The organism is Sinorhizobium sp. 8-89 (assembly GCF_030124325.1).
Taxonomy (GTDB): Bacteria; Pseudomonadota; Alphaproteobacteria; order Rhizobiales; family Rhizobiaceae; genus Sinorhizobium.
On sequence record NZ_JASKLR010000014.1, the window covers coordinates 56,215 to 113,885 of the forward strand.

Annotated in this window: 46 protein-coding genes and 7 pseudogenes (1 of these 53 running past the window's edge); 37 read left to right on the forward strand and 16 right to left on the reverse strand. The window is 58.6% G+C overall.

Translation table 11 applies throughout. The features are described 5' to 3' along the window. The 8 genes from QN219_RS22915 to katG form a co-directional block, all read left to right on the forward strand. A protein-coding gene (locus QN219_RS22915; protein WP_283979481.1) for an aromatic/alkene/methane monooxygenase hydroxylase/oxygenase subunit alpha crosses the window boundary here: on the forward strand, nucleotides 1-92 show its 3' end. It extends 1,576 nt beyond the left edge of the window; 92 of the gene's 1,668 nt are visible here — the last part of the coding sequence; its start codon lies off the left edge, out of view; the stop codon is at nucleotides 90-92. A 242-nt stretch (nucleotides 93-334) separates the two neighbouring features. Continuing rightward, a complete protein-coding gene (locus QN219_RS22920; RefSeq protein WP_283979482.1) occupies nucleotides 335-1,396 on the forward strand; it encodes a 2Fe-2S iron-sulfur cluster binding domain-containing protein in 1,062 nt (353 codons plus the stop codon). 50 nt (nucleotides 1,397-1,446) lie between these two features. After that, complete coding sequence (locus QN219_RS22925; protein WP_284002364.1) at nucleotides 1,447-2,505, forward strand: aromatic/alkene monooxygenase hydroxylase subunit beta; 1,059 nt, start codon at nucleotides 1,447-1,449, stop codon at nucleotides 2,503-2,505. A 16-nt stretch (nucleotides 2,506-2,521) separates the two neighbouring features. After that, nucleotides 2,522-2,890 (forward strand): MmoB/DmpM family protein, encoded by a 369-nt coding sequence (locus tag QN219_RS22930; RefSeq protein WP_283979484.1) that lies wholly within the window; start codon nucleotides 2,522-2,524, stop codon nucleotides 2,888-2,890. A gap of 70 nt (nucleotides 2,891-2,960) precedes the next feature. Then, nucleotides 2,961-3,983 carry an amidohydrolase family protein gene (locus tag QN219_RS22935; RefSeq protein WP_284002365.1) on the forward strand — a complete coding sequence of 341 codons (1,023 nt, stop codon included), beginning with the start codon at nucleotides 2,961-2,963 and terminating at the stop codon, nucleotides 3,981-3,983. A 5-nt stretch (nucleotides 3,984-3,988) separates the two neighbouring features. Further along, nucleotides 3,989-4,807 (forward strand): iron-sulfur cluster assembly protein, encoded by an 819-nt coding sequence (locus QN219_RS22940; protein WP_284002366.1) that lies wholly within the window; start codon nucleotides 3,989-3,991, stop codon nucleotides 4,805-4,807. A gap of 52 nt (nucleotides 4,808-4,859) precedes the next feature. Beyond that, nucleotides 4,860-6,488 carry a molecular chaperone GroEL gene (locus QN219_RS22945; protein WP_283979487.1) on the forward strand — a complete coding sequence of 543 codons (1,629 nt, stop codon included), beginning with the start codon at nucleotides 4,860-4,862 and terminating at the stop codon, nucleotides 6,486-6,488. 562 nt (nucleotides 6,489-7,050) lie between these two features. Beyond that, nucleotides 7,051-9,258, forward strand: a complete 2,208-nt coding sequence (gene katG, locus QN219_RS22950) for a catalase/peroxidase HPI (protein ID WP_284002367.1) — start codon at nucleotides 7,051-7,053, stop codon at nucleotides 9,256-9,258. 235 nt (nucleotides 9,259-9,493) lie between these two features. Here the strand turns inward: katG and QN219_RS22955 are convergent, their stop codons facing one another. Both QN219_RS22955 and QN219_RS22960 read right to left on the reverse strand, forming a co-directional pair. Next, nucleotides 9,494-11,452 (reverse strand): sigma-54-dependent Fis family transcriptional regulator, encoded by a 1,959-nt coding sequence (locus QN219_RS22955; RefSeq protein WP_284002369.1) that lies wholly within the window; start codon nucleotides 11,450-11,452, stop codon nucleotides 9,494-9,496. A 180-nt stretch (nucleotides 11,453-11,632) separates the two neighbouring features. After that, complete coding sequence (locus QN219_RS22960; protein WP_283979490.1) at nucleotides 11,633-12,115, reverse strand: hypothetical protein; 483 nt, start codon at nucleotides 12,113-12,115, stop codon at nucleotides 11,633-11,635. 690 nt (nucleotides 12,116-12,805) lie between these two features. Between QN219_RS22960 and glmS the strand changes: the two genes are divergently transcribed. Next, the gene (glmS, locus tag QN219_RS22965; RefSeq protein WP_284002371.1) at nucleotides 12,806-14,632 is read left to right on the forward strand and encodes a glutamine--fructose-6-phosphate transaminase (isomerizing); all 1,827 of its coding nucleotides are present in this window, start codon (nucleotides 12,806-12,808) and stop codon (nucleotides 14,630-14,632) included. Between the two features lie 336 nt (nucleotides 14,633-14,968). Then, nucleotides 14,969-15,564: pseudogene (locus tag QN219_RS34215) on the forward strand (hypothetical protein). A gap of 231 nt (nucleotides 15,565-15,795) precedes the next feature. Here the strand turns inward: QN219_RS34215 and QN219_RS22975 are convergent. Continuing rightward, on the reverse strand, nucleotides 15,796-16,041 hold the full coding sequence (locus QN219_RS22975) for a hypothetical protein (RefSeq protein ID WP_284002373.1): 246 nt from the start codon (nucleotides 16,039-16,041) through the stop codon (nucleotides 15,796-15,798). Nucleotides 16,042-16,316: 275 nt separating this feature from the next. Beyond that, complete coding sequence (locus QN219_RS22980) at nucleotides 16,317-16,529, reverse strand: helix-turn-helix transcriptional regulator (RefSeq protein WP_283979491.1); 213 nt, start codon at nucleotides 16,527-16,529, stop codon at nucleotides 16,317-16,319. Between the two features lie 23 nt (nucleotides 16,530-16,552). Here QN219_RS22980 and QN219_RS22985 point away from each other — a divergent pair, with 23 nt between their 5' ends. From QN219_RS22985 to QN219_RS23000, 4 genes are all read left to right on the forward strand, one after another. Further along, entirely contained in the window at nucleotides 16,553-16,828 is a 276-nt protein-coding gene (locus QN219_RS22985; RefSeq protein ID WP_284002375.1) for a hypothetical protein, read from the forward strand. A gap of 3 nt (nucleotides 16,829-16,831) precedes the next feature. Then, nucleotides 16,832-17,095, forward strand: coding sequence for a DNA -binding domain-containing protein (locus QN219_RS22990; protein ID WP_283979492.1), 264 nt, complete (start codon nucleotides 16,832-16,834; stop codon nucleotides 17,093-17,095). 158 nt (nucleotides 17,096-17,253) lie between these two features. Continuing rightward, on the forward strand, nucleotides 17,254-17,466 hold the full coding sequence (locus QN219_RS22995) for a transcriptional regulator domain-containing protein (protein ID WP_283979493.1): 213 nt from the start codon (nucleotides 17,254-17,256) through the stop codon (nucleotides 17,464-17,466). After that, nucleotides 17,447-18,043, forward strand: a complete 597-nt coding sequence (locus QN219_RS23000) for a DUF2285 domain-containing protein (protein ID WP_284002376.1) — start codon at nucleotides 17,447-17,449, stop codon at nucleotides 18,041-18,043. The genes QN219_RS22995 and QN219_RS23000 overlap by 20 nt, the downstream gene beginning before the upstream one ends. A gap of 310 nt (nucleotides 18,044-18,353) precedes the next feature. Here the strand turns inward: QN219_RS23000 and QN219_RS23005 are convergent, their stop codons facing one another. After that, the gene (locus QN219_RS23005; RefSeq protein WP_284002378.1) at nucleotides 18,354-18,584 is read right to left on the reverse strand and encodes a hypothetical protein; all 231 of its coding nucleotides are present in this window, start codon (nucleotides 18,582-18,584) and stop codon (nucleotides 18,354-18,356) included. Between the two features lie 166 nt (nucleotides 18,585-18,750). Here QN219_RS23005 and QN219_RS23010 point away from each other — a divergent pair, with 166 nt between their 5' ends. The 12 genes from QN219_RS23010 (at nucleotide 18,751) to QN219_RS23065 (ending at nucleotide 29,812) form a co-directional block, all read left to right on the forward strand. After that, a complete protein-coding gene (locus QN219_RS23010; RefSeq protein ID WP_284002380.1) occupies nucleotides 18,751-19,023 on the forward strand; it encodes a helix-turn-helix domain-containing protein in 273 nt (90 codons plus the stop codon). Nucleotides 19,024-19,039: 16 nt separating this feature from the next. After that, nucleotides 19,040-19,900, forward strand: coding sequence for a replication initiator protein A (locus QN219_RS23015; RefSeq protein ID WP_284002382.1), 861 nt, complete (start codon nucleotides 19,040-19,042; stop codon nucleotides 19,898-19,900). 250 nt (nucleotides 19,901-20,150) lie between these two features. Beyond that, the gene (locus QN219_RS23020) at nucleotides 20,151-20,669 is read left to right on the forward strand and encodes a DUF2840 domain-containing protein (RefSeq protein WP_284002384.1); all 519 of its coding nucleotides are present in this window, start codon (nucleotides 20,151-20,153) and stop codon (nucleotides 20,667-20,669) included. After that, complete coding sequence (locus QN219_RS23025; protein WP_284002386.1) at nucleotides 20,666-21,217, forward strand: S26 family signal peptidase; 552 nt, start codon at nucleotides 20,666-20,668, stop codon at nucleotides 21,215-21,217. Before QN219_RS23020 ends, QN219_RS23025 begins: the two co-directional genes overlap by 4 nt. Then, nucleotides 21,214-21,540, forward strand: coding sequence for a DUF736 domain-containing protein (locus QN219_RS23030; protein ID WP_284002388.1), 327 nt, complete (start codon nucleotides 21,214-21,216; stop codon nucleotides 21,538-21,540). The genes QN219_RS23025 and QN219_RS23030 overlap by 4 nt, the downstream gene beginning before the upstream one ends. Before the next feature lie 149 nt (nucleotides 21,541-21,689). After that, entirely contained in the window at nucleotides 21,690-22,547 is an 858-nt protein-coding gene (locus tag QN219_RS23035; protein ID WP_284002390.1) for a lytic transglycosylase domain-containing protein, read from the forward strand. A 241-nt stretch (nucleotides 22,548-22,788) separates the two neighbouring features. Further along, nucleotides 22,789-24,531 (forward strand): VirD2 family relaxase/mobilization nuclease, encoded by a 1,743-nt coding sequence (locus QN219_RS23040; RefSeq protein WP_284002392.1) that lies wholly within the window; start codon nucleotides 22,789-22,791, stop codon nucleotides 24,529-24,531. Nucleotides 24,532-24,661: 130 nt separating this feature from the next. Further along, the gene (locus tag QN219_RS23045; RefSeq protein WP_284002393.1) at nucleotides 24,662-26,683 is read left to right on the forward strand and encodes a conjugal transfer protein TraG; all 2,022 of its coding nucleotides are present in this window, start codon (nucleotides 24,662-24,664) and stop codon (nucleotides 26,681-26,683) included. Nucleotides 26,684-26,686: 3 nt separating this feature from the next. After that, the gene (locus tag QN219_RS23050; protein WP_284002394.1) at nucleotides 26,687-27,118 is read left to right on the forward strand and encodes a CopG family transcriptional regulator; all 432 of its coding nucleotides are present in this window, start codon (nucleotides 26,687-26,689) and stop codon (nucleotides 27,116-27,118) included. A gap of 862 nt (nucleotides 27,119-27,980) precedes the next feature. After that, nucleotides 27,981-28,442, forward strand: coding sequence for a hypothetical protein (locus tag QN219_RS23055; protein ID WP_284002395.1), 462 nt, complete (start codon nucleotides 27,981-27,983; stop codon nucleotides 28,440-28,442). A 31-nt stretch (nucleotides 28,443-28,473) separates the two neighbouring features. Further along, nucleotides 28,474-28,851 carry a hypothetical protein gene (locus QN219_RS23060; RefSeq protein ID WP_284002396.1) on the forward strand — a complete coding sequence of 126 codons (378 nt, stop codon included), beginning with the start codon at nucleotides 28,474-28,476 and terminating at the stop codon, nucleotides 28,849-28,851. A 46-nt stretch (nucleotides 28,852-28,897) separates the two neighbouring features. Then, nucleotides 28,898-29,812, forward strand: a complete 915-nt coding sequence (locus tag QN219_RS23065) for a pyridoxal-phosphate dependent enzyme (RefSeq protein ID WP_284002397.1) — start codon at nucleotides 28,898-28,900, stop codon at nucleotides 29,810-29,812. Between the two features lie 828 nt (nucleotides 29,813-30,640). On the opposite strand, the gene QN219_RS34220 is transcribed toward QN219_RS23065, so the two are convergent. Both QN219_RS34220 and QN219_RS23070 read right to left on the reverse strand, forming a co-directional pair. After that, nucleotides 30,641-30,973, reverse strand: a complete 333-nt coding sequence (locus QN219_RS34220; protein ID WP_405052189.1) for a CDP-alcohol phosphatidyltransferase family protein — start codon at nucleotides 30,971-30,973, stop codon at nucleotides 30,641-30,643. After that, the gene (locus QN219_RS23070) at nucleotides 30,970-31,407 is read right to left on the reverse strand and encodes a hypothetical protein (RefSeq protein ID WP_284002399.1); all 438 of its coding nucleotides are present in this window, start codon (nucleotides 31,405-31,407) and stop codon (nucleotides 30,970-30,972) included. The genes QN219_RS34220 and QN219_RS23070 overlap by 4 nt, the downstream gene beginning before the upstream one ends. A gap of 140 nt (nucleotides 31,408-31,547) precedes the next feature. Here QN219_RS23070 and QN219_RS23075 point away from each other — a divergent pair, with 140 nt between their 5' ends. Genes QN219_RS23075 through QN219_RS23085 form a run of 3 tightly spaced genes read left to right on the forward strand, consistent with a single transcriptional unit; the run spans nucleotide 31,548 to nucleotide 33,904 of the window. After that, the gene (locus tag QN219_RS23075; RefSeq protein WP_284002401.1) at nucleotides 31,548-32,609 is read left to right on the forward strand and encodes a hypothetical protein; all 1,062 of its coding nucleotides are present in this window, start codon (nucleotides 31,548-31,550) and stop codon (nucleotides 32,607-32,609) included. Further along, entirely contained in the window at nucleotides 32,591-33,454 is an 864-nt protein-coding gene (locus QN219_RS23080; RefSeq protein ID WP_284002460.1) for an aminotransferase class I/II-fold pyridoxal phosphate-dependent enzyme, read from the forward strand. Before QN219_RS23075 ends, QN219_RS23080 begins: the two co-directional genes overlap by 19 nt. A gap of 60 nt (nucleotides 33,455-33,514) precedes the next feature. Continuing rightward, nucleotides 33,515-33,904, forward strand: a complete 390-nt coding sequence (locus QN219_RS23085; protein ID WP_284002403.1) for a DeoR family transcriptional regulator — start codon at nucleotides 33,515-33,517, stop codon at nucleotides 33,902-33,904. Nucleotides 33,905-34,480: 576 nt separating this feature from the next. Here QN219_RS23085 and QN219_RS23090 read toward each other — a convergent pair. The 3 genes and pseudogenes from QN219_RS23090 to QN219_RS23100 form a co-directional block, all read right to left on the reverse strand. Then, entirely contained in the window at nucleotides 34,481-35,320 is an 840-nt protein-coding gene (locus QN219_RS23090; RefSeq protein ID WP_284002405.1) for a LuxR family transcriptional regulator, read from the reverse strand. Nucleotides 35,321-35,962: 642 nt separating this feature from the next. Then, nucleotides 35,963-36,888 (reverse strand): annotated as a pseudogene (locus tag QN219_RS23095) (IS110 family transposase); the annotation flags it as partial. A gap of 208 nt (nucleotides 36,889-37,096) precedes the next feature. Beyond that, nucleotides 37,097-42,703, reverse strand: a complete 5,607-nt coding sequence (locus QN219_RS23100) for a type I polyketide synthase (RefSeq protein WP_284002407.1) — start codon at nucleotides 42,701-42,703, stop codon at nucleotides 37,097-37,099. 498 nt (nucleotides 42,704-43,201) lie between these two features. Between QN219_RS23100 and QN219_RS23105 the strand changes: the two genes are divergently transcribed. Continuing rightward, complete coding sequence (locus QN219_RS23105; protein ID WP_284002409.1) at nucleotides 43,202-43,792, forward strand: hypothetical protein; 591 nt, start codon at nucleotides 43,202-43,204, stop codon at nucleotides 43,790-43,792. Nucleotides 43,793-44,019: 227 nt separating this feature from the next. On the opposite strand, the pseudogene QN219_RS23110 reads toward QN219_RS23105, so the two are convergent. The 3 genes and pseudogenes from QN219_RS23110 to QN219_RS23120 all read right to left on the reverse strand — a co-directional run bounded on the left by QN219_RS23110 (nucleotide 44,020) and on the right by QN219_RS23120 (nucleotide 48,845). Then, nucleotides 44,020-45,185: pseudogene (locus tag QN219_RS23110) on the reverse strand (IS3 family transposase). 544 nt (nucleotides 45,186-45,729) lie between these two features. Beyond that, entirely contained in the window at nucleotides 45,730-46,116 is a 387-nt protein-coding gene (locus QN219_RS23115; protein WP_284002412.1) for an ectoine synthase, read from the reverse strand. Nucleotides 46,117-47,891: 1,775 nt separating this feature from the next. After that, nucleotides 47,892-48,845, reverse strand: coding sequence for a 3-hydroxyacyl-CoA dehydrogenase NAD-binding domain-containing protein (locus tag QN219_RS23120; RefSeq protein WP_284002414.1), 954 nt, complete (start codon nucleotides 48,843-48,845; stop codon nucleotides 47,892-47,894). Nucleotides 48,846-49,176: 331 nt separating this feature from the next. Here QN219_RS23120 and QN219_RS23125 point away from each other — a divergent pair. The 5 genes and pseudogenes from QN219_RS23125 to traD all read left to right on the forward strand — a co-directional run bounded on the left by QN219_RS23125 (nucleotide 49,177) and on the right by traD (nucleotide 52,459). Beyond that, a pseudogene (locus tag QN219_RS23125) lies at nucleotides 49,177-49,716 on the forward strand (NifX-associated nitrogen fixation protein). A gap of 125 nt (nucleotides 49,717-49,841) precedes the next feature. Continuing rightward, a complete protein-coding gene (locus QN219_RS23130) occupies nucleotides 49,842-50,426 on the forward strand; it encodes a response regulator transcription factor (protein ID WP_284002415.1) in 585 nt (194 codons plus the stop codon). A gap of 153 nt (nucleotides 50,427-50,579) precedes the next feature. After that, nucleotides 50,580-50,783 (forward strand): annotated as a pseudogene (locus QN219_RS34225) (phage integrase N-terminal SAM-like domain-containing protein); the annotation flags it as partial. Further along, nucleotides 50,784-51,755: pseudogene (locus QN219_RS34230) on the forward strand (tyrosine-type recombinase/integrase); the annotation flags it as partial. It abuts the pseudogene before it with no gap. Nucleotides 51,756-52,248: 493 nt separating this feature from the next. Next, a pseudogene (traD, locus tag QN219_RS23145) lies at nucleotides 52,249-52,459 on the forward strand (conjugal transfer protein TraD). 460 nt (nucleotides 52,460-52,919) lie between these two features. Here traD and QN219_RS23150 read toward each other — a convergent pair. Both QN219_RS23150 and QN219_RS23155 read right to left on the reverse strand, forming a co-directional pair. Next, nucleotides 52,920-53,351 (reverse strand): thioesterase family protein, encoded by a 432-nt coding sequence (locus QN219_RS23150; RefSeq protein ID WP_284002417.1) that lies wholly within the window; start codon nucleotides 53,349-53,351, stop codon nucleotides 52,920-52,922. An 8-nt stretch (nucleotides 53,352-53,359) separates the two neighbouring features. Continuing rightward, nucleotides 53,360-54,313: a 3-hydroxyacyl-CoA dehydrogenase NAD-binding domain-containing protein gene (locus QN219_RS23155; RefSeq protein WP_284002418.1), complete on the reverse strand. Its 954-nt coding sequence runs from the start codon at nucleotides 54,311-54,313 to the stop codon at nucleotides 53,360-53,362. 191 nt (nucleotides 54,314-54,504) lie between these two features. On the opposite strand from QN219_RS23155, the gene QN219_RS23160 reads away from it, so the two are divergent. Together QN219_RS23160 and QN219_RS23165 are read left to right on the forward strand one after the other, a co-directional pair. Next, nucleotides 54,505-55,419 (forward strand): LysR substrate-binding domain-containing protein, encoded by a 915-nt coding sequence (locus QN219_RS23160; protein WP_284002461.1) that lies wholly within the window; start codon nucleotides 54,505-54,507, stop codon nucleotides 55,417-55,419. Nucleotides 55,420-55,817: 398 nt separating this feature from the next. Further along, the gene (locus QN219_RS23165; protein ID WP_284002419.1) at nucleotides 55,818-56,702 is read left to right on the forward strand and encodes a 3-keto-5-aminohexanoate cleavage protein; all 885 of its coding nucleotides are present in this window, start codon (nucleotides 55,818-55,820) and stop codon (nucleotides 56,700-56,702) included. 127 nt (nucleotides 56,703-56,829) lie between these two features. Here QN219_RS23165 and QN219_RS23170 read toward each other — a convergent pair whose 3' ends face one another. Continuing rightward, nucleotides 56,830-57,627 carry a 3-hydroxybutyrate dehydrogenase gene (locus QN219_RS23170; protein WP_284002421.1) on the reverse strand — a complete coding sequence of 266 codons (798 nt, stop codon included), beginning with the start codon at nucleotides 57,625-57,627 and terminating at the stop codon, nucleotides 56,830-56,832. Between the last annotated feature and the right edge of the window lie 44 nt (nucleotides 57,628-57,671).

A 57,671-nucleotide genomic window follows, 5' to 3' on the forward strand; every position in this document is an offset into this window, starting at 1 on the left:
CGCTAACGCTGCTGCGTGAGATGACTCCTGACGCCCGCGAGAAGCATCTCGCCGAGTACAGGGCGGGCTTCCAGGTCCGGCCATTCAACTAAGGACCAGGCGGGCCGACTTCGGTCGGCCCTCCCGACACTAGGTGGCTTCAAATGTCACGCGCTCGATACATCCTGCCCATCGCAATTGCGGTTTGGGCGGCCGTTGCCACGCCTGTATTCGCCGTCACCGGAGCACAACCGCCGACTGACGACTGGAGGAAGGTTACAGCCGGCTACAAGGGCGCGCTCGTCCAGAAGCCTCCGATACGCGCGAAGGTATTTACTACCGGGAGGCTAATAACATGAGTGATGCTCACACAGTGCGCCTTGAGCCGGTCGGCGTGGAATTCGAGGTCGACAAGGGCGAGACGGTTCTGAACGCGGCATTTCGCCAAGGCATCGCCTTGCCGCATGGTTGCAAGGAAGGCCAGTGTTCAGCCTGCAAATGCGTGCTGCTCGAGGGCGAGGTCGACATGCTGAGGTATTCAACCTTCGCGCTCAATGACATGGAGAAAGACACCGGTCACATTCTTTTATGTCGGACGCTCGCCTACTCTGACATGGAAGTCGAACTGCTCAACTACGACGAGGAAGTCCTCTCCAAATCGATCGCCGTCAAGGCGTACAGCGGCCGGATCTCTCACATCGAGCGGCTGACACATGACATCCGCGGGATTGAGATCGAACTCCAAGCGCCGATCAAGTTCTGGGCCGGTCAATATGTCGACATCACAGTCACCACGGAAAAAGGGGAGACGATTACGCGCTCGTTCTCCATGGCAAATACGCCGGACCAAACCGAAAAACTCTCCTTCATCATCAAGAAATACCCCGAAGGCAAGTTCTCGGGAGAGCTCGACTCCGGAGGAATCCGCGTTGGAGCCGAGGTCAGCATCGTCGGGCCCTATGGGACCTGTTTCCGGCGGGAGGGGAGGGATGGACCCCTGGTGCTCGTCGGGGCTGGGTCCGGCATGTCGCCGATCTGGTCAATTCTCAACGATCATCTGAAAAGCGGCGAAGAACGGCCCGTATATTTCTTTTACGGAGCCCGGACACGCGAGGACCTCTTTCACCTCGACCGGATCGCCGATCTTACTACGCGTCATCCGAGCGTGAACTTCATTCCCGTGCTGTCGCATGCCAACGGTGACGCCGCTTGGGAAGGCGCACGGGGCTTTGTGCATGAAGCCGTCGACGCCACGCTCAAGGAGTTGAGAGTGGACGGTCAGGGCGACGTGTATGCGTGCGGTCCTCCGCCGATGATCGACGCGCTGCAGCCCGTTCTGTTCATGAACGGCTTCGAGTCGGAGCGCATTTTCTTTGACAAGTTCACTACGTCGTCCGGCGCCACAACGGGACATTGAGGAGTACCCGTGGCTGACATTCAGAGCAACTACAACAAGGGAGTGAGAACATGCCAGCAATTTCGAGTTCCGTCGGTTCGGGAGCTGCGGGTGCCGCGATTTTCGTGGATTCCGACAGCCGGAAGTACCGGTACTACGATCCGCGCGGTCAGCGTGCCACGCACTACGAGGACGTGACCGTTGACGTTCAGCCAGATCCCGAGCGCTATTTGCTCCAGGATTGGATCATCAATTTCCCGAACGGCAAGGGCGCCTACGTCAAGGACAACACCGCCGCGCTGAGCTCCAACTGGCACGCCTTCCGCGCGCCGGACCAGGAGTGGGAACGCACCCATTATCAGCGGCAGTCGAAGATCGAGACGATGGTGCAGAGCGTCATCGCCAACGGCCGGAAGTCCGGGGCGCCAAAGGCCTTCGACAAGGTGTGGGTGAAGATTCTGCAGGTGCATCTCGGTGCCTGGAAACACGCCGAATTCGGCCTCGGCACATCGCTGATGCAGGCGCAGCGCTATGGCTATACGCAGATGATCAACAATGCCACGCTGACCAACTCTTCCTACAAACTGCGGCTTGCCCAGGACATCACGCTCTATCTTGCCGAAATCGGCATGGACATACCCGGATGGGACGACACCCTGGGCAAGCAGGCCTGGCTGGAGGATGGTGCCTGGCAGGGCACGCGCGAAGCGATCGAGACCATTATGGGCTCGGCGGACTATCTCGAGCAGTATTTCGCCATCAACATCGTGTTCGAACCGCTGGTTGGGGAGCTCTTCCGCTCCGGCTTTCTGATGCAGGCGGCCGCCGCCAACCACGACTTCATCACTCCGCCGGTCATTTCAGCGGCCGAGGCGGACTACGAACGCAATCTCGCGAACACGATCGACCTCATCTACCTGCTCGCCCACGACGAGAAGCACGGCGCCCAAAACCGGCAGCTCTTCCGAGGCTGGCTCGCCAAACACAGAGCGCTCGCCGAGAAAGCCGCTCTCGGGCTGCAGCCGATCTGGTCGATGCCGCATTCCAAGCCGATCTCGTTCCAGGACGTGCGTGCGCAGTCCCAGGAGCGGATCGGGCAGATCGTCGGTGAACTCGGCCTTGATGCCTGAAACAGGAGAAATGGATATGTCGACAGCAGCACGCGATGCCTCGAACTCCAACATCTTTAAATCGATGAAGGACATCACATTCGAGCAGACGATCTCGCACCAGTGTGGTGTCACCATGAATGATTCCGTCGAGGCGCGAGCCATTGCCGAGTTCATGGGCCAGAAGCCGGGCGTAACCGTCACCTACCAGCCTGCGATGATCCGCATCGACGGCGACGGCAAACTGATCTTCAAGATGGATGAGATCAGCGAGTTTCTCGGTCGGGAGATGACGGCCGAGATCTTCGAGGTGAACACTTCCACCCATTACGGCCGGATGGTTCGCATCGACGACAATACGGTGATCCTGTTCGGCGATATGGACGAGGTCTTCGAATACATCTGACCCAGGAGGAGTCCGACAGTGCGTTGATTGCGACGCACTGTCACCCACCACCTGTTTTGAGGAGGAAATCATGTACAAGACACCGGACGGCAAGGAAATTTTCGTAGTCGACGGCCATACCCATTTCTGGGACGGCAGCCCCGAAAACCAGCGTAACATCCATGGCAAGCAGTTCGTCGACTGTTTTTACGCCTATCACACGGCGCTGAGTCCCAAGGACCAGCTCTGGCCGAAAGAGAAATTCGAGAAATACACCGCCGACGACCTCTATCGCGACCTGTTCATCGAGGGTCCGGACGACGTGGCCATCGTGCAGTCCACGTATCTCAAGGACTTCTACAAGGACGGCTTCAACACCATTGAGCGCAACGCAGAGATGGCCAAGCGCTACCCGGACCGTTTCATCGTGAACGGTTCCTTCGATCCGCGCGACGGTGAGAAGGCTCTGGAATACATCCATTTCATGAAGGAGACTTACGACATCAAGGGCGTGAAGATGTACACGGCCGAATGGAATGGCGCCTCCAGGGGATGGAAGCTCACGGACCCGCAGGCCTACAAGTGCTTCGAGCTTTGCGAGAAGCTCGGCATCCGGAATATCCATGTCCACAAGGGTCCGACGATCATCCCGCTCAGCAAGGACGCCTTCGACGTTCACGATGTCGACCACGCGGCGACGGATTTCCAGAACCTCAACTGGATTATCGAGCATTGCGGCCTGCCGCGGCTGGACGATTTCTGCTGGATCGCGGTCCAGGAGACGAATGTCTATGGCGGGCTGGCAGTAGCACTGCCGTTCATTCATTCGCGACCGCGTTATTTCGCCGAAGTGATTGCCGAACTGCTCTTCTGGCTTGGCCCGGACAAGCTCCTCTTCGGCTCGGACTATGCGATCTGGACGCCGCGCTGGCTGGTCGAGAAGTTCTGGGCGTTTGAATTGCCGGAAGATATCGCGCGTGAGCGCGGCGTCGAGCTGACCTCGGAAGTCAAGGAAAAGATCCTCGGCCTGAATGCGGCGCGGCTCTATGACATCGACATCGCTGCCAGGAAGGCAGCGTTTGCGGGCTCGCCCTCCAGCGTCGCCGCGGAGTAGGGGTCATGGACACGGTCAGCCTTACCGTGGACCGGCGGGGCGAGCTATGGGCTCGCCTCGCGCAGGTCAACGATCCGGAGCTGGACGAGCCCGTGACAGAAATGGGATTCGTGGAGCGCGCCGAGGTGTTGCAATCGGGTAGCGTAGAGGTGGACTTCCGCCTGCCAACCTACTGGTGCTCGCCGAACTTCGCCTTCCTGATGCTCGATGGCATCCGCGAGGCGCTCGATGCACTCACCTGGGCGCCCGCCTATACGATCCGGCTTCACGACCACATGTTCGCCGAAGAAATCAATCGTGGCATTGCTGCGGGTAAGTCGTTCAGCTTGATCTTCGACGAACTCTCCGGCGACCACGATGTGGAGACGTTGCGCATAACCTTTCGCATGAAGGCTTTCAAACGGCGCCAGGAGGCGGTCCTGCTGGGGCTTCGGCGACAGGGACTAACGGACTGCGAAATTCTGAGCATGGACCTGTCTTCCCTGGATACCGCTCGCGTCGGCGGCGAGGAGACAGAGGTGCAAAAGGTGCGGTACCGGGAGGCCGTGATGCAGCGTTGGCCGGGGAGAAGAGGTGGCGATCCGGCCTTCGTGACTTGGGAAGGCGAGACGATCCCATCGGAGGCGCTGGGAGCCTACCTCGCGGGACTGCGAACGCTGCGCATCAACATGGAATTCAACGGTGCGCTGTGTCGCGGCCTCAAAACCACGCGATACAAGGAAATGGACGTCGTCGACGGAGAGCCGACCTTGGTCGATTTTATTCTCGACCGGGTACCGCCGCGCGAATGCGCAAGCCGTCCTGCTCGCAACTTAAGGCGATAGCCTTGCCAAGCTAGACCATTGGAGGAGCCGCCCACGGGCGGAAGGAGGAGATATGCCCAAACTTTTGATCCACAACTCAGACGCTCGGCGCGCGCTTGCCCGGGGGGTCTACCAACTCGCAGCCGCGGTCGAGCCGACGCTCGGCCCGAAAGGCATGAATGCGATGATCGACCGTCCCATCGGCACGCCGATGGTCACGCGTGACGGCGTCAGCATTGCCTCGGAAATCGAGCTTCATGACCGCTTCGAAAACATGGGCGCGCAAGTGGTTCGCGAAGTATCGATGCAGACGAATGAGATTGCCGGCGATGGCACGACGACGGCGATCGTTCTTGCCAACGCTCTCGTGCAGAAGGGGATCGAGGCCAATGAGCGTGGTGCGAAATCCGTCGATCTTTGCAAGGGTATCGACCTCGCCGTAACGAAAGTTGTCGAGGCGCTAAAGGAGTCCGCCAAACCTGCCCGCAATGGCAGCCTCGCTGCGGTCGCCAACATTGCTGCCACCGATCCGAGACTGGGAGCGCTCGTCGCCCAAGCGTATGAACGGGTAGGTATCGAAGGGGTGATTACCACCGACTTCAGCGTGACGACCGAAACGACACTTGATGTCGTCGAGGGCATGTCCTTTGATCGTGGCTATCTCTCGCATCACATGGTCACGGACCAGGAGAAGATGGAAGCCGTCCTCGAGCGGCCGCTCATCCTGATGACGGATCTCAAGATCCGTGAGCCCGACGCGCTCGAGACTGTACGCGCACTTGCCGATAAAGCTGGTCGGCCACTGCTCATCATTGCCGAGGAAATGTCGCCGGATGTCGTCGTCACGCTGCTGGGCAAGCAGGGCCCGGGCAGATACCTGGTTGTCCATCCGCCCGAATACGGTCATTGGCGCAAGGCAATGATGGAGGATCTCGCCATCCTGACGGGCGGCCGGGTAATCGCTCGCGATCTCGGCGGGCGGCTGGAGGATGTGACGGCCGATGATCTTGGGAGCGCGGAGCGCGTGCGCGTGAGTGCGACGCATACGGCAATCATTGGCGGCGGCGGCGACGCCTCGTCAATCACCGCGCGGCGGGCGCAGGTGCAACGGCAATATGACGTCGCTCCACCCAACATCGAACAGGACAAGCTGCGCGAGCGCCTCGCCAAATTATCGGGCGGCTCGGCCGTCCTCTATGCGGGTGGTGTCACGCCCGTCGAGCAGAAGCGGGCGATTCAGCTGATCGAAGATTCGTTGCATGCGGTCAGGGCTGCCATCGAGGATGGCGTGGTCGCCGGCGGCGGAACCGCTCTCGCGCAGATCGCCCCCGTTCTGGACGGCGTTCTCGCCGAGGCGAAAGGCGACGTTGCAGAGGGTGTGCGGCTGGTCCACGCGGTGCTGTCGCGACCTCTATGGCGGATTGTCGAGAACGCGGGTGGCGACCCGGAGGCCGTGGTGGCCAAGGTTTCGAGTGTCAACGGCGGCTTTGGCTACAATGCGGCCCTCGGCGAGTATCAGAACATGTACGAGGCGGGCATCATCGACCCAGTACGGGTGACTTGCACCGCGCTCAAGAATGCGGCCTCGGTGGCAAAGCTTATTTTGACCACTGAAACGCTTGTCGGCGATCTCGCCGAGGACGAAGACCCAACCGCAGGGCCGGCGCTCGGCGGGGGCGCGGAAAAGCTCGGCCGTCCGTAGCCGTGATTTTCGTGTTTCCTCGAGCGGAGCCGGCGAGAGGAAAGACTTATAGGAATGCCCAGGGCTTGAGCGGCGCCTGTGCCGTCGGAGCTCATCGCAATCGTCACCGGGCCGCATGTGCTGCCCAGGCGAGAGAATACATGTCCTCGCGGGCGACGGCCCGCGAGGGTTACCACAGCACTGGGAGAGGGAAATGAACAACTAGTCCGCGACTCCATCGGCACTTTCGCGCTCGCCTTCCTCGGGTGCGCCACCGTGCTCTTCATGCGCGGCAGCCTTCTGGGGTGTTGCCTTCGCCTTCGGCCTGTCGGTTTTGCGATGGCCTGGACGGCACTTTAGACGGTGTCTGCGGCCGATCACTGACAGGGTGAAAGTCGCAGTTGTTCGTAACGTCTAAGACATCAGAGCTATCAGAAAGGATCGCCGGGGAGCCGAACTTGAGGAGGGTTTCCGGGGCATTCAGCGCAGTTTTGCAAGCGACGGCTCCGGGACGCCATCCAGAGATCAAACGACGCCATTCATTTGAACGGCACAAACCCCATCATCGCAGAGGGAGATAGAAATGGACGCCAAAATCGACGAAACGAGTAAATGTCCTTTCATGAATGGAGCCCAGACAAGCGCTCAATCCGCCGGCACGTCGAACCACGACTGGTGGCCGAACCAGCTCAACCTGAGGATCCTGCACCAGAACTCTTCGCTTTCGGATCCCATGGGCGAGGCGTTCAACTACGCCGAGGCGTTCAAGAGGCTTGACCTGAATGCCGTCAAACAGGACCTCTATGCGCTGATGACGGACAGCCAGGACTGGTGGCCGGCCGACTTCGGCCATTATGGCCCGCTTCTCATCCGCATGGCCTGGCATAGCGCGGGTACCTATCGCACCGGCGATGGCCGCGGGGGCGCATCCTCCGGCACGCAGCGCTTTGCACCGCTCAACAGCTGGCCGGACAATGCCAACCTCGACAAGGCGCGCCGGTTGCTCTGGCCGGTCAAGCAGAAATACGGCAACAGCATCTCCTGGGCCGACCTGATGATCCTCGCCGGAAACTGTGCGCTGGAATCGATGGGCTTCAAGACCTTCGGCTTCGGCGGCGGCCGTGCCGACGTCTGGGAGCCGGAGGAAGACATCTATTGGGGCATGGAAACCGAGTGGCTCGGCGACAAGCGCTACACGGGTGACCGGGAACTCGAAAATCCCCTTGCCGCCGTGCAGATGGGTCTGATCTACGTCAATCCGGAAGGACCGAACGGTGACCCCGATCCGATCGCGGCCGCCCGCGACATCCGCGAGACGTTCGCCCGCATGGCCATGAACGACGAGGAGACCGTCGCCCTCATCGCCGGCGGCCATACCTTCGGCAAGACCCACGGCGCCGGTGATGCCGCACTTGTCGGCCCGGAACCCGAGGGCGCCGGCATCGAGGAGCAGGGTCTCGGCTGGAAGAGCGGTTACGGCAGCGGCAAGGGTGGCGATACCATCACCAGCGGCCTTGAAGTCACGTGGACTTCGACGCCGACGAAGTGGAGCAACAACTTCTTCTGGAACCTGTTCGGCTATGAGTGGGAGCTGACCAAGAGTCCGGCCGGCGCGCATCAGTGGAAACCGAAGCACGGTGCGGGCGCCAATTCCATACCGGATGCGCACGACCCGTCGAAGCGTCACGCGCCATCGATGCTGACCACCGACCTCGCCCTGAGGGTCGACCCTGCCTACGAGAAGATCGCAAGGCGCTTCTACGAGAATCCGGATCAGTTCGCCGACGCCTTTGCCCGGGCATGGTTCAAGCTGACGCACCGCGACATGGGTCCCCGCTCACGCTATCTCGGCCCGGAGGTCCCGGCAGAGGAACTGATCTGGCAGGATCCGGTTCCCGCCGTCGATCATCCCCTGGTCGACGCGGCTGACATTGCCGGTCTCAAGGCCAAGATCCTCGCATCGGGTCTCTCGATCTCCGATCTCGTCTCGACGGCCTGGGCGTCGGCTTCGACCTTCCGCGGCTCCGACAAGCGTGGCGGGGCCAACGGCGCGCGCATCCGCCTTGAGCCGCAGAAGGAATGGGAAGCCAACCAGCCCGCCCAGCTTGCAAAAGTGCTGGAAACCCTTGAGGGGATCCAGAAGGCGTTCAACGAGGCGCAGTCCGGCGGCAAGAAGGTTTCCCTCGCCGATCTGATAGTCCTCGGCGGCGCTGCCGCGATCGAGGACGCCGCAGAGGCCGCCGGGCACGCTGTGGAGGTGCCCTTCGCGCCGGGCCGCACCGATGCATCGCAAGAGCAGACCGATGTGGAATCCTTCGCCGCTCTCGAGCCGATCGCCGACGGTTTCCGCAACTACCAGAAGGCTCAATATGCCGTTTCGGCAGAGGAGCTGCTGGTCGACAAGGCGCAACTCCTGACGCTGACGGCGCCGGAGATGACCGTTCTCGTCGGCGGCTTGCGCGTGCTGAATGCGAATGTCGGACAGTCACAGCACGGCGTCTTTACCAAGCGCCCCGGGACGCTCACCAACGACTTCTTCGTAAACCTGCTCGATATGGGCACGGAGTGGAGGGCGTCGGCGGAAGCCCAGGACGTCTTCGAGGGACGCGACCGCAAGAGCGGCGAAGCGAAGTGGACCGGCACCCGCGTCGATCTCGTCTTCGGTTCGAACTCCGTGCTTCGTGCGATCGCGGAAGTCTACGCGCAGCAGGATTCGCAGAAGAAGTTCGTGCGCGATTTCGTGGCCGCCTGGAACAAGGTGATGAACGCCGATCGCTTCGACCTCGTCTGATCAAGCCTGATGGGTGCCCCTGCATGGTTCGGTCGTCGGGCTCGACCGAGCTGCGTTCCAAACCATGGAGGGGCCCTTGCATGTCCGGAAAAGTGGGTCGGGGCGCGGTTGGATTCGAGCCGCTTCGAGGTTTCAGGAACCGCGGTCGAACATCTGCGCATCCCCGGACACGGGGGCGATGTGGAGTGCCGAGATATGGGGAAGAAAGCCAGACAGTTCGCCGAAGACGCATTCTTTACGTGAAACTGCGGCGGATGCCGTATTGATCGAGCTTCCGGTAAAGGGTGGGGCGGGAGATTCCGAGCCTCACGGCGACCCGGCTCAGATTGCCGTGTTCAACTTCGAGCGCGGCCCGGAGGGCTCGCTCTTCGGAACCCGGGCTATTGCAAGGTTTCTCGATGCTGAAGTTGCCCGCTGGAACGCCGACCCAAGCAGACTGAGTGCGCTCTGGGGCGGCCGCGATCTCACGAGGCAGATCGGCAACGCATATTCGTTCGCCTCCAGCCAGCACATGCAGTCTTTCGACGAGGTTCTTCAACTCGCGCACGTTGCCAGGCCACGAATAGGCGATGAGCATGTCGAAGGTATCAGCGGAAAACTCAAGGGGCTGCGCTCCCGTCCGTTCGGCGATTTTGCGGTTGAAATGGTCAAGCAGGAGGGGAATATCCCCCTCCCGTTCGCGGAGTGGGGGAACGCTGACCACAACAGTGCTTATTCGATAGTAAAGATCACGGCGGAACCGACCGGCCGCAACTTCCTGTTTCAAATCGCGGTTCGTTGAGGCGATCAAACGCACATCAACCGGCCGGCCGCGATTGTCTCCAAGGCGATGTACGACACGTTCTTCCAGAACCCGAAGCAGGAAGGGCTGGATGTCCAGGGGCATCTCGCCGATTTCGTCAAGACAGAGAACCCCGCCGTTGGCCAGCTCGAACGCGCCTGCCTTGCCATCTCGGCTCGCGCCCGTGAAAGCACCCGCGACGTGGCCGAAAAGCTCGCTACCGAAAAGTTCCCGCGTGATGGCGCCGCAGTTCAGGGCGATGAACGGTGCATTCTCCGAGCGGCGACTGCCAAGATGAACCAACCGGGCGAAGAGCTCCTTGCCGACGCCGGTCTCGCCCTCGATCAGTAGCGAGGTGAGTTCGCTCGACTGGGCTACTCTACAGGCTATATCGATGGCGCTGAGCATTGCGTCACTTTGCCCGACGATCAGGTCCGCGGCCTCGCGTGAGGGCCATCGCGGCCGGCGAGGGGCAGAGACGGCTGCACTTTTCGCGCTGGCCGGAAAAACAAGGGCTGCGCCCCGAAACTCACCTTCCAGGGTGAGGGGGCTCACGTGGCAGGCGCGTAGCCGGTCGGGAAGTGCTGCAGTGAGCTCGGCGATGTTGCGCGGACCAGACGCCGGCAGAAGTCGGCGGCCCCGTCTTGCCGCGGGGTCGGAAAATACGTCGAGGCCCGGCGGGGGCACCTTGCTGCAGTAGATAGCCCGTCCAAGATGGTCGACGATTATCAGGCCATCCGTGCGGCGGTAAGAAGGGGCTTCGGCGATAAAGGCCTCAAGAAGACGGGTGCGCTGTTCGTTCTGATGTTCGGCGAGCGCCTTCTCGATCTCCCGCGCAGCGGCCGCGACCAGCGCGGTATTGTGCGGCCGGAAAATGTCAGGGTGTCCGGACAGGTCGACCACGCCGATGATCTTGCCGTCGAAGGGGTCGCGTATCGGCGCGCCTGCACAGGTCCACGACTTGATCCCGGCGCAGAAATGTTCCGCAGCGTGTACGAAGACCGGTTCTCCGGCCCAAAGTGCGGTGCCGATGCCATTGGTGCCGACGACGTCTTCCGTCCATTTGCCACCGATGCCCAGGTGGATATCCATGCCGTTGTGGATCGTGCGCTTATCGCCGATCACATCAATCAACACCCCATCCTCGTCGGCCAGTACCATCATCGCTCCGGTGCCATCAAGAAGGCTTCCGACGACGGCGAAGGAGCGTCGTGCCGCTCCCAGCAACTCACCGCTGTTGCGCGTCAGGTGCTCGATATCATCCTTGCTATTGCTGAGGGGCGCTTCGTGCCGCTGCTCGTCGATACCGCCGGAAATGCAGCGCTCCCAGGATTCATGTATCAGGCCTCGAACAGGAAAACGGAGACGGGTCTCTTCAGTTTTTCCGGCCAACAGATTTTCCCAGGCGGACATTGTCGCATATTCGTTGTAACCATCCGCCCGCAAAAGCGATGTTCTGACTTTTTTCCCTGACGGCATCCGAGCGCGCTTGGTCCTTCCATTTCTTGGTGGCTTGAGGCCCGACCTGCAATCGATCGAGTTGACGTTGACTCCATGTTTACCGGAAAGCTTTCTGAAGGAGCTAACGGCAGTCTATTCGGCGATCCCGAGCGTCGAGCCGAGTTCCCCCGCGAGTTGCTCTTCGGTGTAGTCCGGCCGAAGGGGCCTGCCGTCGAATTCGGCGAGTGCGACGGCAGAGGTCGCGTCCAATGGGGAGACGAAGCCATTCTCTTTCGTGGCGAGCACGAAGACGTCCGCGCCATTTCTTCGTCTGATCTCACCGAGATACTGGATTTGTCGCGCGGTGTTCCTATCCACTACCACCACGCGGCCGTTTAGACTGACACGAATGTAGGGACAGGCTTCCTCGGAAGAGGGACTGCCCGCGCCTGTGTGGTGGATGATTAGTCCTCGCGCTTTTGGGATCTCCGGCCGGGCCATCCTGTTGACCGAATAGGCGCCCCCGCTGATGTGGTCGGCAATACGTGTTATGACCCCGCGGTTACGCTCGACCAGTTGCTTGATCTCAGCGTCTTCACGGCGTGGCCCATCCCGCTTCGAAATGATCTCGACCATTGAACCTCCTCCCAAAGATCTCGCTGGTCGGAGTGTCTCTCGATCACTCCTCAAGTCTGGCAACATGCCTTGCCGCAATCGTCAACTTAACAAATCGCAAGCCCGATGGGTAGTAATGGTTTGCTACAGATGGTTTGAATGCTCAACCGGAATCCGGCCTCATGATGAGCGGTTAGCGGCTGAAAGCGTAACGCCGGCTAACTTACAAGAGCCCCTTCATGGCCAGATCAATATGTTCGAGCAATTGCCCAGGATTGCTGAGGGGGCCGATGCGCATCTTACTTCTCTGCGGCAGCTTCCCTGTCTGAGCGGCTGCATGGCGCCCTGGGGACGTTCAGTCATCAATGCGTCGATAGAAACGAATAGTCTGAGATCAAGGCCCTTCAAACGCGTTATCCCGGTGCATTAATTGCACGAATGAGTGTGATCCAAAGAATCAATTTTCACCAACCTGGTGAGTGCCATTAGAAAGCGCTGGTCAGAAATCAAGTGTATCGCCGGTAGCTTGATTCTCGGCACGAAAATTCTACCACCGGCATTTCGCCAGCGTCGCGATTGACGGTGGCAGGCGATGCGCATCGAAGAAGTCATCGCGTGGCTGGGGGCGATACGCGAGCTACTGATGTAGCCTTGCTCACGTGCGGTATTTGAGTACGCCGCGATCGGCGTGGAAGGGGCGCGGAGAGGGTTATGTGCGGGATTGTTGGCATCGTCGGGAGCCAGCCGGTATCGGAACGGCTGGTCGAGGCATTGGAGCGGCTGGAGTATCGCGGTTATGATTCGGCCGGCGTCGCAACCATCCACGGGGGCCGGCTGAAGTGCCGCCGCGCCGAGGGGAAGCTGTTCAATCTCGAAGCGAAGCTGAAAGAGGAGCCACTGGCCGGCAGCATCGGCATCGCCCACACGCGCTGGGCGACGCATGGCGCGCCGACGGAGCGCAACGCACATCCCCATTTCACCGACGGCGTTGCCGTGGTCCACAACGGCATCATCGAGAACTTCGCGGAATTGAAGGATGAACTTGCCGCATCAGGCGCCGAGTTCCGCACCGATACCGATACGGAAGTCGTGGCGCATCTCCTGGCGAAATACCATCGCGATGGTATGGGGCGCCGCGAAGCGATGCACGCGATGCTGAAGCGCGTTACCGGGGCCTATGCCCTCGCCGTGCTCTTTGAGGATGACCCATCGACGATCATGGCAGCCAGAAACGGGCCGCCGCTCGCGATCGGCCATGGCGACGGTGAAATGTTCCTGGGGTCGGACGCGATCGCCTTGGCGCCCTTCACCAATGAAATCACCTATCTGATCGATGGCGACTGGGCCATTATCGGCAAGGCCGGTGCGCACGTCTTCGACATTGACGGCAATGTCGTAACGCGTCCGCGTCAGATTTCGATGGCCGCGGCCTATATGGTCGACAAGGGCAATCATCGCCATTTCATGGAGAAGGAAATCTACGAGCAGCCGGAGGTCATCTCCCACGCGCTCGGTCACTACATCAACTTCATTGAAAACCGGGTGACGGCCGTCTCCGATGCCATCGATTTCGCCAAAGTGCCGAGCCTTGCGCTTTCCGCCTGCGGTACCGCTTATCTCGCCGGACTGGTCGGCAAGTACTGGTTCGAGCGTTATGCGCGCCTGCCAGTTGAGATCGATGTGGCTTCAGAGTTTCGCTATCGCGAGATCCCGCTCTCGCCGCAATCGGCCGCTCTTTTCATTTCGCAGTCCGGCGAAACGGCTGATACGCTGGCATCGCTCCGGTACTGCAAGGAACACGGCCTGAAGATCGGTGCCGTCGTCAATACCCGCGAATCGACGATCGCGCGGGAATCCGACGCCGTCTTCCCGATCCTCGCCGGTCCCGAAATCGGCGTCGCATCGACCAAAGCTTTCACCTGCCAGCTTGCCGTGCTCGCCACGCTTGCCATCGGTGCTGGCCGGGCGCGAGGCACGGTCAGCGAGCAGGAAGAACAGGCGCTGGTGAGAAGTCTCGCTGAGATGCCGCGCATCATGGGTCAGGTGCTGAACAGCATCCAGCCGAAAATCGAGCTCCTGTCGCGCGAATTGTCGAAGTGCCGTGACGTGCTCTACCTCGGCCGCGGCACCAGCTTCCCGCTGGCGATGGAAGGCGCACTGAAGCTCAAGGAGATTTCCTACATCCACGCAGAGGGCTATGCGGCCGGTGAACTGAAGCATGGCCCGATCGCGTTGATCGACGAGAACATGCCGGTCATCGTCATCGCGCCGCACGACCGGTTCTTCGACAAGACGGTCTCGAACATGCAGGAAGTTGCCGCTCGTGGCGGGCGCATCATTCTTATCACGGATGAAACGGGAGCTGCCGCCACGAAGCTCGACACGATGCATACGATCGTGTTGCCGAATGTCGACGAGATCATCGCACCGATGATCTTCGCGCTGCCGATCCAGCTTCTTGCCTATCACACGGCCGTGTTCATGGGCACCGATGTCGATCAACCGCGCAACCTCGCCAAGTCGGTAACGGTCGAATGATCATCCGGCCGGAAACGGGACGTTTCCGATCGTGCATATTCCCGCTCCAGGACGAACTCGGCCCGTTTGAGCAAAAACCGCTCCCTTGCATTGACGAACATCTTTCGCTCCCCCCGCATTTGGTTCAACCCTTCGATAGAGCAAGCCGGTCGTGGACACCGCAACGCGACCGTCATCGAAAAGGCCGCTTGTAGAGAGGATGGCCTCAGTCCATCCTCAGCAGGGGAGATATTCGCCGGCAGTCACGTCATGGTGCCCGGCCCGAAGGGCGTGTGAGGAAACGATAGCTGCAGCGCGATTGCAGTCCAGGTTTTGCTCAAGGTTGGGGGGAACACTATGAAAACACCTTGGAAGTTCCTTGCTCAACTGACGTCGCGGCGAAAACCGACGAAAGTGCAAGAGAATTCGATTGGACACGACACTGATCCCGAGGCTCTTGAAAGCGAAGCGGAACAGCTCAGCACTTCCGTCCGATGATCCAACGGAAGCGTCCAGCACACCTGATCACGATGCGGATATCGCTGTTGATCAAGTACCAATGGTATCGGGTAAGGCGAACGGCGATCCCACTGTCGCGCAGGCAACGGGCCTGCCGATTGATATTGAAAAGGCTCAATCCCCTGCGTCCAATGAAGCCCATCATTCGGGTGTCGAGGCGGATGCATCGGGGGATAAAGGCGAGGCAAGCACACCGTCCCAAAGAAAACCGGGGATGAGGCGTCGAGAGCGTGCGAAGAAAGCCCCCACGTGATTGCGCAGAGCGCTGTCGCCACAAATGAGTCTCAAAGCGTACAACTCTCGTCCGCCGGGGATCCGTTCTTCGATGAAGTGGCAATCCTCGACGAGGAAATTAACGACGCCTGCTGGCCCAAAAGCTTTATCTGCAGAACGTCCAGCTTAAAAATATGCTTCAGCGTTTCGACGTTTTTTGACCTCGACGTCAACTGACGCTGGACTTGGGGAGATGCTGCAGGACGTAATTCGCCGAAGCTTTGAGCCCTGCTCGGAAGCGGGAGCCGGCGGGTGTGCCAGCAGGTCGGCTGGCCGTGCGGCTGGACGGAACGAATTCATGTCCCACCATCCCGACCTATGGCCCATGCCAACGCTGTTGTCCTGGACTTCCACGACCTCGGAAGTCGACAAGGACGCCTTCATTGCAGCGTTTAACGGTTGCTTCCAGGCGCAATGTCGGGACTAGCCCTGGTTCCTGGCCCTTCCGGAGTCCCCGAAAGATGGAGCATCGGCGTCGAGACGATGCAGAACGCCTTATAGAACGTTGCAAACAAGGGCTCGATTTCAATGGAAAATTCAGGAAGAGCAACCAGACCGCCTTCCTGAAAGAGGTGATGCTTAGGGAGCGGGCCCGGCCTGAGTGTTCGCGCGTGCCCGCCGGAATCGATCTCGGTCATGCACGGCATGTCGGCCCACCACCAAGTCGCATCAGGCTACGTGCCTTGATGTAGAGGCAAAGGCAAGGGCCTGCTTGAAACGCGCAGAGGACCGGAAGCGAAGCAAGTTTTCGCTTCCGGTCCTTCGGCCCGCCGCAAGTCAACCCTGTTGCTCTGGAACCTGCCGCATTTGAGCAAAGCGAGAACCCTCCATTACCGCATAGCCGTATTCTTGTTTCGCAAGAGGTAATTGCGGCGCTTCCGCCCGCTCGCGAAAGCACTGTCAGGACAGTCTGCTAAGATGTGCGTCGCAAAAGGTCACACGGATCGACGCCAAGGCAATCTGCGATGCGCCCGAGGACTGTGACACTGGCGGACACTCTTGCACGTTCGATCGCGCCGACATAACGCATGCTCAACCCAGCCTGCGCCGCCAGTTCCTCCTGGGTCAGTTTCTTCGCGTGGCGAATGCGACGCAGATTGACCGCCATGGCGTCCTTCAAGTCCATGGCTGATGGGAAACAGACTAGGAATGATCGTTCTAGGAACGATCATTCCTATTCGTCACGGATGTGGTATAAGGCAAGCCGAAATTTTGAGCTCGAAGCGGCAAGCCCATCGCTTCATCAGCCCGTCGAATGGGACTTCAAACACCTTCGGGTTTCAATGGTCTTTACAACTGCAACTGTTCGTTCATTTCAGCGATAACCGCATTCCGGACTTGCCAGAAAGTTGGCGTTATGAAACTCTTACCTCGGCCGATGGGTTGCAGCCCGACTGGAACGGGCGCCCGCATAGTGAGGACTGATCGATGAGCAAGCCCTTGCGCGAAGACGGCCCCCCTCTGACCGAGAGAGTGAACGACTACGATGAAGCTCACTTCTCAACCTATCTCCGCCTGCTCGACGCCGACGCGGAAGGCGCTGACTGGCGCGAGGCGGTCAAGATCATCTTCGGCATCGATCCTGAGGCCGATCCTGTCCGGGCAAAACGTATTCACAACACCCACCTTGCTCGCGCCCGCTGGATGACGGAGGTCGGTTACCGTCACCTGCTCGATCCCCGCATGCAATGATGTTCCGGGAACGCCACGTTGCCGCCATTCATCAAGATACGCATTTTTTTGAGGGAATTGTGCGGGGGCGCCATTCCAAATTTCGGGGTTGTTCCCCTCCCGGCGCGATGAATAGATGAGCGACTCTCTCATGTTCGCATCCGGAAAGGGATTTGCCGATGGAACCATTAGAGGATTGGCGCTCGCCGAAGTTCGAACAGGAACTTGGCCGTTTGGATCGAGGCGGTATCAGCTTCGAATTTCTCAGACGCAATGACGAGTATCGGGCCGATTACAAGGCCGCAACGGACGAGAGTTCCAAGGACACTCACGCGCTCGTTGCGGCGAGGGAGGGCTTGACCCGGCGGTGGGGTGTCATGTTTCCCCGTTAACCCGTACCGGCCCGCCAGCAATTCCAACCCCATCTGGGTACCGCAGCTCTATCCGGCAACGCTTATCGTCGCGCCGGCGCCGCCCGGTTTCGAGGACTGCCTTTCCCTCGACCCCGGAGCCTTGCCGATTGCAAACGCCGTTCTTCGCGACGGCTTCCATGTGTGCATCCCGGATGCCGATGGTCTTCATCGACTGTGGTTTCCGAACGGCGATGCGCCGCTCAAGGCCGCTGTCGTCATTCCGCTCGACGCTCATCTTTCCGAGCGCCTGCTGAGCCTGCAGCGATGGCACCGCTGGCTCTCGCGCAACGCATCCCGTCCGTGGCCGCGCTGGCAACGCTTCTCGCCCTACCGGGTTCACCGCTTCAGCCTGATGCTGCGTGCCTGGGATGGCGTCAGCAAGGGTGCAGCCCGGCAAGAGGTTGCGAGCGTCCTTCTCAATCCGGACCTCAAGACGCTGCGCTCCATCGACTGGAAAAATACGCCGGAGCGCCGCAGGGTCCACCGCCTCTTGAAAGCCGCACGCGCCCTGATCGAGGGAGGCTATAGCCGCCTTTTGAAACCTGGTTCCGAATAGGGTGATGCCCGCCGGCTGGTCGTCGGATAAGGCCACGGCGCCTGGCGGCGCCGTGGCTCTCCTCTCTCTGACGTCCCAGTTTACGCCAGCCCATCCGGCGTCAAGGCCATCGCGCTCTCCTCCAATTTTCTGGCGCCTTCCCTCGCATGGCTCGGGCCGCTTCGCGACGGCACCAGAAAATCGACTCCCCGCTCGCCGCACTGCGGCTGCGTTCCGCGGTCCTTGACCGCTCTGGTCTACAGCGTGGGCTCCTTTCGTCAGAGACACGAAAGGAGATGACACATATCTGAATTCGACCATCTCGCACTGTTTACGAATGCTCTCGGGCTTTCGGCTCGTGGTTCTCGCCAACCGCTTCGGCGCTGAGGACGAATTTTCCAACGCGCTTCATGCTGATCGACGGCCTCGAAGCCGCGATCGCATTCTCCCGCCGAATCATGAAAATGGAGCGCGAAGCGTCCGACGGGGCGGCTCTCATCTCTTCCTGCCCGCGAGCGATGACGGCCAGGATCGACTGGCCGCCAACGCCATGAAGGGGCATGCAACATCTTTTAAGCCAAGATCACGTCGGCTTGGCTCGTCCTTCTCCATTGCAGGGGGACGTTCCCACGAACCCACGCATTCTGTCACTCCGCCCTGCCTTGTGACCTTCGCCATCGTCGCAACCGACCCGCCCGTTCCGTGGCGGTTGCGACGGAGGCCCCACAATGCAACAGAAAACCGATCCTGACTGGCCGCGCTTCGTGCGCACACCCGAGGCTGCTCAACTGCTCGATCTTTCTCCCCGAACCCTCGAAAAGCACCGCTGCGAGGGAACCGGCCCGATATACCGGAAGCTTGGGGGCCGGGTCGTCTACTCGGTCGCCGACCTTCAAGCCTGGGTCGAGGCCGCCGCCCGCAAGTCGACGGCGCATCCCAGATCGAAGGAAAGCGCGCCGCGGCCGCGTATAACCGGCGGCACGGCCGCCGTCTTGCGCTGAGCCCCGGGCGATAAACATGACATTGCACCGGACATATCAAGGCGAGCAGCTCGAACTGTTCCAGGCACGTGGCGGCGGAATTGCTACGCGCGATGCTCAGGACCTGATGTCATGGCCATTCTTCTCGCTTGCCAAGTCCCGCCGCGTGACGCCGATCGACTTCCGCATGGGGGACGTCTGGCTCCGCGTCGAGGCGACCGCAGAGCACGGCATGGCGACTATTTGGGACGCAGACATTCTGATATGGGCCGCTTCGCAGATTGTGGAGGCGCGCGACAAGGGCCTGCGCACGTCGCGCTTCATGTCGGCAACACCCTATGAGATTCTCACTTTCATCAGCCGCGACGACTCCGCCCGCAGCTATGAACGGCTGAAAGCGGCTTTCGATCGATTGCAGTCCACTACTGTCGTTACCTCGATCCGCCAACTGTCCGAACGGCGGCGCCATCGCTTCTCGTGGATCTCCGAATGGAAGGAGCGGCTGGATGCCGCCGGCCGACCCCTTGGCATCGAGCTGATCCTTGCGGACTGGTTTTATGCCGGCGTTATCGACAATGCGCTGATCCTGACCATCGACCCGGCCTACTTCAGCCTGACGGGTGGCCTCGAGCGCTGGCTTTACCGCCTAGTGCGCAAGCACGCAGGACGTCAGACATGGGGCTGGAGCTTCGATCTTAAGCACCTGCATCTGAAATCCGGCAGCCTATCACCACTCCGGCGCTTCCGTTTCGAGATCAGGTCCATCGTCGGCCGTCAGCCGCTTCCGGGCTACCGGCTCGCGCTTTCCATCGACCCGAACGGGTGCGAGCGTCTGACCTTCCGACCGGTGAGCCCGGAGTGTCCCGTCACACAGCGCGTTGCGGGAGCGTTATCATGAGCCGTTTCCCGCCGATCCGTGAAAGAGGCAGCAGTGGACAAGCTGTGGATGGGCCCGTGCTATCGGGAACACTCAAGCCCGTGCCATCGGGAACGCCATTCCCGTGCTATCAGGAACGCGGACCGGTCTTAAGCTTCGGAATCAGAAAAGGAATTCCGGCCCCTTTTAACATACCTAACAAAGAATCCTTCGGATTCTTCCTAACGCACCCCCGCAAATCTGCTGCTGTGGAGCACGTGGGAGAAGCGCCATGAAGGGGTACCCGAAGCCTGACGGCTTTCCCGTGGGAGCGACGTTGGTCGAGCTCACATGGCGCAAAGGACGGATCGAGCACTGGATCCGCTTCGGAAAGTTCGCCGCCGAGCAAAGGCTCGGACGGGAAAGACGCATCGTCGGATTTGCGTCAGGCAGCGTCTTCGCCTTTGTGCGTTGGGCGGCGAACGACTACGGCACGGTGATCTCCCGTATCGATATCGTGCGTGCCGTCTATGCCGGCGAAGCGTACCAGACCCTGCCGTTCGTTCGGCCGGGAGGCGACATTCTCCTGCGCCTCCATAACTGGGCTAAGGTCGAAACCGTGCTCATCGCGATCGACGCGATTGAGGCGCTCGGCATCGATCCCGCTGATGTCGCGCCCGAGCATTGGCGGCATCTCCACAATCGCCTGAGCGTCAATGAGCCCTTCCGCTGCTATTCGCACGAGCAGCACCGCGCCTGGCTCAAGCGGGCGGCCATCGGCGATCCTTCCGCGGACGGAGAAGCACGATGACGCGCTTTTCCTGGATCATTGCAACCTATGTCTCGGCTCTTGCAGCGACGGCTTTTGCTATCCTCCAGCCGCAGAAGAAGCTGATCTGGAACGCCTCTGCCAGTGCGCCGGTCGGGCTCTATCGTGTCGAGACGACGGATCATATCAACGTCACCGATCTGGCCGTGGTCATGCCCCCCGACAACGTCGCCAGCTTCCTCGATCAACGCCAGTATCTGCCGAAGGGCGTACCGCTCTTGAAGCGCGTGCTGGCACTTGCGGGCACCACGGTCTGCCGTGAAGGCGGAACGATCACCGCCTACGACGCAGTCTACGGCGTCGCGCTCGACCACGACAGCCGCGACCGTCCTCTGCCCGTTTGGCAGGGCTGCGTCACGCTTCGACAAGACCAGGCCTTCTTCATGAACTGGGACGTGCCCGGCAGTCTCGACAGCCGGTATTTCGGGGCGCTTCCGCTTTCGACCGTCATCGGTCGCGCCGTTTCCGTCTGGACCATCGACGAACCTTCCCAATCCACTTCATCAGCCCACGAAAGGCAACCGCAATGACTCATATCGGAACCTTCACGCGCAAGGATGACGGCTTCTTCGGGCGCATTCGCACGCTCACTCTCGACACCGAAATCACGATCTTGCCGGCTGACGAGACGGACGTCGAGAACGCGCCAAACCACCGCGTCTTTGCCGCTGGTCAGGAAGTCGGAGCGGCATGGGATCGCACTGGTGAGCGCGCCGGCAGCTATCTTTCGGTCGCAATCGATGATCCATCTTTCATCGAGCCGATCCGCGCGCGTTTGTTCGAGTCTGATACCAGGAAGGATGTCTGGAATCTTCATTGGACGCGAAATGTCCGGCGCGACGAACAGGGCTGAGCCATGCGCATAGTCGTTCTCGCCATTCTTCAGGCTCAATCCCCGTGATCGATTGTGCACCGATTAATCCCCTCAACCCGATCGTCTTCGCGACAGCCGGCGCGCGCAGCGAAGGTCAAGGGCGGCGGCCAGTTTTCCGGAAGGCGGGCATGTCTTCCGGCGATGCCCGTCCGGAAAATCTTGACCGCCGGCAAAGCCTCGCCCTTGGCCGCAGCGAGCACGATGGCAGGCTCGCAGCAGTTCGAGAAGATGGCGTTGGCCCGGTCATGCGAGCGATCATGGCCTTGCCGATCGCACTCACAATAATCGTCTCTCTGCCTGGCGTTGCATCCGCCGATCCGCCGTCGAATGATCGGTTCGCGAACCGTGCGTCCGTTTCCCCGTCGTCCGATCCCTATGCCCGCTTCGTCGCCGAGGCCGCCAAACGCTTCGCCATTCCCGAGCGCTGGATACGCGCCGTCATGCATGTCGAAAGCCGGAACAACCCGGCCGCGGTCTCGCCGAAAGGTGCGATGGGGCTGATGCAGATCATGCCGGCGACGTGGCATGAATTGCGCACTCGTTATCGCTTGGGTAAGGACGCTTTCGATCCGCGCGACAACATTCTGGCGGGCGCTGTTTACCTCGCTGAACTGCATGATCTCTACGGTTCGCCTGGTTTCCTGGCAGCTTACAATGGAGGCCCCGGTCGCTACGAAAAACACCTCGTAACCGGCGACCCACTGCCCTTCGAGACCGTTGACTATGTTGCGAAGGTCGCGCCCATGATCGACACGGAAGCGCCGTCCGTCGTGCAAAACACCGCGCGTTCAGAGCGCAGTCGTTGGGTCGGTTCACCGTTGTTTGTCGTGCAGCGAACTCACCCAAACAGTTCTCGTCACGAAGCCCGCCCACTGACCTTCGGCCGCTCGGAGCACGAGCTCGCTATTGTCGATTTATCGGCGCTCGTGCCGGCCTCCGGTGGTCTGTTCGTTGGACGCGCGGCGGTGTGGGAGGGCCAACGGTGAGCAGCGTGGTTCTGAGCGCTGGCGCGAAGGCGATGGTAGTCTTAGCGGAAAGGAGCGGGGGAGCGAGGGAACCAACCCGGGCATGGCAAGATAAAAGACCGCACATCGCGGCTTGGACGGTCGGTTGTTTTGATTGGGTTTTCTGGCCATTTGCGCACATCGTCAGCGCGAAACGCGATGTGCGCACTGGCAAATTACCCTGCTGCTACAATGCATTGCGCACCTCGCGCCGTATTTCTTGATGACCAGGGACGATGATTTCCGCGTCCGGCCTGGCCGCATCCGATCATCTAAAAGCCAGCGGACAAGGCCCTTCATTGCGCAAGCGCTTGCCGCCGCTCAGAAGGCTGGCGGTCGTGTCTCTCCATCCGGCAAGATCAGCAGGGGCAACGGCCGCAGCCCGAGCTTCGCGCGCGGCCGTGTCGCAAGCGTCCGCGCCAATCGCTTCATCACCAACCGGACGCGGCTTTGCACGGTCAAGGCGCGGGTCGTGCGTAACAATGGCCGTCGTGCGCCTCTGTCGCGGCATCTCGACTATCTGCGGCGCGACGGCGTCACCCGCGACGGTGAAAAGGCGCACATGTTCGGCCCCGACAGCGACAACGTCGATGCGAAAGAGTTCGCCGAGCGGTGCGAGGATGACCGGCATCATTTCCGGTTCATCGTCTCGCCGGAAGACGCGGCCGACATGGAGGACCTGAGGCGCTTCACCCGCGAACTGATGAGCCAGGCCGAGAAGGACCTCGCCACCAGGCTCGACTGGATTGGGGTCGATCATTGGAACACTGACAATCCGCATGTCCACGTGATCCTGCGCGGACGCACGGACGACGGCCAGGACCTCGTCATCAACCGCGACTATATCCGATCCGGTCTCCGTGACCGGGCACAGGACCTCGTCACGCAGGAGATGGGGCCGCGAACCGATCTTGACATCAATCGTTCGCTCGACCGCCAGATCGACGTGGACCGCTGGACTCAACTGGACCGACAGCTTATCCAGGACGCTAACGCCCATGGTATTATCGATGTGGCGCCGTCAGCGGATGCGCAGCCCGACGAATATCTGGTCCAAAAGGTAGGCCGGCTTCGCTATCTCGAACGTCTTGGCCTTGCGCAAACCGTTGGTCCCGGCCAATGGATCGTCGCCGAAGAAGCCGAAGCCATCTTGCGGGAGCTCGGCACCCGCGGCGACATCATCAAGCGGATGCATCGGCTCCTCTCGGAGCAGGGAATCGAGCGTGGTGCTGCCGATTTTGTGCTTGCTGGCGAGGCGCAGGACGCGCCGGTTATCGGCCGGCTGGTCGAACGCGGCCTTGACGACGAACTGCGTGGCACCGCCTTTGCCGTCGTCGACGGCATCGACGGCCGCATCCATCACATCCGGGTTCCCGACCTCGAAGCGACGGGCGACAGCGCACCGGGTTCCATCGTCGAATTGCGGATGTTTCAGAGTGCGAGAGGCGAGTCGCGCGTGGCGCTGGCAGTGCGCTCTGATCTCTCGCTTGCGGCACAGATCAGGGCCGATGGCGCGACTTGGCTCGATCGCCAGTTGATTGCACGCGGCCCAAGTGATCTCGGAGGCGGCTTCGGACTTGAGGTAAGACAGGCGATAGAGGCGCGTACCGAACATCTGATCGGGGAGGGACTTGCGCGTCGCGAGGCGGGGAGGGTAGTTTTTGCCCGCGACCTGCTTAGCACTCTCCGCCAGCGCGAGCTTGACGCGCTCGGCGAGAAGCTCGCTCATGACTTGGGCATGCCGTTGCAGCAGGCGGCTCAAGGGGACTATGTCTCCGGCACCTATCGCCATCGCTTGACGCTTGCCTCCGGTCGCTTCGCCATGATCGACGACGGGCTCGGTTTCAAGCTCGTGCCGTGGACGCCCTCCATGGAGAAGCATATCGGCCAACATATCTCCGGCATTGCCCGAGTAGACGGGGGGATCGACTGGAGCTTCGGCCGAAAACGCGGGCTCGGTCTTTGAACTGCAAGGGACAAGTATTTTTACGAGCACGTTCTCTCCGCTACGACACCGGCTGCCTGGCGCGTTGCGAAGCATGTCTTGATGCCTTTCCACTGCAGCATTGCTTCGGTTGCAGAAGGAAGAGATCGCCTTGCCAGCCACGCGCGTGCTCTGGAGCCAGATCATCGTCGTCTTACTTATCGTGCTTGTCGCCATCTGGGGCGCGACTCAGTGGACGGCATGGCGGCTCGGCTTCCAACCGCAACTGGGGCTGCCGTGGTTCGAGCTGGCAAACCTGCCCGTCTATCCGCCGCCTGCGCTGTTTTGGTGGTGGTACTTCTATGACGCCTATGCGCCGCACGTTTTTCTCGAAGGGGGCGTGCTTGCCGCCTCCGGTGGGCTGCTTGCGATTGCGGCGGCTGTCGCCATGTCGATCTGGCGGGCGCGCGAGGCGAACGACGTTCATACGTACGGATCCGCCCGCTGGGCTGAACGCGAGGAGATCGAGAAGGCTGGCCTGCTCGGCGATGACGGCGTCGTGCTCGGTCGCTATGACGACGCCTACCTCCGTCACGACGGCGCCGAGCATGTGCTCTGCTTCGCGCCGACGCGATCCGGCAAGGGCGTCGGTCTTGTGGTGCCGACCCTGCTCACCTGGCCGGGCTCGGCCATCGTTCACGACATCAAGGGCGAGAATTGGGAGCTGACAGCCGGCTTTCGCGCTAGGCACGGCCGGGTCCTGCTCTTCGATCCGACCAATCCCAAATCGGCCGCCTACAATCCGCTGCTGGAAGTGCGGAAAGGCGAATGGGAGGTGAGGGACGTCCAAAATGTTGCCGACGTCCTGGTTGACCCGGAAGGCTCTCTCGAAAAGCGGAACCATTGGGAGAAGACGTCCCACTCGCTTTTGGTCGGCGCGATCCTGCATGTCCTCTATTCCGAGAAGGACAAGACGCTCGCGGGCGTCGCGGCCTTCCTTTCCGATCCGCGCCGGCCGATCGAGTCGACTCTCGCGGCGATGATGACAACGCAACATCTAGGAAAGAACGGCCCACATCCCGTCATCGCCGGTTCTGCACGGGAGCTGCTCAACAAATCCGACAACGAACGTTCCGGTGTGCTGTCGACGGCCATGTCGTTTCTGGGGCTCTACCGCGATCCCGTTGTGGCAACCGTCACCCGCCGATGCGACTGGCGGATCGCCGATATCGTAGGAGGGGCAAAACCGACGACGCTCTTTCTGGTCGTACCGCCGTCCGACATATCGAGGACCAAGCCGCTGGTGCGACTCGTGCTCAACCAGATCGGCCGGCGATTGACTGAGGATCTTCATTCGCGCGATGCCCGGCACCGTATGCTGATGATGCTCGACGAGTTTCCCGCTCTCGGCCGGCTCGACTTCTTCGAGAGCGCGCTGGCCTTCATGGCTGGCTACGGCATCAAGGCATTTCTCATTGCTCAGAGTCTTAATCAGATCGAAAAGGCCTACGGCCCCAATAATTCCATTCTCGACAACTGCCACGTGCGGGTGAGTTTCGCCACCAACGATGAGCGGACCGCCAAGCGCGTCTCCGACTCGCTCGGCACTGCGACCGAGATGCGCGCGATGCAGAACTACGCCGGCCATCGGCTGGCGCCCTGGCTATCGCACCTGATGGTCTCGCGCTCGGAGACGGCAAGACCGCTACTCACACCAGGCGAAGTCATGCAGCTTCCGCCCGACGATGAGATCGTAATGGTAGCCGGCATCTCCCCGATTCGAACGAAGAAGGCACGGTACTTTGAAGATGGGCGGTTCAGGGAACGTGTTCTGCCTGCTCCAGCGATCGACGGGCTCGGCGAGATTCGCGCCGCAACGGATGACTGGTCGAGCTTGGGGAATACGGAGGTCAAATCGACAACTGTCGACATCTGCACCACGAGTGCGAAAGGACCTCGGCCGGAAAGCTCCAATCCGAGCGACGACACGGCGACTGCAGGCCTTCGACGCGAGCCGGCACTGGAGGATTACAAGGAGATCGTACCGGAACGAATGGTCCCGCCAATCAATGAGTTCGACTTGGATACCGACGAGCCGGAAGGCGATGTCGCCGCAGATCGTGCGCTTTCGCACCGAATGCGCCAGGTCGCTCGACAGATTTCGATGGACCCAGGCGACGGTTTGGATTTGTGAGACATGGCAGTGCGTTCAGACAAGAAGCAGCGGCTGTCGGTCTATCTCGAGTTAGATCTGAAGCGCCGGCTTTCAGATTTTGCAGATCGGCGAGGGCAATCTGCTTCGCTCATCGCAGAGGCCGCCATTGCCTCTTTCCTCTCGCCTGATGCAGATGAGCGCAAAGAGGCGGCGGTCACGAGACGCCTCGATCGGATCGATCGTAGCCTTCACCGGGTTGAGCGGGATCTGGAGATCACGAGCGAAACTCTGGCCCTGTTTATTCGGTTCTGGCTAAATTCCACAGTTCCACTGCCAGATACAGCGCAGGTGGCAGCACGAGCTAAGGGTGGAGAGCGCTACGAGCAATTCATTGCGGCTCTTGGCCGTCGCCTGTCGCACGGTACGAAGCTCCAACAGGAGGTGTCTGAAGAGGTCGCCCGCCAAGAACTCTAAGATCACATCGGTGCCGAGCCGATACCGAACTTCTACGCGATGGCAAACAGCTCGGCGTTCCGCAGGTGAACGAGGCTCCATAAGGCACTCCTGTCCAACCCTGTGTGCGCCATTGATGGCGAGACCGAGCTTGTGTTGCTGGCGCCCTTGAGTGCAATTGTGCGGCCAGATGGTTTGGCCGGACAGAAACGTGCAAGGCAGGGTACGACACGCGACAATGGAAGTCTGTCTGCTCCACTGCCGGCAGGCTCGTGCTCATCGTTGCAGACGTGACGATCGGATTTGCACAGAGGCGTTGCAATCCATCTTCCGCGCGTTCGGCCAAAAAAGTGGCAACGTCGAATGCGTGCAACGCGTGCCTTTGAGGAACGAGCGGCAGGGCCCTCAGAAATTCAGGCGCTGAATTCAGGGGGGTGGACTGGCCAGCGGCTGTTGGACCAGATTGACGAAAGGGAGGGAGCGCTTTGGAGTGGCGCTGAGCCGCTTGTCAGCCACGGCGTTTCGACCGCTCGACATGTTCCATCGATCATGACCGCCCGACAGTATTCGTCGGTGTTGCGGTTAAGGCTGCGGACATACCGGTTCCTGTGGACTAGGAGGCTACGGGAATTACCGGGGTAGACGATGTAGGCGGCGGCAGAGAGAAAACGTGGGGAATCCGACACTCCCGTAGATTTTCGATCCGCGACAAGGTGGGGTTTGGGCTCGCGTCCTGTTGCACTCTCATTTAAGCCTTTGAACGACAGCGGAAATTTCTTCTGAAGCTTTTAGGCGCAATTGGCACGACTTTTGAAGCTCTGTCATCGCGGGGCAGATCGTCGGCTGTGCCGTCAACGCCGATTTCATCAGCTGGAGAATCTTCATGCGTGCGATAGATGGGCGCGGTGAGGCTATCGGACACCATGGCGAGCTTGTTCAGGGCGTTTTCGAGGACGAGGATGCTCGCTTGCGCCGCGGCTTGGTCTCGCTGCCATGCCGCCACCTCAACTCAAAGGCACGGTTCAGGGCGAACGCAGAGGGGCGGGTGTCCGTAACCCCACGCCATTGTGAAAAGTCATTGCGTGCCGTGGAGCTCACGCTCAACAGATTCGCCGGGGTCAGGACTGGTGGGCACCTTACAATCGAAAGCAACATCCCTGTTGGACGCGGCATGGGTTCATCTACCGCCGATGTGCCGGCCAGCATTTTGGCCGTTCTCGATTCCCTGGATGTCCAGCCAACGCCTCATGAGGTGATGAAAATTGCAGTGAGCGCTGAGACGGCATGCGATTCCACGTGGTTCTCTCAGCAGGCGGTGCTCTTCGCACAAGGGGATCGTGATTGAATCATTCACAAACTCGCTCCCGCCCTTCGACTTGATCAGCGTCGATACAACTGGCGGGCAAAAGGTCGATACTCTCGCATTTGAGCCGGCACGGTATAGCCCTGAGGAGATCGAAACCTTTCGTCCTCTCCGGGCCCTCTTGCGTCGAGCGATCAAGGCGTCCGATTTCGCCTTGCTTGGCCGAGCAGCGACCGCGAGCGCTTGGATCAACGAGCGGTTCCTGCCAAAACCGCGCCTTACCGACATCGAAACTATCGGCGTTTGTCACGGCGCAGTCGGTGTACAGGTTGCCCACAGTGGGACAGTCGTTGGCTTAATGTTCGATCCAGCCAATGAAAAGACCTCCGACAACATGGAACGAGCGATGCATGACCTGAGAAAGTCGGGTTTTGAGCCCTCGATCGTCTAACATCGAGGCAACCGGTTGGAGAGAAGCAGTGTTCAACCGAGTTCTAATGCGCAAGTTTGAAGCTTTCGAGAATCCCCGAATTGTCGAGTTGAGCGATGGGGTGTATGGCGCCAGCTTCTTTCTTATGAAGCTCCTTCCTGCGCGCTTTATGCTGGAACGGGCCGTGGAGCAGGGATTGCTGAAGCCAGGTGCGACGATTTGTGAATCCTCCTCGGGCAACTCCGCTCTCGCCTTGGCCATGCTTGCCGTACAGCATGGCTACAAACTCATCCTGGTGAGCGACTGGACGCTCGACCGACACCTTCATCGGCGCCTTCTCGGGCTTGGCGCGCACGTGGAGATTGTCGACGAGCCGGCGCCCACTGGTGGGTTTCAACAGGCACGGTTGGACAGGCTTGGAGTGTTGCTTAAAGAGATACCGAACAGCTATTGGCCCGCGCATTACTCCAACGCGGACAATCCCATCGCCTATGCGAAATTCGCAGAACTGCTTATCGACAGGGTAGGAGAAATCGACTGTCTGGTCGGGTCTGTTGGATCGGGGGGATCCATCTGCGGCACGTCCAAGTATCTACGGATACTCTTTCCCGAGTTGCATGCCGTTGGCGTTGATGCGCCAGGGTCCGTTCTGTTCGGACAACGTAGTGGCAGGTTACGCCTTTACGGGACTAACATTGTACCTTCCAATCTCGACCACAGACACTTTGATGAGATTCACTGGCTGACGCGTGCGGAGGCGTTTTACGCGGCTCATCAGTTGCACCGGGACCATGGACTATTCTTAGGCCCCACCAGCGGTGCTGCATCAGAGTTGCCGATTGGTGGTCACACAGAAACCCAGGCAAGAAGGTGGTCGCGATCTTTCCCGACGAGGGGCATCGGTACGTCGAAACTGTGTACGACGAAAACTGGCTCTTCTCGGTTCCAGGATAGCCTTCGTCGGTGCACCCAGAGCCAATAGTTGTTGCAGCGCCTATGGTAGAAATGACCGGCTGGTCCTCGTATTTCTGGGGCAGGCGGACACTCGATGAAGTGCTCTCGAGCGTCGTCGAAAGTGGGCCAAAGCCTTCTCGCCTTCAGCCACTTGCCGGCATCAGACCTCCGCGGCAGGGCTGAGCTGGCGCGACATCTTTGGCAAGCTCCGGCATGATGGAGAGAGCCCGATCTCGGCCAACTCCACGGATAAATCTCACGCACACCCTGGGCGGCGGTCTTGATGTGATAGAGCTCCGAGATGGCCGCCTCCGGCGCCAACGCAGGCGAGGTCTGGTCCTGGCAAGATGTAAAATCGACATTTCACCAACAGCTCCTCACTGCTGCAGCATGCCGCGTCTGCTCGCCACGAGACCGGACGATCACCGTAGTGATTGTCATGGGAATGGCATTCGGCCAAAGGTGATATCGCGCTCCCCTTTCGAGTTCAGCGTGGATGCGACTTGGGCGGATCTAATGCTTGCGCGCAAACTCCATCAAGGAAGCAAGCCTCACGCTAGCTGCCACAACAGGAAGCACATTGCAGCGATGTACAGCAAGACAGCCGGTAACACGTTCGGACTTTCTCGCGGGAAATAGAATGGAGAGACATTCGCCACGGCGAAGAGCAAATACAGCGTGGTCACCATCGACCAGATCGTCTGAAATTGTAGCCACTTTGCCACCACGACTATCGCAGCCATGACCAGTATATTATGTGCGATCGGTAGACCCAAAACCTTCCCGTCGTGTGTGGCGCCATATACGTTGAAGAAGCTCAGGCGAATAACCCCCGTACAAGCAATAAACACGGCCGCTAGCCAGTGCGGCACCGCGTCCGGCGAAACGCACACGACGAAGACGATGGGTAAACCGCGCTGCTGACGAGGTCGGCAAACGAGTCAAGGTTCGCGCCCATTTCCTTGATCTGAGACGCCCTCGGTCCGATCTTTGTGGCCACCCACCCATCTACCCAGTCCGACGCGACTGCAAGTAGCGCGAAGATTAGCGACAGTTCGTACCTGCCCCTAATCGCATTGATTATCGCGATAATGGACAGGCAAAGCCCCATCTGGGTAACAATGTTCGGGAGATCCACGATGGTGACCAGCATACTGCGGGGTCTTTCTTCCAAGGGTGTGATTCTCATCTCCGATTCCTTTTGTTCTCTACCACTGCTAAACGTCTTCGGCGGGCGCTCTTTGGTGAGCTAGCAGACGACGAAAACAGGACCTGGGCTTGGCGATAGTCTTCCAAGTCATCGATCTCTATCCAGCGCGACCCATGACAGGCGACGGCGTGGATCTCATCCGCGTTCTTCGAGATCAGCTCCGTCAAAACATCTTCGTAAAACCACGATGAATTTCCCCGGCCGATCGCTTCCTCCATCGTCGGGACGAGATGTTGCTGAAGAAAATCCGCAGAGAATCGCTGAATGCTCAAGGTCTTTTGAAGTGAACCTGTTGAAGTTTCGGCATCTTCGTCCCTGCGGATTACTCGGAGCCGAGTGATCCTTTGACGGGCGTCGCCGGCCGCCAGCACCACCGCCGAGCGTGTCGCGTGTTGGCTTGAACATTGATCCATCAATGCATCTCAACTCTTTGGCGCACCTTGACTTAGAGTCCGACTTTGAAGTCGCACTAATCAACTATCCGATCTGGTAGTGGATAAAGGGCACGATCCTCAGTTATTTTTGAGGGCGTGCCCAGTTCGAGGATAGACAAATGCACAAAGTTCGGACTTTGGCGATTGTTATCATCGACCCTCGACAGACGATCTCGACCTGGAAAAAGCGCTTCTCAGCAGCCCTGGGTATGGTTGGCGGCACGTCGGTTCTGCGACGCTTATTATCTCAATTGGCACGTGCCGGCGTGCAGAAAACGATTGTCCTGGCGCGGGGAACTATGGGCGACATCGCCGGCGACTTCGGCGACGAGGTGGATGGGATGGAGCTCTGCTTACGCGCTCTGCCCAGGCCAAACGCCGGACGTCTTATTGACGCAGTAACGATAGATGAAATCGCCCACGTTGGCGGGGAAGTTCTGGTCTTCACCGATAATGTGGTTATGGACTTCGAGTTGATCGAGCGCCTGTTGCGGTCGCCGGACCGCAACATTGCCGCGGTCAGCAAATCACACGGCAGACGATCCCTGCGCATACTAGCGGACAACGTGCTGCGCCTTACAGCAATCCTACCCAACCGCTCTCTAAGACAGAAGAACGCCTCTGCCGACTCGAACCTGGTCGGCGTTTATAAGTTTAACTCCGCGCTCGTTCGCGCGATTGACCGAAACCGCCGGCATCGCACGCATGACGATCTCGAGTTCTTTGAAACCGCATTAGGAATTCCAGCACATCAGATGCACGTCATGTATGCCGAACCCCATCGTGCAGTGCCGGTGAACGATGCCGTCGAGCTTGAGACCGCCAATTTCGCGTTCAGTTCCAGTTCCGATCAGCTGGCAACGGTTGAACACTTGCACGGCGGTTATTGGCGGTATCCAGTCAGTGAGCACATCTTGCTCTGTAACTGCCATTTTCCTCCCGCCGCACTGTTCGACCGAGTCAGGGAACGCTTGCCGGAACTCCTTCATCTTTATCCTTCTGGTCATGACGAAATTGCCGCGCGTGTCGCGGAGATGGCTGACGTTCCGGCTGAGTGCCTTGCTATCGGCAACGGAGTGAGCGAGCTCCTGAAAGCCCTGTACGGTCACCTCGATCCACGCTTGTTATCCCGACTCCAACATTCGTTGAATATCAGAATGCGCTGGCACCGAAGAAGGTGAGTTGTTTCGAGCTTCCGGCTGACACTTTTGACCTCAACGTCAGTGATTTCGCAAATTATGCCAAAACGAGGCAAGCGTCGGTCGCTGTTGTCGTCAACCCGAACAACCCTACGGGACGGCTCGTTTCCGTGAAGAACCTATTGCGGTTGGCCTCGTCTCTTGCCGCCGCAAAATGTCGGCTAGTGATCGATGAGTCCTTCATCGAGTTCACAGGCGTCGGAAAGAAAAATTCGGTCGAGGGCTTCCTGAGCGAATATCCGAATATCATCATACTCAAAAGCCTATGCAAGATCATTGGATTGGGAGGCGCGCGGCTCGGCTATCTCGCCTCGGCAGACAAGCAGCTCGTCCAGGCAGTTCGCCGGCGACTTCCGCTGTGGAATGTAAACGGCATCGCCGAATATCTCCTTTGGATCCTGCCGGAATTTCGCGACGAGTGGCGCGCGAGCTTTCGACGCACCCGAGCGGACGTCAGGTCCTTCTCTCAGATGCTAAGGTCTATTCCAAACTTTAAAGTGTTCCCGTCCCATGCGAATTTTCTATTTTGCCGGATTCCGAATGCTTGGCCCGGAGCAAAACACGCTGCCGAAATCCTCGCTATCCGTTACGGCCTCTTGGTCAGGCATTGCGGATATCAATCCATGAAAGACGGCGATCGCTATTTGCGCCTGACCGCGAGAAGGAACGAAGAAAACACCGGTCTTGTGGCGGCGCTGCGCCAGATCAACGAGGATTTTAGTTCTTCGGTCAAGGCGGCAGCGACGGATTTCCCCGTCGCGTCCGCGCACCGTGCGGGCAATCTCCACGCGAGCAGCCTTCGGAGGCATCTTGATGTTGATGGCTAGCGCGGTCCTATCATTGCTACGGAAGCTGGTGGATGTATCGACTACCCCTTGGAGGGTTGGGTGGACAGCTTTTATCTCTCACGGCTCCCGCGCATTGGATCCTGCAGAGTAGCTCGGCTTTGGACGACTCCTCCGAGCCGCGAACTTAGATCATGGCCCCATGAACGAGTTAATGCGTCGTCCGCAATACCACATCAACACACCCCACACGGGTCGGTTCAAGCGGGCACCGACAGCTTTGAGCGCGAGTCGCCATCGCCGTATTGTGCAACGGAAACGGCGGAACTGCACGTCAATGATTTATCCGACATCTTGAGAGTGTCTCCAGAGACGATTCGACGTGACCTAAGGCGCCTTCAACAAAGAGGGTTGTTGCGTCGTGTCCATGGGGGCGCTGTGCTCTGCCAAGAGGTTAGAGCGCGGCCGTACCTCGAACGGGTGGACGATTAACACCAGAAAGGACGTCATTCCCGAGCAGATTGTGGGCCTAAATCTCCGTAGAGAAGCTCAGACCATTTTTATTGGCGGCGGGTTCTGTGATGCTTTCCTTAGCAAGGCGAATGTCTGGCCTGGAACCCGCAACATTTGTCACCGACACGGTCGGTGTTGCAATAACCGTGACAGGTTCCGGAGTTCACAATGTTGTTCTGACTGGAGGGAAATCTGCATGATGAACACGAAGCACAAACCGGAAATTATGTCCTGGAAACAAATCCAAGTTTGACGTGGCTTATACCAGCGTAAAGGCTCATGGATACCGGCTTGGGCATGCTAGATTCGAAAAATCTTTTTTGCACCGTTTGGTCGCAAGGCACTCCCGGAAATACGTCGTTGCGGTTGACCAACCAGCTCGTGGGGTCGCTCACGACCCGGAGCTAGGCGCAGTATTCTTTCGGCGGGTGGCATTGCCGCGACATCGGGGGTACGACGAACTTGCTGTGCGCATGCCCCGCCCATCTCAGTAAGGCGACTGTCGCCATAGGAGTGCTGTTCCTGCGGGCTTCATGCTTCTTGAATACCACATTTTTACAATTCGATAATTCCGAGGGTTGTTGCTTTTACAGCCGCGACCGTTCTGCTAGTGACATCCAACTTTCGCAATACGTTCTTCATGTGATAATTCACGGTGTTCTCGGAAATTCCCAGAATAACGCCTATATCCCAAGACGATTTCCCTCTTGCCGCCCACAGAATACACTCTTTCTCCCTTAGCGAAAGGTCAGAAGCTTTCCATTTACAGCGCGAATTAACGACCTGCGCGGCTCTCAGATGGAAATGAAACGCAGCAAGTTGCAAGTAGGTGATTGTTTTATAGTGAAGTTCTCGGCAGGTTTTTCGAGCAAAGCTCATGATCGCGAAGTCAATGCCGAGGCCGTGCAATGGAACACTGATGCCCGACTTTAAACCGAAAGTCGCGGCCTCGTCGAAAAAGCGCCGTTCCACTTCCGTCGTATTTACGTCATTGTACACCTCGCTCCATCGAAAGGCGCCCAACTGTTTTCTGCTCTTTTTGATGATGGGGTCAATCCTGTGGTAACCCATCTGAATATAATGTTCCTGCCATTCATCAGGATAGCTCCTGAGGGCCGGAGTGCGTGGGACCGACTTCGGGATCGGGTCGGCTGGATGAGTACTATAGGCGATCCACGGACACCCATACTGAAGGGCAAAGGCCGATAACAGATCGAATAGTTGCTCGGATCGAGCGACACCATCAGTCTGGTCCAGAAACCGGCTGAAGTCGATCGGAAACGCCTCCTTGGCTGGTTCAAGGGAAACCATCGACGGGACCAACGAGAGCCGATCGGATACTCTGCCTCTCGGTCCTCGAACTTGAGAAAACGCAGTCATCCGCGGGCGTTCCATAGCCTCTCCTCCGGAGCTTGGTGCTCCGCAACTTGTCACTGGAGCACAAGCTGCCGATTGCCCGAGACTGCGGCTTTGCGCGTCCTCGCCGGTAGACAGCATCGCCAAACAGTAACGACGCGAATACGAGCAATGTGCGGTTCCTGGTGAATCGCAACGAACGACTTTCAAAAGTCGTGCCAACATCGCAATAAGAACATCGGAGGAGCTCTTCTGCATCTTAATCAACGGCTTAATGTGATTGCAGCAAGAGCCAGGTCGAACATCACGATGTTACGGACTCGACAATCCCGCCACAAGCAGCCATCTCGTCTACCAGATTCCGCTGGACAGCGGGTTTCTCGGCCGTCGAGTTCGATGCGCCGGCTCTGGTGAGTGACTCAGAGTGGCTCTGACCGAGCGGTCAGCTTACATTTCAGTAGATGCGAAATTCGAAGATGGCGATCAATCGCATCGTACAAGTCAGCCATTTTGAGCCGCAGCTCGTGGATTGAGAGCCCTCTTTGTCCCGAGAAGATTCTTCGTACAAGAGCAACAACGCTCACAGCGTGGTATCCACAATCTTTATAAGCGCAGAACTTCACTTTCCCTCGCCTGGGATCTGAGATCATGATTTGGTGGAGAGGGGAGGGCGACTGTCTTCGCTGTCAAGCTTTGCCATGATTTATGGTCCCGGATCCTGGCGTTGAGGACTGTAAGCAATTTGCGCATGGTTGGGACGACGACGATCTTGGGCTTTCCAGTGGCGGCGAGGCGATCGCGGAGTGCCTTGATGGTGGGGTGTGGCGGATGCTGACGAGGGCGGCCATGAAAAAGGCCGCGCGCACGGAACTGCGCCCGCCGCCGATGAAGCTCTTGCCGCGCCACTTGCCCGACTGGCGGGTGAAGGAAGCCAGCCTCGCGAGCGCGGCGATCTGACGGCGATTGAGGCTGCAGAGTTCGGGCAACTGGGCGAGCAGGGTTCTCGCCGCCGGCGGCCCAATTCCGGGCAGCAGCTTCTCCCTGACCCGCCACAGCGGCGACTCGCGGATGTGGTCGTCCAAGTCGGCGTCGATCGCTTCCAACTCGCGCTTCAGCGCGGCGAGCAGCCGTCTGATGCTCTTGAGGGCCTGGCGGCTGCTCGCCGAGCGCAGACGGTGCTGCTCGGCCATGACCACCTGGACGATTTGGCGCCGGCGGGTAACAAGGCCGGCCAGCACGCGCGTCGCCGAAGGGGGGAGCGGCGGCCGCAACTGCGACCGCACGGCGGCGGCGAACGCAGCGATCACCGCCGCATCGATTGGAGCGGTCCTGGCGCGTTTGCGTAGCGCGTTGGCGAAGGCACGCACCTGCGCCGGATTGACCACGACCACCGGCAGACCCGCCCCGGCCAGTGCCGCGACGGCCAACCGCTCCAGGCCGCCTGTGGCCTCGAGCGCGATTCGCTCCGGCGCAGCCCGAGAAAGCCTTTCCCGCAACTCGGTAATGCCGACATCATCATTGCCCACCCGGAAGCGCTCGCCTGTCGGCAGCACATGCACGTCCAACCAGTCCTTCGAAACGTCGGCTCCTACGAAAGTCGCCTCCATCTTTCCCCATCCTTGCCTAAGCCTCGCGCGCAGTCACCAGCGACTGTTCGGGTTCTATGGAAAGGCGGACGAAGACCCCAGCTCTGCCACGGGCTGCCTTTAGGGGGCTTCGGTCTTCCGGCAGTGAGTAACTGTAGAGCAGTGCAAACCGCCGCACTCGAATCCATGGGATTACCCGTGGCCGGTCCGTCACGTATTCGCAATATCTCTAATGGAAGTAGAGAATTTGCTTTATCAACTCCGCAATCTGCGGCGCGTTGTCATGCCGCATAATGGTGAAATGGTCTCCACGAACGACGTGAACGTCCACGTTGGCTGCAACTTTCTTCCATCCCCATGTGGGATCAACTGAAGTTGCTTTCTCCGTTGGCAATTGGCTGCCAAAGACCCCTACTGTTCCCGCTCTTACAAATGTGAGCGGGATGGTCGTTTCGCTGGCTTCAAATTTCGCTGCAATTATAGTATTTGCCCAATAGATCGCGGCTGTTTGTTTCAGACTAGGATCGATCGTTCCGGTGGCACAAGCAAGATCCAATGCATCGAATGCCTTTGCCGGCGTTTCTGATATCATTGCGTTGAAGCTCTTCTGGTCCAGTGGGTGTGCGGCCCGCCCACTCACAGAGATTACTGGGGAGGCACTCGCCGGGATGTCCAAAATCATCACTCGTGCGACGTCGACATTCTGCCGATGGAGCTCGACGGCCACCTCGTTTGCGATTTTGCCTCCAAAAGAGTAGCCGATTAGAACTACGCGATTGCCATTTGCTGCCTCTTTGGCGCGAGCAGTCATTGGGACGATAATGTCAGACGGCTCGATTTCATTTCGCCATGGATCAAGGCCTGTTGGGTATTCAAGGATTTCAAATGAGAGATCACCAAGTAAGGGAAGGAGCCCTGCGAAGTCCATCGGCTCGCCTGTGATGCCGGGAATAAGAAGAAGCCGAGCATCGTTCCGCGTCAAATCTTGCAATGTGGTATGCAGTCGGGAGGCGGTCTCGTGTACTTCCGTAGCAAGGCGGCGCGGAGTTCGGCTACTCATGATCACGGTCGAAGATGCGGATGTTCCAACAGATTTTCGCAGCCTGTTACGGAGTTCGATCAAACCCAACGAATCTAGTCCAAGATCGCGCCATTCGAGATCCGGATCGATAGCTAATACATCCCTTTCCCCGAGAAGCATAGCAATCTGCTCTATGATTAGCCGCAAGACGCCCTCTTCGGTTTGATCTAGTGATTTGACCAGACCCCTGGGCTGCCTAGATTCACTGGGCTGATCGCGAGGGCCAACAGCCGCAGTCGGCGTAGCAAATGAATCGGTTTCCGGGCTGCAGCTGAATCGTTTCCTGCGAAATGGATAGGACGGCAAGGATACGCGATGCCACGGCTTCGTAGACGCAAGATCATCGAATCGGATATCGATGCCACGTTTGAACAATTCGGCGACGGCCGTGAGGAATGTTTTCACTTCACAAGAGCTGCGGCAAGAGGCAATCCAGGTCCTCTCAGCGTCGGGGTCATTTTCCATACCCAGACCAACAAGCATGGGTTTAGACCCGAGCTCAACAAAAATTGTTGATCTATCTTCAAGCATGTACTGAAGCATACGGTCAAAGCGGACCGGTTCCATGACGTGATCCGTAAGGTATTCGGTCCAGTCAAGATTGCTTAGAAGAGGTGCTCCTGTGACGGAAGAGACGACAGGAATTACTGGGTCAGAGAAGGAAAGCCGCGCGATGACGGATGTATATTCGTTAATAATGGGGCGCATCTGCTCGGAGTGGAAAGCGTGGGACACTGGCAGCGAGGTGACGCTGCAACCGGACACTTCACCAGCATCAATAAGCTTTGCCATAACATCTCTGCCACCGGCCAATACGATGGAGTTTGGTGAATTGAACGCCGCCACACTCACATCGCCGGATAAATTGGAGACGAGAAGTGCAATATCTTGCGCGCTACCTTTGGCGACGGCCATAACACCTAGTCCGGCAGGAATATCCCCCATTAATCGTCCCCGCTCAGAAACGAGGACGCACGCATCGTCCAGCGACAGGGCTCCTGCAGCAACCCACGCCGCAATCTCACCCAAACTATGGCCGGCCACCTGCTCAAGCTGAACGCCGAAAGACCGAAAAAGACACGTCATGGCGTACTCGAACGCGAAGATCGCCGGTTGCGCAAACTGGGTGAGATTCATTCTTGGTTCCAAACCGGGTGTCTCTCCCACCACCTGCTCAAGGTCGATCCCATGGCTAATTCTTATGCGCTTGAAGCAATCTTCCATCGCGTTCTTGAAGACAGGAAAAGCGCGCGCGAGCTCCGTACCCATCTCCGTGCGCTGGCATCCCTGACCAGTAAATAGCCCGGCAATTTTAGTTCGACCTGCACTGTCGGAGGGTAACAGTGCTCCCTTGATGACATCGTCAAGGAACCGGGACAACTCGACTTTGCTCGAAACCGCATTAGCGATCCGATATCGTTCCGGCCGGCGGCCGACACAGGAGGTCATACATACGTCTCGCAAACTCAGGTCCTCGCTAGACGAAGTGACAAGATTGTACATTTCCTGGGACAGAGTGATTAGTTGTTCGGGTGTTCGAGCCGATAGCACGAAGATTTCGTGCTGCAGAGAACTACAAGCGTCTTGCTCAGCATCACGACGGTTTTCCCGGCCCTCAAGGATAATGTGACAATTGGTGCCTCCTATGCCCAAGGAGGTGATAGCTGCCCGTCTTGGTCTTCCCGGTCGACTCTGCCAGTTCTGCGCTTGCCCATGTGCAATTTTCAGGCGGGATCCGTTTAGGGTCACGCGCTCATTTGCGTTCTGAAACGTCGGGATGGCCGGGATTTTGCCCTGTTGAACACAGAGGGTTGCTTTAACCAATCCTGCTGCACCTGCCGCTTCATCAAGGTGGCCGATGTTAGCCTTCAGGGATCCGACCAGGCAATGTTCAGCGGCGGAAGGTTCGCCGTATGTTGATAGAAGTGCCGCAATCTCAATGGAATCGCCAACCGGTGTGCCAGTTCCATGCGCTTCAACATAGTCAATGTCGGAGGCAATAAGACCGGCGTCCGCCAGAGCTGCGTTGATAACTTCAACCTGACCTTCCAAGCTCGGCCCAGTATAGCTCAGTTTGCGGCCGCCGTCGTTGTTGACAGCGGTACCGACAATCGCCGCCAAGATTTGATCGCCATCGCGAACCGCAAGATCATAGTTTTTTAAAACGAGGACCGCGCATCCGTTTCCAAACACGGTCCCGTCGGCCGCCGCATCAAAGGGTCTGCAGGAGCCCGTCGGTGATAGGATCAGCCCCTCGTGCGCAAAATAACCCACATTCTGTGGCGTGCAGATTGATACGCCACCCGCAATTGCCATGTTGACTTCTCCGCCACGAATGGCCTGGGTAGCATGATGGACTGCGACCAATGCACCTGAGCAGGCCGAACCTATAGAGACACTGGGGCCTGTCAGATCTAACTTGTTCGATACTCTCATCGAGATTTGCTCGGGAGAGTTGCCTTGCTCGATAAGAATCTCTTCGATATCGCGAATGAGACGGTGGCTCAAAAAAAGTCCATCATCCTCTTTCATCACCGTGGGTAAAATACAGTTGATGAGATAAGTGCTCGAGCCACTGGCCGAGTAGACGCCTGTATGATAAGGCACTTTCGTCGGTGCATAGCCGGCATTCTCGAGCGCATGCCATGAGCATTCTAAGAAAACGCGATGCTGCGGATCCATCAGCGAAGCCTCACGCTCACTGATTCCAAAGAATTCGGCATCGAAATGATCATGGTCGTCAAGAAATCCACCGATCCTGACGAAGTGCTCGCGTTCCGCCAGTGTCGGTGGGTCGTCCGTGGATGTCGTAAGCAAGACGTCATTCCTTAGAAGGCCGCGCCAAAGAGCGTCAACTGAGTCGGATCCAGGAAAACGACCTGCCATGCCGATAATTGCGACGTCCTTTCGCGCAGAAGGAACAGAGGTCAGCTTGCTTTTGCTTGTGGCGCCACGAGATCTTGCAATTTTGACGATCGACTCCTGCGTAGTCTCAACTGAAATGTCTGCCACCGAGATGTCAGCCTGCAGTTCTTGCTGCAGGCGTGTTACCAACTGCATCGCACTAAGTGAATCCCCTCCTGCTCCGGAGAAACTTCGCCCTTCACCACCAGGGAGGACATCATTCCAGATATCGGAAACTGCTTGCTCGAAACTTTGCTGCTTGCGTCTAGGAGAAGGGAGTACGGCAATGGCGGAGGATGCCATAGCCTCAAGCGCTCGGCGGTCAACCTTTCCGGTCGACGTCTTGGGAAACGTCGACACCGTATAGACGCGGTAAGGAACAGCTGCCTCGTCCAGGGTGTCGCGAACGATCATTCTAACATCTTCCTGCAGGATGTCCCCGGTAGACTCTTCCGTCAGCGTTACGAAACCTATCAATTCGACTCGCCCGCTGATCTCAGTTGCTACAACCGCAGCCTGTCTGATGCGTCGAGAACGTTCTATTGCGGTTTCTACAGCTGCCACGTCGACCTGTTGGCCGCGGACCTTCACTTGCCGGTCAATTCGCCCCGTGATTGAAATACTGCCGTCAGCCAGGATAGATCCGAGGTCGCCCGTAAGGTACTCGTTAGCTGAACTTGTGGAGGTTGCAGGAAGGGGCAAGAGACCGTCAGTGTCGCCCTGCATGTACCCCATTGCAACCTGGGGCCCTGTGACAACGATTTGTCCTTTAGATCCTGGATCCGACGTGACACCTGTGGGAGTGAGTACGCTCACTTGCATGCCCGCAATGGGGAGCCCGATTGATGGCAGATCCGGCCATTGATCAGGATCTCCGTCGAGTTGCAGCGACGTAACGTCTTGCACCTCTGTTGACCCGTAATTGTTGTGAAGTACAGCTCCAAGTCGTTTGAAAAGCGACCGAATATTACCGTTGATCTTCAACTGTTCCCCAGCTGTAGTAATGTCCGTGAGGTATAGCGGTTTGGTGAATGAAGACGATGCGAGTGCCAGCTGATTTAGCACAGTGTACGGCAGGTACGCCTTTTCGATGCGGCTTGCAGAAAGTAAATCTAGGAGTAGGCCGATATCCCGCCGCTGCTCACTCGTTGCTAAGACCGCCGTTCCTCCCGAACTGATCGCCGTAAACAACTCATGAAACGCAATGTCGAAATGGAAGGATGCGAATTGCAGATGGATCACACCCGGTTCACATCGTCTATGACATATATCCCATCGGATTAGGTTGGCGAGACCCCTATTTGACATGAGCACCCCTTTCGGCGTTCCGGTCGTACCGGACGTGAAAAGCAGGTAGCAGCCCGAATCGGGTATTGCTTGATATTGATCACTTGAGAACTCGTGGTTTGCTTGCCGGTCGACAAGAACCATTTCGATATGGAAAGAGTCGAAGAGCGGTCGCACATCGGGAGTGACCGGAGTGCTGTGAGTAACAAGAGCAAACCTGGCTCGCGAGGTTTCTAAGATATGGCGCGTCTTCGCCTCGCCCCCGGAAAGATCGAGGGGACACACTATCGCTCCCCGAAGTAGAATTCCCGCAATAAGGAACACTGTGTCCAGGTGACGGGAAGGACTAATCAAGACAATGTCGCCTGTGCCCACACCCCACTCTGCTAACCGGCGTGACACATACGATGCCTTACGCAACAGCTCGTTGTAAGTCATTCGCTCGTCACCGCACTGAACTGCGATACTTTCGGGATATTTCTGTGCGCACTCCACAAAGGCCTCAGATACGGTGCGCCAGAGTTCGACGCGGGATTGACTGCTAGACTCGTTGTTACCGGTCATGGTGTCCTCGAAAGTTTGCTATCGGTAAGTCCACGCGACCACTAAGGAAGCGATATCGTGAACCCTGTTGCCTGAGAGACGAAGCAAACAGGCGCGGATCCTCCGCATCGTCGATTAGTCGCTTTGTTTTGGACACGACAATCCGGGGTGGCGCTATCACGTTCAACATGCTCCATTGTTAAGACTAAGTATTATTGAATTAATCCCAGCGATACTACTAAGATTGGTAGTTGCCATAACCTTTGTCACGTTTAACTACTGCGGGTGCTGCTTCAACGGTGAAGGGAAATTGCTGGCGTGGCCGTGTGCTAAAGCAGGATCGCTAGCACAGCACGGCGCCCGAACACGTTTCGAAGCGGTCCTAAGCTGGATCCTGACGACAGACGGTCGCAGGGCTTTAACCCCTCCGCGAGACCAAAAATGCAGACATGCAATCCTGGCCAAAGTCCCCTACTGTCCTTGAGCTTGGAGCTACCGGCCCTTTTGAAGATGGATAGAGTGGTGATCGCCCTCCAGAAGTGGTCACCGACGGAACAACATTCTTGCACTTTTCTTTCACCTGGCGAAAAGGATCGCTTTGCACAACTTCGAAGCTCCTTTGCGCGAGCAGAGTTCGTGGCAGCAAGAACCGCTCTGTATCATGCAGGACTGGCACTTGGATGCGACGCAAGCGCAAGTGATATCAATTACGACAAGACCTCAGGAAAGCCTTACTTCGACCCGTTCGAGGGCTCCTTTAATTTCAGCATTGCACACACTTTGGGGTTGGCTTGCTGCGTCGCATCTCTAGAGCATCAGGTTGGTTGTGACTGTGAGAGATGGGATCGCTCCATATATGCCGAGGCATTGGCCTTTTTCTTTAAAAGAAGATTCGCGACAGATAGGGAATACCTAATAGAGTGGACAAGGCTCGAGGCGTTCTTGAAGCTGCGCGGTCAAAGATTGATCGACAGAATCGACGAGAGGGGTCGGCTCATTCCATCCGCTTCGAGGGAAGTTGAGGAAATGCATATTTCTCAAGTGACCTTTAACCTCAATAGGAAGTTCGTCGTCAGCTACTGCACGGATTCCTCCAAGGCACCTTATTAGATCGTGTCTCAGGGAGTGGTGTAGCTTCCGGCAGGTAGCCGTGCTTTCCGGCGAGGGCCGGAGTGGGATTTCAGCGTGCGACTGCAGGCAGGCTGATTTGCGGATCATCGCTCATTGATGCCATTGTCTCAAGTGTCATGTACCTGGCACGCTGGACGGCCCATTCATCATTTTGACCTTGCCCCCAAGTTTGACCTTGCCCCGAAGTTTGACCTTGCCCCCAAGTTTTATCCAGATTTGAGTTCGCTCCAGCGGTTTTGGGTTGCTGCATTTGCGGCGGTAGCGGCGGGTTGCGGTGCGGAGCCATTTCGGCTGCGCAGCACCGCATCACGTCGCGGGTTGATGGTCTGAGCGAACTCGGCAGGTGTCAACCAGCCGAGTCCAGAGTGTGGTCGGTTATCGTTGTAATCGCTTCGCCAGTTTAAAAGCGTTCATCGGGCATGGGTCAGTGACGAGAAGAGAGTCTCATTCAAGAACTCGTCTCGCAGCTGCCCATTGAAGCTTTCGATGAAGGCGTTTTGGATCGGTTTGCCCGGCGCGATATAGTGCCAATCCACCTTGGTCCGGTCCGTCCATTGCAGGATCGCGTTGCTGGTGAACTCGCTGCCATTGTCGCTGACGATCATCTTCGGCTTGCCGCGCTTCTTGATAATCCGGTCAAGCTCACGGGCAACCCGCAGGCCGGAAAGCGATGTATCGGCGACGAGTGCCAGGCATTCCCTGGTGCAATCGTCGACGACCGTCAGAACCCGGAACCTGCGTCCATCGGTGAGCTGATCCGACACGAAGTCCAGCGACCAACGATCATTGGCTGCCATCGGGATCAGCATCGGCGCTCGCGTGCCTATCGCGCGCTTTCGGCCGCCGCGTTTGCGCACCGTCAGCTTCTCCTCCCGATAGAGCCGGAAGAGCCTCTTGTGGTTCACAAGGTGCCCCTCGCGCCTGAGCAGCACATGAATGCGTCGATAGCCAAAGCGGCGGCGTTCATGCGCCAGCGCCTTCATTCGCTCGCGAAGGTCATGATCGTCGCTGCGGCTCGTTTCGTAACGGATAGTCATTCGGCAAAAGCCGATGGCTTTACACGCCCGCCGTTCGCTCATCCGATGTTGGTCCATCAGATGCGCGACAGCTCGCCGCTTGGCTGCGGGCGTCACCACTTCTTTCCCAAAAGGTCTTTTAAAGCAGCATTGTCGAGCATCGCATCCGCCAGAAGCCGCTTCAGCTTCATGTTCTCGTCCTCCAGCGTCTTCAGCCGCTTAGCTTCGGACACGTCCATGCTGCCGACCTCCAGCTCCATCAGCCGTTCGGCGGCAAAGCCGATCATCTCCCGCAACAAATCGGCATCGGCACTCTTCTCAACAAGCGAGCGCACGTTCATCATCTCGTCGGTCATCGGTGGTCTTTCCATCAGGTTGGTCTTGAACAACCCGGCCCTGCCGGAAAAACACTGATGGCCACCTAATCCTCAGGACCTACACCACCTAACGGGACACGATCCCTTATTAGAGGAAGCGCGGCTTGCACGGCGCGTCTGACGTGGGCGCCCGGTGCTGGAATAACCCATTTTGAAGTAAGCTCTGGCCTGAAGAACAAGCGCAAACGTTTCAAAACAAACAGATTTGTCGATTTGTGAAGGCTCGAGGCGGGCATCATCGTCGCATCGTCGCGGCGTATCGATGCAGCAAGACGGCGAGCCGGTTCGCCTGCAATCGAAAGCTCCGGCGTGTGTTTATAGATGGCGCAGGAACCGTTCGGTCGGTTACGCCCGAATTGCGAGCGTCGACTGCGATTCCGACCTTATGACTCTGTCGTACCATCCGTGAATCCCGCACCCCGCACCAAATTTGCGGAAGAACCCGTCGCGCTGATCTCGTCCAGATGGCTCTCTATAGGGATTTTGGGCCGCTTCACTCAAACCCCCCGGTTTTAGCCCGGTTTCAATAGGCAGAGCCGGACGCGTCATCGAGGTTGTGGCGCTCGGTGCCCTTTAGCGGCGGGTTGAAGATGCTGACGAGAACTAGGTCTTTGTCCCGCCCTCCGCGTAGATAATGCTTGTCATGCTTGTCGAGCACGTAGATGTCGCCCACGCGAATGGGAAAGACATTGCCTTCCATGTCCTCGACCTCGCCCTCTCCAGAAATGCAATAGCAGGCCTCCAGGTGGTTCCGGTATTGGAGCAGTGAAACGGTATTGGCTCGCACTAATGTGTGACAGACAGTAAACCCCATGCTGTCCTCTTCCGTGAGCAGACGGTGGCTCGTACCACTGCCCCACTCAACGAAGTGGTCGGTGGCTTCAACATCTTGCAGGCTGCGCACAAACATGGTGTTCTCCGTATTAGGAATTTGACAATAGCGGCAACGCGAATTCAGATCGCTTGCGGCAGGTTCCCTTTATCTGCTTGCTATCTGCAGCAAACAAACGACTATGCCTCACGAGATAGTTGGGGCCGCGACGGATCTCCTGCACGACGAGACGACGGCTCACTGGCAGCAATGGTTCACCAAAGCAGGCGTGCAGCTGCTTCGAATGCCAAAAGGTTTCATGTTTCAGGACTTCAAATTTCTGGCTACGGGAGCTATCGCGGGGCATGCCGTCGCACTCTGTCCGGGGAGGTGTGCCGGCGAGAAATCGAAAACGGCGACCTGGTTGGCACTCTCCAACATCGGGCTTCTCTAAGGGGTAAGCTATTTCATGATTAGCAAGGCGTCGCGTCAGAAGCCAATGGCTGCTTTCTGCAAATGATTCCAACAAGTCGTCGCCCGGGCGGGGGACTGACGCCTCCGAGTGACTCCTTGTCCGCGCGAATGAGCGCCATATCCTCAAATTCCCGCTTGTGTCTAGCCCCCTACGCATTCCGGATATAGGGCCCACGGAGGCATCAAGAGCCTGCAATAATCGGAGGACCTGCAGGACAAGATGGGGTAACACGGTCGGCAGAGCTGCTCCAATACTAAACCAGCGTGATAAGCGATCGCCTACAATTTTCGGCCCTGGGGTAAACATCTTCTGCACCCCGGCTGGTGCCAATGCCGATAAACAGCGACCAAAAACCGGCATGCTAGCAAGCCAGCCTAGCACCATAGAGCAGCGAACTGTCCAGGTCGAGATCAGCGGCCGTGGGTCGGAGATAACAATCGTCGATCTCTGAACTTCGAACATTTTGTATCTCGATCTAAGAACTCGCTTAATCCTAACTTGGGTCCCGTGCTCTATCCACTACCAGATCCGATAGTCCAGAAGTGCGACTACAAAGTCGATGTAGTGAACACGCAAAGGTGTCAAGGCGCACTTCTTTGACCTGCGGCTCGGTTGCGAGTTTAGGGTGCATTCTCAAACCGCCGAACGATGCCGGACACACATCAGCATCCGACCACATGCCTGTACCGATGTCAGTAATTTGACTGCATTTACTAGGGCATCCACACACGTCGACTCGAAGAATGCCCGCAAGTCATGACGGCTTGGCTTTAGGGTCCGGCGCATAGGTGTAGGGCGACGCGGGCGCTTCATCGCCTACCCAGCTAGCCGATCATCGATCATCTGTGAGATGCCCGTTCGTCCTCCCCGTGCGAGCAGATTTTCCTACAGACCATTGCTCCGTACCGACCTAGCGCGAGTGTCTCAAGCATCGTTAGCCTGCGCCTGCGAAACCGGGCATCGGTCACGCACCGACCCGAGGCGCCTATCTTCTCCGGCACTCGGCAGCAACCAGCGCTGCCGGCCGCGCCACGCTGGATGTGATCGACCATCGTTCATTCCAGACAACTACCCATTACGCAAAGGTGGACATCGAAATGTTGGCGGGGATCGCCCAGCCTTGGCCAGGGAGTGCGTTACGCTGAGCCAAAGGCCTCGCGAGGTATGCAGAATTGCACCAGGGAGCGACACGGTGACCGACATGTCTCAAGCGGCGAGCGTGCTGGAATGGGCTAGACTTGCGCCGTCGCCGCAGCAGTTGGAGCCCTCTTCGGCCCAAGAATCAAACATCAGGCGGTGATGCAGACGGGCGCATTAAGACAGCGCTTCCCCAGAAAGTCGACATACTCGAGCTCGTCGATCCAAACGATCCTACTCGTCCCTACCACAGTTACCGAGCTCATCGGGCACTGCCGTCGCTCCTCCTGAGATCCTCGAGTAGCACCCTGATTTTCGCCAGCCCTTCGTTACGCAAAGCGATCATGTTGATCCGGCCCCTGCAGCCTATGCTCTGACAAACCTCGTCAGCGTAGGCTTTGATCAAAGCCTTATCGGGCTCGAAACTTGGAGGGGCGGTATAGCCGCTATCCAGTTCACGCGCAAGCAGCTCGACAAAGTCCTGGTACAGGGAAGGGTCGCGAGCGCCCAGGTAGAACACGGAGGAAGGCCCCATCACAGCCCACCGAATAGCTGGGCCTGCTGCGATAGCTTTGTCGATAGCTTCGAGATCCGCCACACCCTGCGACAGCAGGTAGAGAATTTCCCTGAAGACAGCAAGCTGAATTCGATTGCCGATGTAGCCATGAATTTCTCGCGTGAGCTCCACGACCTCACATCCAGTCATTCGGTAGAAATCTGCGGCGACGGCGACCGACTTTCCAGCGACGTCTCCTCCAGCCAACTCAACGAGCGGAACGAGATACGGTGGATTGAAAGGGTGACCGATGATGATCCGGTTCCCAAATCTTGCCTTACGTCTCAGGTCGGCAGCGAGGAAGCCTGAGGAGCTCGAAGCAATAACCACTTCGGGTGGCGTCAAGGCATCTATCTGCGCTATCAAAGATGTCTTAGCATCAACGTCTTCGGTCGCGCTTTCCTGGACAAATTGGCAATCTCGGAGTGCCTCTTGCAGATCCGTGGTGAACTTGACCCGCGAAGGGGATGCCCCCGATGCCAAACCAAGTTCTTCTAACGCCGGCATGGCCTTTTCAAGGGCCTCCCTTAGGAACGCTTCGCGCCCGGATGACTTGCCTTGAACGGTCACGTCCAAGCCAGCGCGCATAAAGTGTGCAGCCCAACCAGAGCCAATAAGGCCCGCGCCAACGCAAGTCACTTTGGTGATAGGATGGCTCATTCGGTAGCCGCTCCGTCTTCCTCGCCTGTGCGACGAGTGTGCACGTAAGCTGCATCAGGATTCTTAAGAAATCGCATGTCTGCCAGTGTGGGGAGTTTTTGCTTGCGGCGTGACGAGCAACGTCGCTGTTTCTATTCCTGCTGCGAACAGGGGAATACCAAAGAACGGCCGATGACGACACTACTAGCATGGGTAGGCGCGTGGACCGACGTTATGCTGTAAAACCGCGGGGCCAGACCGGCAGAATAGCGGTTGGACGCTGGCGTGGGCGGCACTAGCTGCGCAAAGTGCTGACGGAGGCAGACGCCACCGGAAAAGAAATCCTTCGAGGATTAACGATGAGAACACCAAAAGTTACTGCGGATGGCCCGCTGTGAACAAGGACGAGGCAGCCCTTGCGACACCTTTCCTCAATGCCTTATGCGGCTGATCCGCGCTCAGGATTCCTATGGATCGCGGGAAGGCGGATGCTGAGCTGCTGGCCGACTTCATAGTCACCAACAAGCCGTGCCGTGAGATCCCGATCATCGGCGCTCCTGTCCCGGACGTGCTATTGAGGCTCCAGATTTGCTACACATGCGGGGAGCTCGCGATCGAGCAGCGCTCCGGTCGGGTGGCATCGTCGATCATGATGATGAGCCATGAGGGCTTCCGCCACGTGGTTCTCACGACGGGGCGGTTGGTGATTCTGTCGAAGACCCTTCGCGACGTCCATCCGTTCGGCTTCAGCACACTTTGCAAACTCGCACGGGCGGGTGCGGAACTGGTCGACGGTGTGATAGCCGTCATGAGCAAAGCGATCACTTTGGGGACATGCGATGGCCAGCCCACTCAACCGGGGCGGTCGAGGCCGATTTGGTCGTTGGGATAGCGCTGATGAAGCCACTGGTCCTGATCTGTTCGCAAGATGCGGAGTTATATCTGTTTCTCAGCCACATTCTGGGGGTGGACGGCTTCACAAGTGAGCCGGCAGACGGCGTCAAGGAAGCACTCGCATTGGCCGATGAAAAGGAGCTTCATGCGGTAGTGCTGGACTGCGGGCCAGCAAGCGCGATAGACTTTACAATCTGCGCCCGGCTCAAGAAGGAGCCCCGGACCGGCGGCCTGCCCGTTATTGCCCTGATCGCGCCCGGAGCTGAGAACCAGCACCTCGAACTTTTAAAGGCAGGCATTGACGAGAGTTTTGTTCGGCCGATCGCGCCGGCCAAGCTGCTTGACTGTCTACGGACGAAGCTGGCGCTGCCGAAGTCGGGTTCAAACGGGATTGAAAACGGCAGCTGGATCTGCTGCGGCAGCCTTGAGATGAAGCTCGATGCCCATCGAGTTCGCGGTAATGGCCGCGACATTCATCTTGGACCGATCGAGTTCAACGTGCTGCGGCATTTGCTTGAGGCTCCGAGCAAGGTCTTCAGCCGCGATGAACTGATCAACGCGGCGTGGCCGGACAATATTCATGTCGGTGCACGCACCGTCCACGTCCACATCAGCCGGATCAGAAAGGCGCTGAAGACGGCCTCGCCCGGAAGCGTCATTCGTACCGTCAGGTCGATCGGCTACTCGCTCGAGATGGCGGACGACTAGGCCCGATCGACATTCAGGATTGAACGAAGCCGCTGACGCGGCATTTGGAGCAAGGATTTGCGCATGATGCTCCCGTTTTGAAGGATTGGCCTGTGAAGCCCACCTTTGAACAGGAGAATGACGATGACAGAGATCAGCCCTCTGCGCCGGCGTATGATCGAGGACATGACGATCCGGAATTTATCGCCGGCAACGGTCCTATCTCATGCGGCTGCTAAGTTCTCGCGGTATTTCGGGCGGTCGCCTGACCGTCTCGGGCTGGAGGACGTGCGCGCCTTCCAGGTTCATCTGGTGTCGACCGGCATTTCCTGGCCGGCGCTGAACCAGACGGTTTGTGCCTTGCGGTTCTTCTACGGCGTGACGCTCGGCCATGCGGAGATACCGGAGCGGATCGCCTACGCCCGCACACCCGGCAAGCTGCCGACGGTCCTCAGCAGCGACGAGATCGTCCGGTTCCTCGAGGCGGTACCGAGCCTGAAGACACGGACGGCGTTGACGACAGCCTATGCCGCGGGGCTGCGTGCCTCGGAAGCTGTCGGGCTAAAGGTCAGCGACGTCGATAGCGACCGCGGCGTCATCCGGGTCGAACACGGCAAGGGCGGCAAGGACCGCAATGTCATGCTGTCAGCGCAACTGCTCGGCATCCTGCGGGTCTACTGGCGGCTGGCGAGGCCGCCGGTGTGGCTGTTTCCGCGACGTGACGGAAACGGACCGATCCATGTTCAGGTTCTGCATACGGCTTGCCGTTCGGCACGGATTGCCGCCGGGATCGACAAGCGCGTGACGGTGCATACGCTGCGGCACAGCTTTGCCACCCATGTTGCACTGATCTTTCCTGTCGCCGGCCATGGAAGGCCGCGCAAGCATTCGATCCCCGACACCCTATCGACGGCAGCCGAAACGATCCTGGAAGGAGCCGTCTGGAAGAAGGTCAGTTGGCGGCACGGCACGAAAGGTCGCCTGACCGCACGCTTCGCTGCCCTACGCATTCGCATTGCTGACGGCAACCCGCAACGCATCCTCGACAAGGGGCAGCAGCACATGCCGGGCGAGGAAGCATGGCTCGTTGGTGAATGGCGCTCAAACGACGAGCGCAAACATTACCTCTCCAATCTGCCAGCAGATACGACCTCGAAAGCTCTCGCGGCTGCCATCAAAGCGCGATGGGTCTGCGAGCAGGCCCATCAGCAAATGAAGGAAGAACGCGGTCTCGACCACTTCGAGGGTCGATCATGGCAAGGTCTGCATCGACACGCACTGATGACCATGATCGCTTATGCCTTCCTGCAACATCAACGCCTACACAAGGCAAAGCGGGAAGGAAGAGACACGGCCCGCCTAAACCGACACTGCCAGCCATCCGACGCGCGGTCATAAACGCGCTTTTACCATCGGCAGTTCCAGAGCGATGTCCACACTGCCGAATTCGCTTCCGAACGCTAAAAGCAATTCTGCCAAAGTAGTGCTAGTCTCCAACGGTTGTGGTGCCATTTCGCATCTCCGTCGTGCTGAGGGCAAGTGTTTGCGGTATCGCAACGCGCTTACAGGTGCGACATACTCTGGAAGAGGCAGTCATAAGGCCTTGCTCGCCGGGCAGCCCATGCCGCTCATCCTGCCCTTTTTCCACGATCATCATTTTCGATTTGACGACGGCGGTATGGCGAGCCGCCGCTGGAGCAGCTTCGTGGTGAGAAACTCCCATGTCGCCAGCTAGAAATTCGCTAGCAAGGCGGGCGAGGGAACACAGGCGCGCGGATGGAGCGGCGCGTTGCAATCCGGAAATGGCGAGTCCGCGCCGCTCAGGGTGGCGAGGCTTGTGAGGATGCGCCGGACGACCTCGAGGGAAGCGCGAGAGAAGGACACGCGCGAGAAGATCGAGCTAGGGGGCCTGATCGTCAAGGCCGGTCTGCGCTATAAACAGGCGCTGTTGCTCGGCCTTCTGATCGACGCGAGCCAGCGCATGCGCGGCGACGGTGCGGAGCGATCGCGCCTGATCACCATCGGCGGAGGCCCTCGGTCATGACGGCGACTAGATTCTGCTCGCCGTCATTCCGGGATTGATGATGATCGCCACTGCGATCTTTCCGGGGCATCGAGCATAGGCTGACGGCGTTCGGATCGCCGCCGCAGGTGAAGATGCTGGGGCCGCGTCGGACTTGGCCGCGTCGCAGAGCAGACGATCAGCCGGGAATGTCCAGCCGACGCTGACAATTGCCCCGATTACAAGTTCAAGGCGCTCGTTGATCAGGGCATCATGTTTCCTGGCTCGTACTGGAACTAGGTTCCAGAGCCAGCAATCACAGCGACGTTCATGCCAGACCGCCAATTTTCAGGCCACCGACGTGTCGTGTTGTGCTTTACACTCATCGGGTGGAACGCGGCCTCATGGGCCAAGGCTGATGCTATTGAGAGCAATACACGCTATCGGTTTGGTTTGTCTTTCGAGCTCAAGAACGACGCAGCAGCAACGCCCACCACGCATCGTCTGATCAGCTACCCCTGCTTGCGTGTCATCGAGAGCTTCGGCACGACGTCCGCCGGCGGCGTTGGCCAGGTCAAAAAGTGGCTGGCAATGTCATCGCTGAAGTTCGCCACCCTGCGGCTGTCGGGGTCAAAACACAAATTGAGCGTCTCGACAGTGCACATCAACTCCTCGCCGCTTCTGATGTGATGGAGCAGCTGGAATCTCTTGCTGTCGAACGCAACCAGTGCTGAGATCACTTCTACGGGCATTCCGAGACGCAGCTCTCGGATATAACGGACCTGTGTCTCGGTCATGACGAACTCCAGACGGGTCTCCGGCAGCCCTTTTGCGCGGTGCCAGATGCCCAACGAGGCAAAATCAGCAATGCGCTGATACTGGAGAAAATTGACGTGATCGAGCTCGTCGAGCCAATCGCGTTCGACCGTTCCCTCCCAGGTCACAATCCAACTCATCGGACATCACCGCCGCGGGTCCTGAGACCTTCAAGAAGCACCCTGATCTTGGCGATGCCTTCGTTGCGCAGAGCGATCAGGCCGTCTTGGCCTTCGGATCCGATTCCTCGGCAGACTTCCTCGGCGTAAGCATTCATCAGCGCCTTGTCCGGCTTGAAGCACGCAGGCGCGGTGTAGCCGCTTTCCATCTCATGCGCGAGCAGATCAACAAACTCCTGATAGAGCGAAGGATCACGGGCGCCGAGATAGAACACGGAAGAAGGACCCATCACTGCCCATCTGATAGCCGGACCCGCGACAATCGCTCTGTCGATGGCCTCGATATCCGCGACCCCCTGTGACAGCAGGTATAGAATCTCGCGGAACACGGCAAACTGGATGCGGTTGCCGATATAGCCGTCGATTTCCCGTGCCAGCTCCACGACTTCGCAGCCGGTCTTCTTGTAGAAATCGGTCGCAACGGTGATCGCCTCTTTGGCCACATCTCCACCAGCCAACTCCACAAGCGGGACCAGGTACGGTGGATTGAAGGGGTGGCCGATAATGATCCGTTCGCCATGTTTCGCCTGACGCCTCAGATCGGCCGCCATGAACCCGGATGAGCTCGATGCGATAACGGCTTCCGGCGGCGCGAAGGCATCTATCTCTGCGATCAAAGCGATCTTGGCATCGACGTCTTCCGTTGCGCTTTCCTGAACGAAGTGGCAATCGGCGAGCGCCTCGTGAAGATCAGTTGTGAACTTAACTCGAGACGGCGAGGCTCCAGGTGCGAGTCCCAACTCCACCAGTGACGGCATGGCTTTGTCCAGGGACTGCCTCAAATAGCCCTCACGTTCAGCTGACTGGTCGTGAACAGTCACATCCAGGCCAGCCCGCATGAAGTGCGCCGCCCAACCCGAGCCGATCAGGCCGGCGCCCACGCAGGTGACTTTCGAAATCGCTTTGTTCATTCAGTGTCGCTCCAACTGATCCTGCGCCGGCGTTGCCGGAACTCCTCAACGCTTGTCGAATGCAGAAGTCCGATCGTGCCCATCGTTTGGTCGCTCAGATCACCTGCGTTGGCTTCGAGATGTACAATGAAACCCCTCTCCTGACCGGTTCGTATTGCACCTCGACATGTGAATATGATAGACGAGTGGCCATGAAGCTCCCGCCGTTGCAATCACTTCGATCCTTTGAGGCCGTCGCGCGAATGCAAAGCGTGACGCGCGCTGCAGAAGAACTCTGTGTCTCTCATTCGGCGGTCAGCCATCAGATCAGAAAACTCGAAGACTGGATTGGTATTCAGCTCATCGAACGCAATGGTCGCGGTATCCGGCTGACCGAGGCGGGCGAGCGCTACAAGCTCAAGGTCTGTGACGCGTTCGAGAGCATCAACGCCGAGACGGAACTGCTGCGACAGCGCAGTTCCTCCCCCATGGTGCGGGTGTCGTGCCTGCCGATGTTTGCGGTCGCTTGGCTGATGCCGCAGATGCACGACTTCTGGGGGAAGTTCCCGGACGTGCAGGTCGCTATCCAGTATGCGAGGGCAGCGAAGATACTGGACCCCGTTTCAGTGGATGTCGCCATTCAGCATGGCAACCCCAGCGACTTTCCCGATTTCGTTGCCATCCCGCTACTGGACGGGACCACGGTACCCGTCGCCTCGCCAGAGTATCTGCAACGCAACAACTACCAGGACCCGACAGATCTTACGCGTCTGACGCTGTTACACGATGATGATCGGAAGTTCTGGGGTCTCTGGCTCAAGAAGGTTTCGATTGATTTTGATGTCGATCCGCAGCTGTCTGAGACAGGCACGATCTTTCCGGACGGCAACTTGACCTTGGCCGCCTGTCTCGCAGGTGAGGGCGTGGCGCTCTTGCCTCGCAGCGTCGTCCTTTCTCAGTTGAGGGCGAAGACGCTCGTCTCATTGTCGACTGTGGCGATCGAGGAGGAGAAGTCATACCTGCTGCTTACGCCCAAGAACCGACCGGTTCCGCGCAGCGCCCTTTGTTTTGCGCAATGGCTGCAATCGCTTCCCGGCACCATTAAGATCGGCGTTCCCAAAGATTAGCTTCGCCCCCGTTCATCGCCTTCTCTGTCAACTGGCAGAGTTGACAATACTTCTCGGCGAAGGAATCGTCGTGCAGGGTGGGAAGCCCCGTTGGCGCTGATATTCTCCAGTGCGGCGACCCCGCCATTGTCACTCTGCGCGAGTTCGCGCGACTTTTCCCAAACGGATCCCACCTCTGTCCCCCACCCGGGAATTGTCAATCTCATTCAAGTTTCAGTCGCCAACTTTCACTTGTCCCCAGAGCGGGAATCTCCGCTAGCTATGGATACGCTTCACAGTGAACGAGGCTTCTCAAGCAGCCTTCCCGACCAAGCGTTTTGTTTCAACGGCGCGGTGCTGATCCTTCGTCAGGGTCGGCGACGCTGGGTGGCAAGTCACGTCAATCATCGGAGACAAACATGAACCGCGAACCATTCATTACTTGCGCCGTGACAGGCGGCGGCGACTTCGCAGGCAAGAGCCCGCATGTGCCGGTCACGCCTTTGGAAATCGCCGATAGCGCGCTCGAAGCGCATGAGGCGGGTGCAGCGATTGTTCATCTTCACGTCCGCGATCCCGAAACCCGTCTAGGTAGCCGGGACATCGGCCTCTATCGTGAGCTCGTTACGATCATCCGTGAGCGCAACAAGGACGTGATCATCAACCTCACCGGTGGCATGGGCGGTGAGATCCTGTTCAGCTCCGCAGACTCCCCACTTCCTCCGGCCGTCGGAACGGACTTCGTCGGCCCGGCCCAGCGTATGGAACACATCCTGGAACTGAAGCCCGAAATCGCCAGCCTCGACACCGGCTCGTTGAACTTCGACGACTCTCTCTACGCGACGACACCGACCTGGCTACGCGCAATGGCGGACAGCTACAAACATGCGTCCGTCCTTCCGGAGATCGAAGTCTTCGAGCTTGGCCATATCGAACTGGCAAAACAGTTGATCAAGGAAGGGCGCATTTCGCAGCCGGCACTCTTCCAGCTTTGCCTCGGGATCAAATATGGGGCCCCCGCTACACCGGATGCGATGATGGCGATGCGTAATGCCTTGCCGGCCGGTGCCATATGGGCTGGATTCGGACTCGGCGCCATGCAGCTTCCCATGGCCGCACAAGCGGTGCTGATGGGAGGGAACATTCGCGTCGGTCTGGAAGATAACCTCTACCTCGAGCGCGGCGTCCTTGCGACGAATGCCCAGTTGGTAGCGAAGGCCCGCCAGGTCGCCGAAGCGATGGGCGCGAAAATTCGCTCTGCGTCAGAAACGCGGGCGTTGCTCAATCTCAGGTCCCGCGGATAACGCATTGAGCGTTGCGGCTCAACATGAAGCCGCAACGCTCACGGCAACCAGAATATGTGGCGTCCAACGCGGCGCCACGTTTTTAGGCTTTCCGACCGGGCTCTGGCGTCTGAATCGCGTGTGGCGCTCAGATGACCAGGCTCCCACCATCGATGGGAAGGGCAATGCCGGTAATTGACTTGGCAGCATCAGAGCACAGGAACAGAACGCCGGCGGCAATCTCGTCCGTCTCCACGAAGCGGCGGGTGGGCATATCCGTCAGGAAATAATTCCGGGCGGCTTCATCAAAGGAGTATTGAAGCTCATCAGCTTTCGCCTCGACCTGCTTTGCGACTAGCGGCGTCAGGACCCATGCCGGACACACGGCATTGCAGGTGATCCCGAGTTGAGCGCCTTCGAGAGCGGCTTCTCTCGTCAATCCAAGAATGCCATGCTTCGTCGCCACGTAGCCGGATTTGCGCGCTTCAGCGGTGAACGCGAGTGTCGAAGCCGTGTTTATAATTCGACCCCAGCCGCGCTCTTTCATCTGTGGCCAGACCGCCCGCGTGGTCGCGAAGGCTGCAGTCAGATTGATCGCAATAAGGCGCTGCCATTGCTCATCCGGGAACTCATCGATGTCCGCCAGGTGCTGCGCACCGGCATTGTTGACCAGAATATCCACTCTGCCGAGTGCGGCGGTTACAGCCCCGACCAGATCGCCCGCTTCCTTGAGGTTCGACAGGTCGTGACCAAAATGCTTTGCCCGGCGGCCGGTCTCTTTGCCGATGTCGTTTTCAATCGCTGCTATCTCTTCAGAGGAGGCGAAGCCGTTTAACGCCACGTCGGCCCCATTGGCAGCCAGCATCCGACCAATTGCCAACCCAATGCCGCTCGTCGATCCTGTTACCAAGGCGACCTTGCGTTCAAGTGGCACAGAGATGTTCATCGGGAGACCTTTCCAAAATCGTTGAACTCACAGGGAATCCAGAG

What these genes read in the sequence shown, in the direction of transcription:
- QN219_RS23050 (WP_284002394.1), top strand. Translation starts at nt 26,687, where the DNA reads ATGGCAGTGCGTTCAGACAAGAAGCAGCGGCTGTCGGTCTATCTCGAG.
- glmS (WP_284002371.1), top strand. Translation starts at nt 12,806, where the DNA reads ATGTGCGGGATTGTTGGCATCGTCGGGAGCCAGCCGGTATCGGAACGG.
- QN219_RS34220 (WP_405052189.1), bottom strand. Translation starts at nt 30,973, where the DNA reads ATGAGAATCACACCCTTGGAAGAAAGACCCCGCAGTATGCTGGTCACC.
- QN219_RS22985 (WP_284002375.1), top strand. Translation starts at nt 16,553, where the DNA reads ATGATCGTTCTAGGAACGATCATTCCTATTCGTCACGGATGTGGTATA.
- QN219_RS23035 (WP_284002390.1), top strand. Translation starts at nt 21,690, where the DNA reads ATGTCTTCCGGCGATGCCCGTCCGGAAAATCTTGACCGCCGGCAAAGC.
- QN219_RS23040 (WP_284002392.1), top strand. Translation starts at nt 22,789, where the DNA reads ATGACCAGGGACGATGATTTCCGCGTCCGGCCTGGCCGCATCCGATCA.
- QN219_RS23065 (WP_284002397.1), top strand. Translation starts at nt 28,898, where the DNA reads ATGCGCAAGTTTGAAGCTTTCGAGAATCCCCGAATTGTCGAGTTGAGC.
- katG (WP_284002367.1), top strand. Translation starts at nt 7,051, where the DNA reads ATGGACGCCAAAATCGACGAAACGAGTAAATGTCCTTTCATGAATGGA.
- QN219_RS23070 (WP_284002399.1), bottom strand. Translation starts at nt 31,407, where the DNA reads ATGGATCAATGTTCAAGCCAACACGCGACACGCTCGGCGGTGGTGCTG.
- QN219_RS23075 (WP_284002401.1), top strand. Translation starts at nt 31,548, where the DNA reads ATGCACAAAGTTCGGACTTTGGCGATTGTTATCATCGACCCTCGACAG.
- QN219_RS22935 (WP_284002365.1), top strand. Translation starts at nt 2,961, where the DNA reads ATGTACAAGACACCGGACGGCAAGGAAATTTTCGTAGTCGACGGCCAT.
- QN219_RS23170 (WP_284002421.1), bottom strand. Translation starts at nt 57,627, where the DNA reads ATGAACATCTCTGTGCCACTTGAACGCAAGGTCGCCTTGGTAACAGGA.
- QN219_RS22940 (WP_284002366.1), top strand. Translation starts at nt 3,989, where the DNA reads ATGGACACGGTCAGCCTTACCGTGGACCGGCGGGGCGAGCTATGGGCT.
- QN219_RS23020 (WP_284002384.1), top strand. Translation starts at nt 20,151, where the DNA reads ATGAAGGGGTACCCGAAGCCTGACGGCTTTCCCGTGGGAGCGACGTTG.
- QN219_RS22920 (WP_283979482.1), top strand. Translation starts at nt 335, where the DNA reads ATGAGTGATGCTCACACAGTGCGCCTTGAGCCGGTCGGCGTGGAATTC.
- QN219_RS22980 (WP_283979491.1), bottom strand. Translation starts at nt 16,529, where the DNA reads ATGGACTTGAAGGACGCCATGGCGGTCAATCTGCGTCGCATTCGCCAC.
- QN219_RS22930 (WP_283979484.1), top strand. Translation starts at nt 2,522, where the DNA reads ATGTCGACAGCAGCACGCGATGCCTCGAACTCCAACATCTTTAAATCG.
- QN219_RS23160 (WP_284002461.1), top strand. Translation starts at nt 54,505, where the DNA reads ATGAAGCTCCCGCCGTTGCAATCACTTCGATCCTTTGAGGCCGTCGCG.
- QN219_RS23015 (WP_284002382.1), top strand. Translation starts at nt 19,040, where the DNA reads ATGACATTGCACCGGACATATCAAGGCGAGCAGCTCGAACTGTTCCAG.
- QN219_RS22995 (WP_283979493.1), top strand. Translation starts at nt 17,254, where the DNA reads ATGGAACCATTAGAGGATTGGCGCTCGCCGAAGTTCGAACAGGAACTT.
- QN219_RS22990 (WP_283979492.1), top strand. Translation starts at nt 16,832, where the DNA reads ATGAGCAAGCCCTTGCGCGAAGACGGCCCCCCTCTGACCGAGAGAGTG.
- QN219_RS23025 (WP_284002386.1), top strand. Translation starts at nt 20,666, where the DNA reads ATGACGCGCTTTTCCTGGATCATTGCAACCTATGTCTCGGCTCTTGCA.
- QN219_RS22960 (WP_283979490.1), bottom strand. Translation starts at nt 12,115, where the DNA reads ATGGTCGAGATCATTTCGAAGCGGGATGGGCCACGCCGTGAAGACGCT.
- QN219_RS23120 (WP_284002414.1), bottom strand. Translation starts at nt 48,845, where the DNA reads ATGAGCCATCCTATCACCAAAGTGACTTGCGTTGGCGCGGGCCTTATT.
- QN219_RS23115 (WP_284002412.1), bottom strand. Translation starts at nt 46,116, where the DNA reads ATGTTTGTGCGCAGCCTGCAAGATGTTGAAGCCACCGACCACTTCGTT.
- QN219_RS22925 (WP_284002364.1), top strand. Translation starts at nt 1,447, where the DNA reads ATGCCAGCAATTTCGAGTTCCGTCGGTTCGGGAGCTGCGGGTGCCGCG.
- QN219_RS23155 (WP_284002418.1), bottom strand. Translation starts at nt 54,313, where the DNA reads ATGAACAAAGCGATTTCGAAAGTCACCTGCGTGGGCGCCGGCCTGATC.
- QN219_RS23100 (WP_284002407.1), bottom strand. Translation starts at nt 42,703, where the DNA reads ATGACCGGTAACAACGAGTCTAGCAGTCAATCCCGCGTCGAACTCTGG.
- QN219_RS23030 (WP_284002388.1), top strand. Translation starts at nt 21,214, where the DNA reads ATGACTCATATCGGAACCTTCACGCGCAAGGATGACGGCTTCTTCGGG.
- QN219_RS22955 (WP_284002369.1), bottom strand. Translation starts at nt 11,452, where the DNA reads ATGTCCGCCTGGGAAAATCTGTTGGCCGGAAAAACTGAAGAGACCCGT.
- QN219_RS22945 (WP_283979487.1), top strand. Translation starts at nt 4,860, where the DNA reads ATGCCCAAACTTTTGATCCACAACTCAGACGCTCGGCGCGCGCTTGCC.
- QN219_RS23055 (WP_284002395.1), top strand. Translation starts at nt 27,981, where the DNA reads ATGCGTGCGATAGATGGGCGCGGTGAGGCTATCGGACACCATGGCGAG.
- QN219_RS23090 (WP_284002405.1), bottom strand. Translation starts at nt 35,320, where the DNA reads ATGGAACGCCCGCGGATGACTGCGTTTTCTCAAGTTCGAGGACCGAGA.
- QN219_RS22975 (WP_284002373.1), bottom strand. Translation starts at nt 16,041, where the DNA reads ATGACCGAGATCGATTCCGGCGGGCACGCGCGAACACTCAGGCCGGGC.
- QN219_RS23005 (WP_284002378.1), bottom strand. Translation starts at nt 18,584, where the DNA reads ATGCCCCTTCATGGCGTTGGCGGCCAGTCGATCCTGGCCGTCATCGCT.
- QN219_RS23010 (WP_284002380.1), top strand. Translation starts at nt 18,751, where the DNA reads ATGCAACAGAAAACCGATCCTGACTGGCCGCGCTTCGTGCGCACACCC.
- QN219_RS23165 (WP_284002419.1), top strand. Translation starts at nt 55,818, where the DNA reads ATGAACCGCGAACCATTCATTACTTGCGCCGTGACAGGCGGCGGCGAC.